The 56495-nt window shown below is 37.4% G+C and carries 74 protein-coding genes and 6 pseudogenes (2 of these 80 running past the window's edge); 74 read left to right on the forward strand and 6 right to left on the reverse strand.

Translation table 11 applies throughout. The features are described 5' to 3' along the window. The 11 genes and pseudogenes from NYE42_RS09415 to NYE42_RS09465 all read left to right on the forward strand — a co-directional run. Positions 1-424, forward strand: partial view of a hypothetical protein gene (locus NYE42_RS09415; protein ID WP_053574345.1) — the 3' end only. The gene continues 818 nt to the left of window position 1, outside the view; the window shows 424 of its 1242 coding nt (coding positions 819-1242); its start codon lies off the left edge, out of view; its stop codon occupies positions 422-424. 55 nt (positions 425-479) lie between these two features. Continuing rightward, a complete protein-coding gene (locus NYE42_RS09420) occupies positions 480-1595 on the forward strand; it encodes an AAA family ATPase (protein WP_352426947.1) in 1116 nt (371 codons plus the stop codon). Between the two features lie 48 nt (positions 1596-1643). Then, on the forward strand, positions 1644-2195 hold the full coding sequence (locus tag NYE42_RS09425; protein ID WP_352426948.1) for a hypothetical protein: 552 nt from the start codon (positions 1644-1646) through the stop codon (positions 2193-2195). Next, a complete protein-coding gene (locus tag NYE42_RS09430; protein ID WP_332274881.1) occupies positions 2192-3673 on the forward strand; it encodes a DnaB-like helicase C-terminal domain-containing protein in 1482 nt (493 codons plus the stop codon). Before NYE42_RS09425 ends, NYE42_RS09430 begins: the two co-directional genes overlap by 4 nt. Positions 3674-3694: 21 nt before the next feature. Continuing rightward, positions 3695-4711 (forward strand): hypothetical protein, encoded by a 1017-nt coding sequence (locus NYE42_RS09435; protein WP_352426949.1) that lies wholly within the window; start codon positions 3695-3697, stop codon positions 4709-4711. Between the two features lie 15 nt (positions 4712-4726). After that, positions 4727-5794 (forward strand): PD-(D/E)XK nuclease family protein, encoded by a 1068-nt coding sequence (locus tag NYE42_RS09440; protein ID WP_352426950.1) that lies wholly within the window; start codon positions 4727-4729, stop codon positions 5792-5794. 6 nt (positions 5795-5800) lie between these two features. Then, positions 5801-7525 (forward strand): hypothetical protein, encoded by a 1725-nt coding sequence (locus NYE42_RS09445; RefSeq protein ID WP_335463653.1) that lies wholly within the window; start codon positions 5801-5803, stop codon positions 7523-7525. After that, the gene (locus NYE42_RS09450) at positions 7522-8241 is read left to right on the forward strand and encodes a 3D domain-containing protein (protein ID WP_352426951.1); all 720 of its coding nucleotides are present in this window, start codon (positions 7522-7524) and stop codon (positions 8239-8241) included. Before NYE42_RS09445 ends, NYE42_RS09450 begins: the two co-directional genes overlap by 4 nt. 11 nt (positions 8242-8252) lie before the next feature. Then, positions 8253-8455 (forward strand): annotated as a pseudogene (locus tag NYE42_RS09455) (YorP family protein). Positions 8456-8459: 4 nt separating this feature from the next. Beyond that, entirely contained in the window at positions 8460-8618 is a 159-nt protein-coding gene (locus NYE42_RS09460) for a hypothetical protein (protein WP_095353281.1), read from the forward strand. Beyond that, entirely contained in the window at positions 8615-9112 is a 498-nt protein-coding gene (locus tag NYE42_RS09465) for an AAA family ATPase (protein WP_053574338.1), read from the forward strand. The genes NYE42_RS09460 and NYE42_RS09465 overlap by 4 nt, the downstream gene beginning before the upstream one ends. 38 nt (positions 9113-9150) lie before the next feature. On the opposite strand, the gene NYE42_RS09470 is transcribed toward NYE42_RS09465, so the two are convergent. Next, a complete protein-coding gene (locus tag NYE42_RS09470; protein ID WP_352426952.1) occupies positions 9151-9498 on the reverse strand; it encodes a hypothetical protein in 348 nt (115 codons plus the stop codon). 141 nt (positions 9499-9639) lie between these two features. On the opposite strand from NYE42_RS09470, the gene NYE42_RS09475 reads away from it, so the two are divergent. The 29 genes and pseudogenes from NYE42_RS09475 (at position 9640) to NYE42_RS09615 (ending at position 23890) form a co-directional block, all read left to right on the forward strand. Further along, the gene (locus NYE42_RS09475) at positions 9640-9855 is read left to right on the forward strand and encodes a hypothetical protein (protein WP_095353282.1); all 216 of its coding nucleotides are present in this window, start codon (positions 9640-9642) and stop codon (positions 9853-9855) included. A gap of 37 nt (positions 9856-9892) precedes the next feature. After that, positions 9893-10120: a hypothetical protein gene (locus NYE42_RS09480; protein ID WP_053574333.1), complete on the forward strand. Its 228-nt coding sequence runs from the start codon at positions 9893-9895 to the stop codon at positions 10118-10120. Between the two features lie 14 nt (positions 10121-10134). Further along, the gene (locus NYE42_RS09485; protein WP_020954086.1) at positions 10135-10332 is read left to right on the forward strand and encodes a hypothetical protein; all 198 of its coding nucleotides are present in this window, start codon (positions 10135-10137) and stop codon (positions 10330-10332) included. A gap of 187 nt (positions 10333-10519) precedes the next feature. Then, positions 10520-11278: a hypothetical protein gene (locus NYE42_RS09490; RefSeq protein ID WP_069007289.1), complete on the forward strand. Its 759-nt coding sequence runs from the start codon at positions 10520-10522 to the stop codon at positions 11276-11278. 536 nt (positions 11279-11814) lie between these two features. Continuing rightward, complete coding sequence (locus tag NYE42_RS09495) at positions 11815-12078, forward strand: hypothetical protein (protein WP_086352751.1); 264 nt, start codon at positions 11815-11817, stop codon at positions 12076-12078. Positions 12079-12552: 474 nt separating this feature from the next. Continuing rightward, the gene (locus tag NYE42_RS09500) at positions 12553-13002 is read left to right on the forward strand and encodes a hypothetical protein (protein WP_069007292.1); all 450 of its coding nucleotides are present in this window, start codon (positions 12553-12555) and stop codon (positions 13000-13002) included. Further along, positions 13003-13434 (forward strand): hypothetical protein, encoded by a 432-nt coding sequence (locus NYE42_RS09505; RefSeq protein ID WP_069007293.1) that lies wholly within the window; start codon positions 13003-13005, stop codon positions 13432-13434. It abuts the gene before it with no gap. Then, positions 13435-13866, forward strand: coding sequence for a hypothetical protein (locus tag NYE42_RS09510; protein ID WP_069007294.1), 432 nt, complete (start codon positions 13435-13437; stop codon positions 13864-13866). Between the two features lie 245 nt (positions 13867-14111). Then, positions 14112-14792 carry a hypothetical protein gene (locus NYE42_RS09515; protein WP_352426953.1) on the forward strand — a complete coding sequence of 227 codons (681 nt, stop codon included), beginning with the start codon at positions 14112-14114 and terminating at the stop codon, positions 14790-14792. A gap of 52 nt (positions 14793-14844) precedes the next feature. After that, on the forward strand, positions 14845-14994 hold the full coding sequence (locus tag NYE42_RS09520; RefSeq protein ID WP_352426954.1) for a hypothetical protein: 150 nt from the start codon (positions 14845-14847) through the stop codon (positions 14992-14994). Then, the gene (locus NYE42_RS09525) at positions 14994-15206 is read left to right on the forward strand and encodes a DUF1653 domain-containing protein (protein ID WP_352426955.1); all 213 of its coding nucleotides are present in this window, start codon (positions 14994-14996) and stop codon (positions 15204-15206) included. The genes NYE42_RS09520 and NYE42_RS09525 overlap by 1 nt, the downstream gene beginning before the upstream one ends. A gap of 16 nt (positions 15207-15222) precedes the next feature. Then, entirely contained in the window at positions 15223-15465 is a 243-nt protein-coding gene (locus tag NYE42_RS09530; RefSeq protein ID WP_352426956.1) for a hypothetical protein, read from the forward strand. Between the two features lie 54 nt (positions 15466-15519). Then, the gene (locus NYE42_RS09535) at positions 15520-15654 is read left to right on the forward strand and encodes a hypothetical protein (protein WP_106034946.1); all 135 of its coding nucleotides are present in this window, start codon (positions 15520-15522) and stop codon (positions 15652-15654) included. Positions 15655-15673: 19 nt separating this feature from the next. Then, positions 15674-15868, forward strand: a complete 195-nt coding sequence (locus tag NYE42_RS09540) for a hypothetical protein (RefSeq protein ID WP_106034947.1) — start codon at positions 15674-15676, stop codon at positions 15866-15868. 50 nt (positions 15869-15918) lie between these two features. Then, positions 15919-16119, forward strand: coding sequence for a hypothetical protein (locus NYE42_RS09545; protein ID WP_352426957.1), 201 nt, complete (start codon positions 15919-15921; stop codon positions 16117-16119). A 74-nt stretch (positions 16120-16193) separates the two neighbouring features. Continuing rightward, positions 16194-16343: a hypothetical protein gene (locus NYE42_RS09550; RefSeq protein ID WP_215532360.1), complete on the forward strand. Its 150-nt coding sequence runs from the start codon at positions 16194-16196 to the stop codon at positions 16341-16343. A gap of 18 nt (positions 16344-16361) precedes the next feature. Continuing rightward, on the forward strand, positions 16362-16712 hold the full coding sequence (locus NYE42_RS09555; protein WP_215532359.1) for a hypothetical protein: 351 nt from the start codon (positions 16362-16364) through the stop codon (positions 16710-16712). Continuing rightward, positions 16709-17104: a class Ib ribonucleoside-diphosphate reductase assembly flavoprotein NrdI gene (gene nrdI / locus NYE42_RS09560; protein WP_335392206.1), complete on the forward strand. Its 396-nt coding sequence runs from the start codon at positions 16709-16711 to the stop codon at positions 17102-17104. Before NYE42_RS09555 ends, nrdI begins: the two co-directional genes overlap by 4 nt. Then, positions 17067-17786: pseudogene (locus NYE42_RS09565) on the forward strand (ribonucleotide reductase N-terminal alpha domain-containing protein); the annotation flags it as partial. The gene nrdI and the pseudogene NYE42_RS09565, both read left to right, overlap by 38 nt. A 253-nt stretch (positions 17787-18039) precedes the next feature. Beyond that, positions 18040-18462: pseudogene (locus tag NYE42_RS09570) on the forward strand (ribonucleotide-diphosphate reductase subunit alpha); the annotation flags it as partial. Positions 18463-18742: 280 nt separating this feature from the next. Further along, positions 18743-19699 (forward strand): annotated as a pseudogene (locus NYE42_RS09575) (ribonucleotide-diphosphate reductase subunit alpha); the annotation flags it as partial. A 19-nt stretch (positions 19700-19718) separates the two neighbouring features. Beyond that, positions 19719-20021 (forward strand): hypothetical protein, encoded by a 303-nt coding sequence (locus tag NYE42_RS09580; protein WP_342497440.1) that lies wholly within the window; start codon positions 19719-19721, stop codon positions 20019-20021. 37 nt (positions 20022-20058) lie between these two features. Then, a complete protein-coding gene (nrdF, locus tag NYE42_RS09585) occupies positions 20059-21021 on the forward strand; it encodes a class 1b ribonucleoside-diphosphate reductase subunit beta (protein ID WP_352427010.1) in 963 nt (320 codons plus the stop codon). Beyond that, positions 21014-21733: a hypothetical protein gene (locus NYE42_RS09590; protein WP_352426958.1), complete on the forward strand. Its 720-nt coding sequence runs from the start codon at positions 21014-21016 to the stop codon at positions 21731-21733. Before nrdF ends, NYE42_RS09590 begins: the two co-directional genes overlap by 8 nt. Next, a complete protein-coding gene (locus NYE42_RS09595) occupies positions 21734-21970 on the forward strand; it encodes a thioredoxin domain-containing protein (RefSeq protein WP_352426959.1) in 237 nt (78 codons plus the stop codon). Between the two features lie 243 nt (positions 21971-22213). Then, on the forward strand, positions 22214-22642 hold the full coding sequence (locus NYE42_RS09600; RefSeq protein WP_352426960.1) for a dUTP diphosphatase: 429 nt from the start codon (positions 22214-22216) through the stop codon (positions 22640-22642). A 109-nt stretch (positions 22643-22751) separates the two neighbouring features. Continuing rightward, on the forward strand, positions 22752-22916 hold the full coding sequence (locus tag NYE42_RS09605) for a hypothetical protein (protein ID WP_165913814.1): 165 nt from the start codon (positions 22752-22754) through the stop codon (positions 22914-22916). 117 nt (positions 22917-23033) lie between these two features. Continuing rightward, entirely contained in the window at positions 23034-23432 is a 399-nt protein-coding gene (locus tag NYE42_RS09610) for a hypothetical protein (RefSeq protein ID WP_342497443.1), read from the forward strand. Between the two features lie 158 nt (positions 23433-23590). Continuing rightward, entirely contained in the window at positions 23591-23890 is a 300-nt protein-coding gene (locus NYE42_RS09615) for a hypothetical protein (RefSeq protein WP_352426961.1), read from the forward strand. A gap of 453 nt (positions 23891-24343) precedes the next feature. Here the strand turns inward: NYE42_RS09615 and NYE42_RS09620 are convergent, their stop codons facing one another. Further along, a complete protein-coding gene (locus NYE42_RS09620) occupies positions 24344-24952 on the reverse strand; it encodes a DUF1643 domain-containing protein (RefSeq protein WP_253600048.1) in 609 nt (202 codons plus the stop codon). Positions 24953-25022: 70 nt separating this feature from the next. On the opposite strand from NYE42_RS09620, the gene NYE42_RS09625 reads away from it, so the two are divergent. From NYE42_RS09625 to NYE42_RS09650, 6 genes are all read left to right on the forward strand, one after another. Then, the gene (locus tag NYE42_RS09625) at positions 25023-25862 is read left to right on the forward strand and encodes a thymidylate synthase (protein WP_352426962.1); all 840 of its coding nucleotides are present in this window, start codon (positions 25023-25025) and stop codon (positions 25860-25862) included. Beyond that, positions 25862-26368 (forward strand): dihydrofolate reductase, encoded by a 507-nt coding sequence (locus NYE42_RS09630; RefSeq protein ID WP_352426963.1) that lies wholly within the window; start codon positions 25862-25864, stop codon positions 26366-26368. Before NYE42_RS09625 ends, NYE42_RS09630 begins: the two co-directional genes overlap by 1 nt. 128 nt (positions 26369-26496) lie before the next feature. Beyond that, on the forward strand, positions 26497-26862 hold the full coding sequence (locus NYE42_RS09635) for a hypothetical protein (RefSeq protein ID WP_352426964.1): 366 nt from the start codon (positions 26497-26499) through the stop codon (positions 26860-26862). 59 nt (positions 26863-26921) lie between these two features. Then, positions 26922-27248: a hypothetical protein gene (locus NYE42_RS09640; protein WP_352426965.1), complete on the forward strand. Its 327-nt coding sequence runs from the start codon at positions 26922-26924 to the stop codon at positions 27246-27248. Between the two features lie 35 nt (positions 27249-27283). Then, positions 27284-27694 carry a hypothetical protein gene (locus NYE42_RS09645; protein ID WP_352426966.1) on the forward strand — a complete coding sequence of 137 codons (411 nt, stop codon included), beginning with the start codon at positions 27284-27286 and terminating at the stop codon, positions 27692-27694. A 73-nt stretch (positions 27695-27767) separates the two neighbouring features. Further along, positions 27768-27890 (forward strand): hypothetical protein, encoded by a 123-nt coding sequence (locus NYE42_RS09650; RefSeq protein ID WP_352426967.1) that lies wholly within the window; start codon positions 27768-27770, stop codon positions 27888-27890. 272 nt (positions 27891-28162) lie between these two features. On the opposite strand, the gene NYE42_RS09655 is transcribed toward NYE42_RS09650, so the two are convergent. Then, on the reverse strand, positions 28163-28375 hold the full coding sequence (locus NYE42_RS09655) for an alpha/beta-type small acid-soluble spore protein (protein ID WP_265971757.1): 213 nt from the start codon (positions 28373-28375) through the stop codon (positions 28163-28165). Between the two features lie 159 nt (positions 28376-28534). Between NYE42_RS09655 and NYE42_RS09660 the strand changes: the two genes are divergently transcribed. The 10 genes from NYE42_RS09660 to NYE42_RS09705 all read left to right on the forward strand — a co-directional run bounded on the left by NYE42_RS09660 (position 28535) and on the right by NYE42_RS09705 (position 32290). Then, positions 28535-29362, forward strand: coding sequence for a metallophosphoesterase (locus NYE42_RS09660; RefSeq protein ID WP_352426968.1), 828 nt, complete (start codon positions 28535-28537; stop codon positions 29360-29362). A 9-nt stretch (positions 29363-29371) separates the two neighbouring features. After that, on the forward strand, positions 29372-29593 hold the full coding sequence (locus tag NYE42_RS09665) for a hypothetical protein (protein WP_352426969.1): 222 nt from the start codon (positions 29372-29374) through the stop codon (positions 29591-29593). A 47-nt stretch (positions 29594-29640) separates the two neighbouring features. Next, on the forward strand, positions 29641-29913 hold the full coding sequence (locus NYE42_RS09670) for a hypothetical protein (protein WP_352426970.1): 273 nt from the start codon (positions 29641-29643) through the stop codon (positions 29911-29913). 37 nt (positions 29914-29950) lie between these two features. Further along, positions 29951-30370: a hypothetical protein gene (locus NYE42_RS09675; protein ID WP_352426971.1), complete on the forward strand. Its 420-nt coding sequence runs from the start codon at positions 29951-29953 to the stop codon at positions 30368-30370. Between the two features lie 64 nt (positions 30371-30434). Continuing rightward, a complete protein-coding gene (locus tag NYE42_RS09680) occupies positions 30435-30746 on the forward strand; it encodes a hypothetical protein (protein ID WP_352427011.1) in 312 nt (103 codons plus the stop codon). Between the two features lie 18 nt (positions 30747-30764). Beyond that, positions 30765-31298 carry a hypothetical protein gene (locus tag NYE42_RS09685; RefSeq protein ID WP_352426972.1) on the forward strand — a complete coding sequence of 178 codons (534 nt, stop codon included), beginning with the start codon at positions 30765-30767 and terminating at the stop codon, positions 31296-31298. Continuing rightward, the gene (locus NYE42_RS09690) at positions 31299-31472 is read left to right on the forward strand and encodes a hypothetical protein (RefSeq protein WP_268515141.1); all 174 of its coding nucleotides are present in this window, start codon (positions 31299-31301) and stop codon (positions 31470-31472) included. Continuing rightward, entirely contained in the window at positions 31469-31831 is a 363-nt protein-coding gene (locus NYE42_RS09695; protein WP_268385235.1) for a hypothetical protein, read from the forward strand. The genes NYE42_RS09690 and NYE42_RS09695 overlap by 4 nt, the downstream gene beginning before the upstream one ends. Before the next feature lie 61 nt (positions 31832-31892). Further along, a complete protein-coding gene (locus tag NYE42_RS09700; RefSeq protein WP_352426973.1) occupies positions 31893-32078 on the forward strand; it encodes a hypothetical protein in 186 nt (61 codons plus the stop codon). A 26-nt stretch (positions 32079-32104) separates the two neighbouring features. Beyond that, positions 32105-32290, forward strand: a complete 186-nt coding sequence (locus tag NYE42_RS09705) for a hypothetical protein (RefSeq protein WP_322823946.1) — start codon at positions 32105-32107, stop codon at positions 32288-32290. On the opposite strand, the gene NYE42_RS09710 is transcribed toward NYE42_RS09705, so the two are convergent. Next, entirely contained in the window at positions 32280-32519 is a 240-nt protein-coding gene (locus tag NYE42_RS09710; protein ID WP_014470254.1) for a helix-turn-helix transcriptional regulator, read from the reverse strand. The genes NYE42_RS09705 and NYE42_RS09710 overlap by 11 nt on opposite strands. A 97-nt stretch (positions 32520-32616) precedes the next feature. On the opposite strand from NYE42_RS09710, the gene NYE42_RS09715 reads away from it, so the two are divergent. The 13 genes and pseudogenes from NYE42_RS09715 to NYE42_RS09775 all read left to right on the forward strand — a co-directional run. Further along, positions 32617-33216 carry a Holliday junction resolvase RecU gene (locus NYE42_RS09715; RefSeq protein WP_352426974.1) on the forward strand — a complete coding sequence of 200 codons (600 nt, stop codon included), beginning with the start codon at positions 32617-32619 and terminating at the stop codon, positions 33214-33216. Next, positions 33213-33359 (forward strand): hypothetical protein, encoded by a 147-nt coding sequence (locus NYE42_RS09720; RefSeq protein ID WP_021493449.1) that lies wholly within the window; start codon positions 33213-33215, stop codon positions 33357-33359. The genes NYE42_RS09715 and NYE42_RS09720 overlap by 4 nt, the downstream gene beginning before the upstream one ends. An 84-nt stretch (positions 33360-33443) precedes the next feature. Continuing rightward, a complete protein-coding gene (locus NYE42_RS09725) occupies positions 33444-35147 on the forward strand; it encodes a recombinase family protein (RefSeq protein WP_352426975.1) in 1704 nt (567 codons plus the stop codon). Further along, positions 35113-35538, forward strand: a pseudogene (locus NYE42_RS09730) (stage V sporulation protein K); the annotation flags it as partial. The gene NYE42_RS09725 and the pseudogene NYE42_RS09730, both read left to right, overlap by 35 nt. Positions 35539-35667: 129 nt before the next feature. Then, positions 35668-36930, forward strand: a complete 1263-nt coding sequence (gene hflX / locus NYE42_RS09735; protein WP_039251436.1) for a GTPase HflX — start codon at positions 35668-35670, stop codon at positions 36928-36930. Positions 36931-36946: 16 nt separating this feature from the next. Then, entirely contained in the window at positions 36947-38212 is a 1266-nt protein-coding gene (locus NYE42_RS09740) for an aminotransferase class I/II-fold pyridoxal phosphate-dependent enzyme (RefSeq protein WP_007410367.1), read from the forward strand. Between the two features lie 109 nt (positions 38213-38321). Continuing rightward, positions 38322-38726: a transcriptional repressor GlnR gene (gene glnR / locus NYE42_RS09745; protein WP_007611631.1), complete on the forward strand. Its 405-nt coding sequence runs from the start codon at positions 38322-38324 to the stop codon at positions 38724-38726. A 57-nt stretch (positions 38727-38783) separates the two neighbouring features. Beyond that, positions 38784-40118: a type I glutamate--ammonia ligase gene (gene glnA / locus NYE42_RS09750; RefSeq protein WP_007410365.1), complete on the forward strand. Its 1335-nt coding sequence runs from the start codon at positions 38784-38786 to the stop codon at positions 40116-40118. A 609-nt stretch (positions 40119-40727) separates the two neighbouring features. Beyond that, positions 40728-40982, forward strand: a complete 255-nt coding sequence (locus NYE42_RS09755; protein WP_352426976.1) for a hypothetical protein — start codon at positions 40728-40730, stop codon at positions 40980-40982. 49 nt (positions 40983-41031) lie between these two features. Next, positions 41032-41589, forward strand: coding sequence for an SMI1/KNR4 family protein (locus tag NYE42_RS09760; protein WP_352426977.1), 558 nt, complete (start codon positions 41032-41034; stop codon positions 41587-41589). A 98-nt stretch (positions 41590-41687) separates the two neighbouring features. Next, entirely contained in the window at positions 41688-43487 is a 1800-nt protein-coding gene (locus tag NYE42_RS09765; RefSeq protein WP_352426978.1) for a T7SS effector LXG polymorphic toxin, read from the forward strand. Between the two features lie 14 nt (positions 43488-43501). Then, positions 43502-43960 (forward strand): SMI1/KNR4 family protein, encoded by a 459-nt coding sequence (locus NYE42_RS09770; RefSeq protein WP_015417527.1) that lies wholly within the window; start codon positions 43502-43504, stop codon positions 43958-43960. Between the two features lie 75 nt (positions 43961-44035). After that, positions 44036-44455 (forward strand): annotated as a pseudogene (locus NYE42_RS09775) (SMI1/KNR4 family protein); the annotation flags it as partial. A 289-nt stretch (positions 44456-44744) separates the two neighbouring features. Here the strand turns inward: NYE42_RS09775 and NYE42_RS09780 are convergent. Then, a complete protein-coding gene (locus NYE42_RS09780; protein ID WP_199022618.1) occupies positions 44745-45839 on the reverse strand; it encodes an L-dopachrome tautomerase-related protein in 1095 nt (364 codons plus the stop codon). Between the two features lie 557 nt (positions 45840-46396). On the opposite strand from NYE42_RS09780, the gene NYE42_RS09785 reads away from it, so the two are divergent. Together NYE42_RS09785 and xynB are read left to right on the forward strand one after the other, a co-directional pair. Continuing rightward, positions 46397-47788, forward strand: a complete 1392-nt coding sequence (locus tag NYE42_RS09785) for an MFS transporter (RefSeq protein WP_199022619.1) — start codon at positions 46397-46399, stop codon at positions 47786-47788. A 42-nt stretch (positions 47789-47830) separates the two neighbouring features. Then, on the forward strand, positions 47831-49432 hold the full coding sequence (xynB, locus tag NYE42_RS09790) for a xylan 1,4-beta-xylosidase (protein ID WP_352426979.1): 1602 nt from the start codon (positions 47831-47833) through the stop codon (positions 49430-49432). A gap of 143 nt (positions 49433-49575) precedes the next feature. On the opposite strand, the gene NYE42_RS09795 is transcribed toward xynB, so the two are convergent. Further along, positions 49576-50730 carry a xylose repressor gene (locus NYE42_RS09795; RefSeq protein ID WP_342497461.1) on the reverse strand — a complete coding sequence of 385 codons (1155 nt, stop codon included), beginning with the start codon at positions 50728-50730 and terminating at the stop codon, positions 49576-49578. Positions 50731-50993: 263 nt separating this feature from the next. On the opposite strand from NYE42_RS09795, the gene xylA reads away from it, so the two are divergent. The 3 genes from xylA to ppsA all read left to right on the forward strand — a co-directional run. Beyond that, positions 50994-52331, forward strand: coding sequence for a xylose isomerase (gene xylA / locus NYE42_RS09800; protein WP_021493439.1), 1338 nt, complete (start codon positions 50994-50996; stop codon positions 52329-52331). Between the two features lie 131 nt (positions 52332-52462). Beyond that, the gene (xylB, locus tag NYE42_RS09805) at positions 52463-53962 is read left to right on the forward strand and encodes a xylulokinase (protein ID WP_352426980.1); all 1500 of its coding nucleotides are present in this window, start codon (positions 52463-52465) and stop codon (positions 53960-53962) included. 174 nt (positions 53963-54136) lie between these two features. After that, positions 54137-56495, forward strand: partial view of a phosphoenolpyruvate synthase gene (ppsA, locus tag NYE42_RS09810; RefSeq protein ID WP_352426981.1) — the 5' portion only. 239 nt of this gene lie beyond the right edge of the window; the window shows 2359 of its 2598 coding nt (coding positions 1-2359); the start codon lies at positions 54137-54139; the stop codon falls past the right edge of the window.

Below are 56495 nucleotides of genomic sequence, written 5' to 3' on the forward strand. Positions count from 1 at the left end.
ATTACATATGAAACGGTTAGATCTCTTGAAAAACTTCTTTAAAGTTGAAAATGATGAAGTTTTTCACCTTCAATGGGTTGTGAATATTTTCAGGGGTGCTGATGAGATTGAGTTTACCGAAGAGGAACTCACGGAAAGTCAAAAGGAAATGATTGCTTTAGGTTTAAACACACTGGATGACTTTAAACCTAAAGGAGGGTTATTGGGCGAAAATCGTGAAGAAAATAGACTTTTAAAACCTATTTTAAAAAAGTTTAATGATTCTAATGATTTTACAGAAGGTGCCGCAACATCTACATATGAAATTGAAGATCTTACATATATTCCACAACAGATTCAAAATTCTACACCACCCGTAGAAAAAGAAGAACCTAAAGTGACTGAAGAAGAAAAAGATAATGCATTTGATGAGTTATTTGCTTGATTTGAAAAGACCTAACTAACATTTATTTAAAAACAATAAGGAGATGTTTATCCATATGGCAAGAAAATTTGGTAAAAAGAATAAAATTAAAGTTAATCCTCTCGATTATAACACTGGAATTATTGGTGAATCGGGGATCGGTAAAACAACTCTAGCTAAAGAAGTTTGCGAAAAATTAGTCGGAGAAGACGGGTATATAATCTTGAATATTGGTAAAGAGGATGGTATTGATGCCATCCCCAATGCCTCTTATGAAGATGTTCCTGATTGGACAACCTTTGATGAAATTACTAAAGATATTATTAAAAACAGAACAACAGATTATGCTGATTTAAAGGTTTTAGTATATGACACATTTGATGAGTTGATTAAAATTACAGAACCAGAAGTTATTAGACTACACAATAAAGCAAATCCTGAAAAAAGAGTGAATACCATTAAAGCAGCATTCGGTGGTTTCCAGGCAGGAGAAGAAAAGGTAATTGAGTTAATTCTTGAAAAGATGTGGAAACTTAAAAAGGTCGGTATTAGCATGTTTATTTTAGGTCATACGAAGAAAAGAACAATGACAGACGTAGTTACTGGTTTGGAATATGACATGCTGACAACCAATATGACACATAAATACTTCAATGCGATTAAAACCAAGCTCCACGTCTTGGGAGTAGCATCTATTAATCGGTCAATTGAAAAGAAAACAGTAAAACAAAAAATTGGGCCTGACAAAACAGTGGGAACAGTTGTTGATGAATCAAGAATCATCACTTTTAGAGATGATAACTTTAATATTGATTCAAAGTCAAGATTCTCAGATATCACACCATCAATTCCATTAGATCCGAATGAATTTATTAAAGCAATTGAACAAGCTATCCATGTGGCTTTTGATAAACAAAAAAATAACACAAATAACATTGAAGAAGAAAGAAAAGAACAAGAGCAAATTAAAGAAATTCAAATTCACAACGAAGTTAACAACTCATCTTTTATTGATAAAGAAGAGAATGAGAGATTGGCAGAAGAGATTAAGACACTATTCCCTAATGCAACTGACGAAGCTAAGGGGGAAATGAAGAAAATTATGGATCAATTTAATATGAAAGATTTTAAAGGGGTAGACATTGTACCAACTACAGCATTCGAAAAGATAGTCGAAGCATTATCTAACTGAAGGAAAAGAGGGGGAGAGTCTCCCCCTTATCAATAGGAGAGGGTATTCTTGGCCAGAAGATGTGTATGTCAAATATGTAAAGCTAATGGAACTGTCGATACTTTTTTCAGGGTTTCTGACGATAAGGGGAAAAATAAATACTACTGTTCTAAGGATGAATATGAAAACTATATCAAGGATAAGGTGAAACGAAAAAACCTCTTAAATTACATAGCGAAAGATGTCTTGAATTATAGCGAGGGTCAAGTCATTTCTCCAATTTTTCTAAAAAAGATAGCCGAACTAAAAAGTTTTTATGATTATGAAGTGATACAAATTTGCTTTGAGAAGAACCAACAAACAATTCAATATTGGTTAACTAATAAAGAGTTTTACAACGAGTATGGAATGATTAGCTATATTTTTAAGATTGTTGAAAGTAACATCAATGATGTTTATAAGGAATGGCTGCATGAACAAAATCAGAGAATGATTGAAAAAACTCATCATCTTGATATTGCAATTGTAAATCAAACTAATATCGTTGATTCCACATCTTTAAAACAAAACAATTCACCAAAAAATATAACAGAGTTTCTGGATGGGGAGGACGAGTATTGAACAACTTAGATTCTTATCCAAAGGAATTAGTTGAAAACAGGGGACAAATTGAAGGAAGCTTTATATTTTGTTTATGGAAAAACCCTGATTTATATGAAGATTATAAAGACCATGTCAGGGCGGATAGAGATTTTCTAACAGAAGACGGGAAATTTTATTACTCTCTAGGTTTAGAACTGAGCAACATGAATTATAAGAGCTTTGATGATGCAAGTGTTTTCAGCTACATAGAAGGTAAAGAAACATTAAAAAATGGTTTTATTCGGCGAGGTGGAATGAAAACCATTGATGAACTCAAGCACGTACTAAACGATGAAAACGTTGAGACATACTATGATGAACTAATTAAATTTAACATGATACTAAAGCTTCATGATAAGGGATTCAATGTTTCGAACGAGCTTGATAAATTCAAGAAGATGACGAGTCAACAATTGTACAGTTACTTTGAATTTCAATTAGATAATGTTTTTCTAGGTCGCGGTTCAGGAGTGAAAATTGAGGATCTGGATTTGAATGAAGAGTTTGTCGAATCAATTGAAAACGGGGAAGAAATGGGATTAAGCTATTCAGCTGCATGTCCATTATTGAATTATCACACGCTTGGACTTCATAAATCTAATGTTCAAATTTTTGCTGGATTTAGTGGGACAGGGAAAACGAGTTTTTGTGTTTCTTCTTATATCATGTCAATTTTGGATCAGGGTGAAAAGGTAACAATTATCGCCAATGAAATGAATAAAAGGGCTTGGCAACATATTTTTATGGCAACAATTTTAAGTCATAAAATTGGTTATTATGGTTTACCAAGAAAGAAACAAAAAATGGGCAACCTGAAGCATGAGCAAAAGGAAATGTTACAAAAGGCAATTGAATATTATGAGAAGCATTACAAGGGGCGTATCAAATTTGCCAAGATATATGATTACAGCATTAATGATGTAAAGAGAATAATGAGAAGAATGGCAAAACAAGGCTTCGGTTATATGCTATACGATACATTTAAAGCTGAAGATGCTGCTTCAACTAATGTAACAGGTGAGCTAATTGAAGCTTCAAAACAGTTATTACAAGTTGCGGAAAAAGAGGATATTTGTATCATCATTACAATGCAATTAGCCATTTATATGGAGAATACAAGATATCTAACAGCGTCTTGTTTATCAAATGCCAAAGCAGTTAAGGAGATTGTTTCCGAGTTAGTTCTAACAAGACCTTTATGGGAAGATGAATTCCCAGGAGGAAAATTCGATGTTAAACCCTATAGATTCAAAAAAGACTCGTCGGGTAAATTTACTAACATTAAAGAAGAAATTCAGTTAGACCCAAATAAGAAGTATAGATTATTCTTTTTGAATAAGACACGGAATGACGAAGGCGATACAGTGTTGCTATACCAATTTGACGGTGCATGGAATAAATGGATTGAGCTCGGTTATTGTACTCCTAAACATCAGAGAACTACAGAGCGGACATGATTACCAAGGGACGGTGAAATCATGGACGTATATGATCTTAAGAATCACATTATTGAAAAGCCAGATTACATAGAACTTATTTTAGAAAAGACGGGGTTTTACAACGTTGATGAACGCGGAAATGAGTATAGATGTGCAAGAAAAAAAGGAAGAAATCCGACATCAGTAAAAGTAAATAAAACCACTTTAGGTGCAACCTGTTTTTCAACCAACTTAAAAGGTGACTTGATAACACTTGTTCAAAATAAATTGGGTTTATCTTTTCCCAAAACAATCAAAAGGATATCTGAAATAGTTGATTATAAAAGTGAAGAAGAATATAAACCACCTGAGTTACCATTCGGAGGTTTTTATAAGAAGATAAGAAAGCTAAGTAATCCAATGGATTTGGATCTAGAAACGTATTCCGAAGAAATTTTAGATCAATTTGTATCTGTTCCAAATAAGTTGTTTTATGAGGATGGAATATTACCTTTAACTCAATCTTTGTTCCAGGTTGGTTACGATAGTGTTTCCGGAAGAATAACGGTTCCATGGAAATCTCTTAGTGGTGAATTGTGTGGTGTAATGGGGCGTCTTAATAAGAAGGAAGTTAATGATGAGGAAACAAAATGGCTACCTATTATTTCATTTCCTAAGTCCAAAACGCTATACGGGTTTGTTGAAAATTACAGTTCAATTAGAGAAAAGAGCATTGTTATGATCGGGGAATCCGAAAAACATTCAATGGCCTTAGCAAGTAAGGGATTGAATGTTGGAGTTTCTTTAGGAGGTAGCTTTTTAAGTGAAATTCAAGCAAATCACATAAAATCAATGTTTCCGAAAAAGTCATTAGTCATGATGGATGAAGGATTAGGTGAAGAACATAGCGTAGAAATTGCCAACAGCCTAAAGTTTGAAAATTTCTTTGAAAATGAAGTTGGGTACATATTTGATCGTGAAAACAAGTATCTACCTAAGGGATCAAAAATGGCACCAGCAGACCTTGATAAAAGCACTCTACACCGTCTAATTAGAGACTGTACAGTTTGGATATGAAAAGGAGATGATTGATTGAAAGAAAAATTAAATGAATTGAGACAACAAGGGAAAAACATTTATTCCTTTTCAAAGCTTGGAACCTTTAATAACTGTGAATATGAATACTACAATACATACGTTTTGAAAAAGAAAGGCATAGATAATATTTACACCCTAATGGGTTCTGAATTACATAACGGAATTGAACAGATTTATAAAAATGAATTAGACATTGGAGAATTTAAAAAGGGATTTGAAAATAGATTAATTGAATTAGAGCTGAATGGAGTCAACTTTCCGAGTGACTCAATCGGGGACAGCTGGAAAGCAGACATTGGTCATTTCCTAAACAATTTTAATAAAATTGACAGCAAAATGGTTTTAGAGAAGCTGCTTGTATTTGAAATATCAGATGGATTGCATCTTCAAGGATATGTAGATGCAATCCTGCCCAGTGAAAAAGGAAAACCGTACGTTAGTATTTATGACTGGAAGACATCAAGTAAGTTTGCCGGCAAGAAATTAAATGAAGCAGGAAGACAGTTATTGATGTACAAGCTTGCGTTGGAGCAAACGACTGACTTAAAAGTAGATAAAATCCTATGGTTCATGGTGAAATACGTTTATGTATGTACCCAAGGAAAAACCAAAGTGAAAAAGAAAATGTGTAACAGGGGTAAGTGGGTAAAGGAAATACGAATGCAGCTAGAAAAAGAGATGCGCACTCTGAAATATGATGATTTCGAAATTGACCTGTTGTTAGATAACGCAGTAAAAGAAAATAGCATAGACTGCTTACCTGAAGAGATTAAAAATAAGTATTGGCTTGAAGATTGTTTAGTTGAATACGAAGTTACTGAAGAGAAAATTAATGAACTGAAAGAATATATTACTGATACTGTTAAAAAGATTGAAAATAAAGACCGCGAAGATGAAACCCAATGGGAACCAGTGAAAATAGATAAATACAATTCCTTTTATTGTAGCGTCTTATGTGGTCACCGAAAAACATGCAAGTTTTATAAGGATTTTTTAAATAAATCATCAAATAAATTTAAGAAAAAGGATAAGACTGATTTGTTTGATAACCTATTTTCTTAGGGGGTAATGATGAGGAAGATATTCTATGACTTTGAAGTTTTTAAACATAACTGGATGGTTGTACTGATCGATTACGATACTAAAAAGGGTAAGGTTATTGTAGATGATGTTGATGAACTGAAACGATTCTATAAGATGTTTAAAGATGATATTTGGATTGGTTACAACTCTAGAATGTACGACCAATACATTTTAAAAGGAATTTTATTGGGAATGAACCCATATTTCATTAGTTCGAGAATCATTAATGATAATGTAAAGGGATTTAATGTTGTTAGAGAAGGTTATAAGGTTCCACTGAATAACTTTGACATAACAACTGGTTTCCACAGCTTAAAGCAGCTAGAAGGCTTTATGGGTTCAAGGATTAAGGAGTCATCAGTACCATTTGATATCTCAAGAGCATTAACAGAAAAAGAAATTAAGGAAGTTGTTGATTACTGTATTCACGATGTGAAACAAACAATTGAAGTGTTTGATAATAAAAAAGAGGAATTCGAAAGTCAATTGGCTCTAATTGAAGCCTTTGATTTGGAAATGTCTATGTTTACAAAGACAAAAGCCCAATTATCTGCATTTATCTTGGGGGCTGAAAAGCAAGGAAACAGGGGAGATGAGTTTGAACTTAGATTTCCTAATACATTAAAAATTGAAAAATACAAACACATTGTTGATTGGTATAGAAATCCTGAAAATCTAGATTATAAAAAAAATTTAAAGGTTGATGTTGCAGGTGTACCTCATATTTTTGCCTGGGGAGGTTTACATGGTGCATTACCAAAGTATAAAGATGAAGGGATAATTTTATGTTGTGATGTTGCATCTCTATACCCTTCAATCATGATTGAATATGATTACATCAGTCGTAACGTGAAAAACCCTTTGAAATATACTGAAATCAGAGATACACGGTTAGAACTTAAACGCAAAAAAGATCCTAAGCAGGCTCCCTACAAGATTGTTTTAAACTCAACGTATGGAGCAATGAAAGATCAGTATAATCCACTATACGACCCGTTAATGGCAAATAACGTATGTTTAGCCGGGCAGCTGCTGTTATTAGATTTGATCGAGAAAATTGAACCGTATTGTAAACTGATTCAGTCAAATACTGATGGGTTGTTTATGAAAGTTGAAAAGGAATCTGATATTGATTTAATTAAGGAAGTCGCAAAGGAGTGGGAAACCAGAACACGACTAGATTTAGAGTGGGATGTTTATGAGAAGATTTATCAGAAGGATGTAAACAACTATATAATCATTGATAAAGACCAAAAGTATAAATCTAAAGGTGCTTATGTTAAAAAACTAAACAACCTGGATTATGACTTACCAATTGTAAATAAAGCCATGATTGAGTATTTTACAAAAGACATTCCAGTTGAAAAAACCATCAATGAATGTGATCAGTTAAGAGAATTTCAAAAGATATCAAAGGTTTCAAACAAATATATGTATGCACTCTATGGAGAAGAAAAGCTACCTGAAAAAGTTTTAAGAGTTTTTGCTTCTAATGATGAAGATGCTAAAGGTGTTTTCAAGGTTAAAACAGAAGAACGAATTGAAAAAATCGGAAATACTCCACCGCGCTGCTTTATCAATAATGATAACGTTATTGATTTAAAAGTTCCTGATTATCTTGATAAGGAATATTATATAGAGATAGCCAAAAAACGAATAAATGATTATTTAGGAATATCGAATAGAAAGAAATCAAAGAAGGAGAAGTGATATGCATCGCCATTGAGAGTAAAAATAAAATTAAAACACACATTTTCAAGTCTGTTTATGGTATGATGATTTTAATTCCCTTAACCACTTTTTCTTACATAAGTTATGAGCAGCATTTGCATAAAACAGAGGGAAATGAAGACTCAATAAAAGAATCATTTTATAAGAAGCCTAGACAGATTAGGATCCCATCAAGTGAGAATATTGTCTTGCGGTTATTTAAAAAAGCTCAAACGAACAAAGAACAACAATTAAAAAGGCATACAGAGAAGATTATCTCAGCAAAACTCATTAAACCTAAGCAAAGTAAGAAAAGGTACATGAGAGGAGGTGAAAAGGCAAAGCATAGAGTTTTTAAGAGTAAAAATAAAATTGATATTAAAGAAAACAAGCCGCCGGCCGCAAAGAAAACCATCCAGGTTAAGCTGAGTGCTTATATTGCCCACTGCCAAGAAGGATGCACAGGAACAACTAGAACAGGTGTTGATGTTACTCAATCAATCTATTACAAAGGGTATCGTGTTATTGCAACCGATCCAAGTGTCATTCCCCTGAATTCAATTGCTGAAGTGAGCATTGGTGGGAAAACGTTCAAAGCAATTGCAATTGATACTGGAGGCGCAATTGTTGGAAATAAAGTGGACTTGCTTGTAGCAACCGAGCGTGACGCAATAAATTTTGGCAAGCAAAATGGGACAATATCGATTATTAATTAGGAGGCGATTAATTGCCGAAGTTTTGGTCTTATCCAGAAGGGTTAAAAGTCATCATAAATGAGAATGCAAAGAACGCTTGTCCTCATCATGTTGGACGGGAAGGGAAAATTATTGAATTGCTTCACTCTGCCACATATGATTACGCAGTCAGTGATGAGACAGGTGATATTACATTCTTCAAGGAGCAGAATTAAATCCAGCTAAAGGAGGTTAATTGAATGTTTAAAAAGGGAGAGAAGGTGATTGCAGGTTTTACAGAAGAGATTGGTGTTGTTGCGCAAGTTGATAAAGGACATGAGCAATTAGAAGTTGAGTATCCAGATGGCTCATATAGAGTGATTGGCTTCAGCAATGTGAGAAGGGTGGAAGATAAATGACGATGATAATTTTAGAAGGAACTGACTGCTGCTACAAATCAACAGTGGCAGATAAGCTTAGCAAAGAACTTGGATATCCGGTCATAAAGGGATCCAGCTTTGAATTAGCTAAGAGCGGTAATGAGAAGCTGTTTGAACACTTCAACAAACTGGCCGATGAGGACAATGTAATTATTGATCGATACATATATTCAAATTTGGTTTATGCGAGAAAGTTCAAGGATTACTCAATCTTAACGGAAGATCAGCAAAGGGAGATTGAGGAGAAGATTAGATATAAAGCAAAAGTGGTTTATTTACATGCTGATCCGAAAGTTATTAAGCAGCGTTTACTTGAACGTGGTGATGAATACATAAATGATCGAGACATTGAGCCGGTCTTAGAGTTATACCGAGAAGTAATGAGCGATGTAGGATTACATACATATTCGTGGGATACAGAACAATGGAATAGTGATGAGATCGTAGAAGGTTTGATTCAATTATTTGAGTAAAAAATTGAGAGAAGGAGTGAATTAACACTCCTCAGTAACTAACGTGCTTCTACTGTTATTTTAAAAATTACATAATTGTCGTTAATGTCATACGCGTAAACCAATGCTGTGCCTAATGTTGAATGAGAGGATACAACACCACTGGAACTAATGCTAATAAGGTTGCTTCCAGAAACAATTTCCCACCGGGTGTAACCTTTTAATAGAGATACGTTAGAATTCCTAAGCATGTGGTAATCAACTGTACCGAGCTGATCGCCTAGCTGCTTAACTTGGTCAACTGATTTGACAGGTGTTAGGGCTGAAGCTTGTGATGTGAATGCAGGGAGAGCTAGTGTTGTAAGCGATAGAGCAGAAACAATCAAGCCTTTGTAAAACTTTTTCATAAGAATTACCTCCTAGGTTTTGATTGTAAGTACAACCCTAGTCTAACATGTAAAAAATTTGAAATGTGTGAAGTGTTTGTGAAACCAATTAAAATATCTCTATTAAAGAGTAAAAATAAAATATAAGAGGTGGAGTCTGCGGTGAACTATCCAGAAAGCTTAAAAGAGAAAGCCGAAAAGATTAAAGACGAAGTAAGAAGCGGAAAATTAGACGAGGAGAAAATAAAAGCGATTGCTAAGTCTGCAGTTGAACTTTTAAGATCCGAAGAGAAGAGCCATACACATTATGCAGAAGTTGTCGGTGCAATTGCTGCAAACCTAGAAGATTTCTTTAAGTCTTATCTAAAAGAGGATTAATATAACAGGATTAAAAGAAAGGATAAAGGGATGTTTATTGAAAAGGTACTATGTTAGATGTAAAGATCACAAAGACGAAAATACGTCTTTAATAATTGAGGCGTTATCACCTGAACAGGCAAAAGAACAAGCATATGAAGTACATAAAGTAAGAGATATTTATAATGTGAGTCTGGGAGAAGGAAAGTCAAGGAATTATCTTGAACGAAAATATGCTCCATACATAAAAAATAACAACAGCAAGGCGGTAATTATCTTTTCATAAGGGAGGACAGATCCATGTATATATCTGATCCAATAAAAGAAACACTCGTGCAAAATATGGATCAACTTAGTAGCAGAGTTGATGAGTTGTTCATTTACCTTGAAAACGAGTTGCCTTCAACATCTGAAAGACAATGGAAAACTATAGACAAAAAATTCGGTGAGATTTTTACTAAATCTAAGGAATTACAAAATTACATAAGTTGTTTATAAAGGTGAGCAATATCCCTTTGATATAAGGACATCTGTGTTACTTAATATTCAAAATCGTCAGTATTTCTTAACAATTATTTATATGATTGGTAGCATTTATTAAAGAAAGAAGGTGATTTATGAGATTGTTTGTTTGATAAGTACTGGTGCCAGATGCGAATTATATTTTTACAAAGGGGATATTTTAATGAACAATTTTTATCGAACGATCTTAGCACTAGTTGCCGTATTTGTCCTGGCCTTTTCAACATTTCCTCCGAACAGTGATGCAAAGAGCACAATCTCAACAGATAATGTCGACAAGGATAAAGTAAAATCAGAGGCAGAATTTATTGCAGATCACACTATTGATGTGAGTAAAAAGACTAAGGAAAAACTTCTATCCAAGGCAGAAAAAGCAATTGAAGATGGAGACATTAAGTATCATAAATCAAACGAAAAGGTATTTGATAATGCATCAGTTAGAGCTATTAAGTATGATGATGGCACAGTGACTTATTCAGTTTCTTATTTATACGTAGACACTGAAAAAGTAGACAGAGTCAGTTCATTTAATGTTTCGTTTGATAGCGATATGAATATTGAAGAATACTATGAAGTTGACATGAAGAAAATCAGCAGTACTCAAAATGAAATGAATTATTGGGTTAATGGTGTTAAGGATGAGGACAAGTCTGGGGTCTTTGAAACAAAACAAACTTCAGAGGACAAAGGAAGCTCATCTAACATGATGAGTGCTCAGAAGAGTTGGACTGGATGCGTATCAGATTGCTTAGGTGATAAAAATATTAGCCAATGGGCAATTACCGGTTTAGCTATTTTATGTGGAGTTTCATGCACAGCTGGTGTTCCAGCAACAGCAGGGACTGCTTGCTATGCTTGTGTAAATTCTGCTGGTATTATTGGTGTAAATGCATTCTTTGATTGTATGGAGAAGTGTAAATGATCAATATCTTAAGTAAAATACTATTTATTTTGTCTGGTTGCGCTTTGTTGATCTTTGGGATAATTTTAAAGAATGGATCAATGGCTTTTGGATTGTTTGCCTTATTCTTCATAGCGGCAATAATTGTTCGTGTATTTCATAAACGAACTGAAGACCATTAGCGGCAGCCTTATTGTACTGTAGGGGAGGAAACTCTCCTACTTTTTAAAAAATATTTAGAGTAAAAATAAAATAGTTATTGATTGTTCAGGAGAAAGCGAGTATATTAGAAGTATAGGGAAGCGAGGTGATGCATTGGAGTGTGTTAAATGCAGGGATCACATTGGCGACATCGTTTATTTCATAAGAATAACTGACAACAAAGAATACAAGGAATTCCCGGTACATAAAGAATGCGGAGAAGCAATCAAGAAAGAATGCATTGAGAATTGCAAAGACATGAAATTAGAAAAGACATTGGGTTACTTGCAACTACTTTAAGAGTGAAAATAAAATATTCCTTTTATCGAGAATCAAATGAAATGGAGAGATTCTAAATGAAACAAGAACAATGGGTAGTAGTGGTTAGACGTGATGGGGAGATAAATAAAGGAAGAGTGTACAACAACTTTGTCACAGGAGAAGATTTGATTTTTGATTCTCTGGAAGTGGCAGAAAAGTTTGCATTGAGGGTTGAAAAAGAAGGAAGAGGAATCTGGACATTAGTGGAACCGTATAGCAAGCATGTATTAACTGAAAAAGCTTTTGATGATAGCTTTGTGGCTACAATGAAAGCTAATCGCGAATCAACTCATGAGTAGATAAGGAGATAATGTGCGATGAATGTAATTTCATATTTGATACTGGGTCTGATCTTGTTCGGATCAATATTCTTAGGCAATGGAATGGCATGTTTGGTTGAGAATAAGAACTTTAAAGAAGGCAAAACATTTTATCTTACGGTTTTCTTAATCGGAGGATGTTCACTCCTTCTCGGAGTTATTCTTACAGTGATATGAACAAGAGCAAGGGAAATAATCAGAAGAAAATATTCATAATTTCCCGGGCAAGCGCAGTATACGACAAATCAAAACAAATAATGAGGAGATTGGGTTAAAATTCAACATTAAGAGGAGTAAACAGAAAAACTCTGACACTCACGGCAACTAAGAGTATTGATTATCCAGATACATGGGTGAAAGTGCAAATTGGAGATCAAACGGCAGAAGTTGAGGCAAAGCAACTGTTGGTGGCAATAACAGCATTTAATGAAATGTGAGAAGGGGGCAACTAAAATGAAGCTCAAAAAAGCAGCCCGGGCTATTATCCAAGAAGCGGAGGGACAAGGCTTAATGGTTGGTATGGCTAGTCTAATTGAAAGAAAGCGCACCGATTTAAACAATGAATTAAGTGATTATTTTAGAAAGCAACTCTCCGGCTATACTGGCAGCTTTGATGAAAATGAAGGGGAAGAAATCCTTTATTCAATTAACCAGTACATAACAGAAAACAATATTGATATGTATCCTTTAGACTTTCCAGTAGATGGAACAGATGTTCATTTGATTCCTATAACAGAAAATATTCAATTAAAAGTAGTTGTGGCAGATAAATATTATGGCGATGGTGACTATTCAAAATATATTATGGCAGATTTCTTCTTGATCAATGACAAGGCAACTACGAAAGACGTTGATACACTCCTTCAATTTGTAAAGAAACATCTTTTACAAGGAGGTGAATAAGTGGGACGGCATAAAGCAACATTTGAAGGGAAGGTAATTAAGAAAAGTTGGACATTAGGTCTGTGTGATGCCCTTGTCCCAATTGAGCAGCAATGTGAATACCAGCCATTTTTTGAAGGAATCATTGACTTAGACCCAATTGAAGTTGAAGGGAAAGTGTATATCCCAGGGTTTAACGAATACGTAGTCGTAACAGACAGGCAGCGCAACACAAAAAATGAATGGACATATCAGACTGACAAGGTAATTAAAACAATTGAAGATAAAGAGAGCCTTGAAAAAGCGATTCAAACACAAGAAAAAATACAGAAATGGAATCAGCAAGTTAAAGAAAACTATGAACGCTTTAAAGAGGAAGAAGAAAAACGTAAAACTTCCTGGTGGAAGAGGTTTTGGTTTTCTAAATTAAAGAATAACAAAGGGGAATTTTGAATGAATAATATCAAACTTAATTATAAGGTTGGGACTGCATTAAAGGAGTTAGTCAAAACGATTGGAAAAGCTGAGCTTTATAAATTTGAAAATTTATTATGTCATTACAAACACAGCAATAAGTATGAGGGAGAAACTCAAAAACAAATTTCAACAGTCGTTGATTTTGTAAGAAGCTCAGAGAAAAATCGAATTGCATACTATAATGCTTTATCTAATGATTTTACGGTATTTGAAGAGGAGGACTACAGCCGAGAGCTGTCTTATGATTTTTATCAAAATGAAGGGGCGGCTGTCTTCATTAAAGGAAAAATGGTTTTTGGAATTCATCCCGACAACCTTCACAATAATTTAAGGGCTTTGGAAAATGGAGATTTAAAAATAAAGTGGTGGCAAATATATTGTCGTAATGAAAAAAAAGGAGGTATCTGAAAATGATTAAATCTCAGAAAGTTAATGTTTTTAGAGAGACGTTACATTGTGATGAATGCGATGAAGCTCCAGAGCTTGTATTTTCAAATATGATGCTCACATCAAACCCGCCGAAGTATCCGTTTCAATGCCCATTGTGCATGAAAAAAGTTTATATGAAAACAACCTATCCAAAGGTTAGATACGAATCAGTTAATTGAAATTTAATTAAAAGTTTTATTTTAAACAAATAAGGGGGATACATAATGGATTTAAATTTAATCGTAAATAACACTCTTTCCGAATTAAAAGAAGATGGGTACGTTGAGAAAATCGTAAAAAAACAAATCGAAGACACTATTCAAGATATTATTAATGACACACTTAAAAGTTGGAGTGATTTTGGCAAGGAATTAAAACAGCAAGTACAAAATCAGATGAAAATTAATTTGGATAGGTTAGATATACCTTCTTACAATCAAGTTGTAATTAACACTATTAAAGGTGAACTAGAACGTTCTGTTCACGAAGAAGGTGCAAAACGTATTCAGGAGTGCATTCAAGAAATTCTAGGTACAGGGAAAGATGAATATAAACTTTCAGAGCTTATAAACGAGATTGTTGAATATGATTGTGAATTAAATGAATTGGATTACGATGAATATAAAGAAATCACAGCTATTGTTGAAGATAGATATGGTAGCAAGTACGTTTATATTGATCCAGAGGAAGATAAGGATTGGTTTAATTGTAAATACCGTCTTGTGCTAAATAAAGATGATTTGACCGTAGAACGAGCGGAAATAGATGAAAAGAGCTTTGATAATAAAGTAATCATGGGTGGATTATATGGTGCTGATAAGAGTATTTTCAAAATGTGGACTCGTAAAGCAAAGTTGATTATTGATAATTATGAAACGACGTTCTCTAACCCAGAATACGATTGATACTATAAAAAGGAATTGCAATAAATGGATGATTTTAAAGAGAGGTATTGAGATGAGAGTTTATGACGTTCTGTTAAATCAAGCATTCGGTCGTGTAAAAGAATTTAAACACAAAGAAGGAAGAGAAAATAAACAAACCACTAAACTTCAGAATTTCTTGAGTGAAACGACCTTTTCTCGTCCTAAAAAGGTATTGAAGTAATGAATACATACGAAGTAATTGGTTGCCGGTTTAAACATTATAAAGGCGGTCTATATAAAGTTATTGGAGAGGTCATTCATACTGAGACAGAAGAGAAGCTTGTTACATATGAAGACATGAACGGGACACTGTGGGCAAGACCTAAGGACATGTTTTTTGGAAAAGTTGTTGTTGATAAAAATGAGATAAGTAGGTTTACAAAAATTGATTAGGAGCTGATGTAATAAGGTGAAATTCTTTGAAGTATGTGACCCATATTACGCATTAATTAAAGCAAATACAAAGGAAAAGGCAATAAAGCTATATACAGAGGAAGTTGCTGATGATGATGGAAACTTAAGAGATGAGATCAAAGAAGTTGGTATGTTATACGCAGCAGTTAAACACAGTAGAACAGTAACAGAAGATCAGGAACTGTCCCCGATATCAGATGTTCTCGAAGAACTTCAAAGTAATGAAGAAAGAGTTTGATTATGGACGGAAGTTTACTTTAAAGAATAAAAATAAATTAAAAGGATGATGAAAATGAACAAAAAATACGGACTTTTTTGTATGGGATCACTTGTTAACACTTATGATGATGCAATTGAGGCTCATAATGATGCAGTATATGCTCAAGAAGAAAGCGGAGTACCGCATGAAGTAAGAGAAATTCAATAAAGTAAGAGGAGGGCATTAAATGATTAAAGGGTTTTATAAAGATCAGAAACTTCACCTTCTAGAAGATCCTATGCAGCAGTACACCGTCATGAAAGTTGAAGAAAATGCAGTATGTGTTTACCGGTGGATCGATGATTATAGACACAAGATTGAAAGATTCACAGATGTTGAAGAGGCTAAAAAACTCCTTGGAGAAGGGTGGCCGAAACAATAACAAAGGAAGACACAATGAAATTTATACAGAAACAATTGGAGGACGAATAGATGTCGGAAAGTAACTATAGGCCGTCAGTTCCTATATGGGTTGGCGATATACTAGAGCTAGACAAGAAAAGAAGACAAAATCAGTACAGAGGCTCACTAACGTCAGGTCAAGAGAAGAAGGACTGGGACGAGTGGAAGCGTAGATATTCAAGAAAATTAAAGTACGCAAGATTAAACGGATGGACGATCGAAGAAGAGTGACAATTCCTAAGGATGATAAATAGATTCGGCTTGAATCTAGATAAAATCACAGTTTCATAGGAAGGGGAAGTAAAATGAGTGCAGCAAGAAAGTGGAGAGATCTAAGAAGCAAATTAATTGGTTATAAGGCATTCGGTAAATTTAGCGATGTTGTTATTAACCATATTCTCAATGATATGAATGAGTTGGACGTAAGACACGAAAAAGATAAAAACAAAAAATAAAGAAAAGGGAGTTGTGGAATGGGAGCTGCTAAACAGTTATACGTTAAGCGCAGTCACTTTGTAACCTTGGATGAAGCAAAAGAAAATACGCAAGTACATATGAAGAATGGTGGTTCATACACTGCTTTAAAAGGAGAACTGATTGCGACAAATTTAGAAGGGGATCAAATGGTTATCACGCAAGAGCAGAAGGATAACTACGTTCCAGTACCGATGACAGAGCTATCAGACTATGAAGCTCAAATGGCCAAAGGCTATGCTGAGATGGCTGAGATCAATTTAGAAATGTCTGAAGCATTCCATCATGCTGAAAATGAAGCAGAAACAACTACGAATAGCTTAGTTAACGGGGAATATAAAGAATATTGATTATTACATATGAAAGCAAGACAGGTAACGTGAAAAGGTTTGCTCAAGCATTACAAAGGGAGTTAAACTTCGACATCATTGAAATTACAGATGACTTAATTGTCGAGGAAGAATTCATACATATTACATATACGATAGGCTTTGGGGAAGTACCTGAAAGGACTTTGCATTTTATTATTAAGAATAAAAATAAAATAAAAGGAGTTGTTGTGAGTGGTAACAAGGTTTGGGGTGATAACTATGGTTTAGCTGGGGACAAGCTTTCATCAATGTTCCATGTACCATTGTTATTAAAGTTTGAACTAAGTGGAACAAAACAAGACTTGCAGAAGATTAATCGGGAGGTACAACTTATTGACAAACACAATACCAAAGTGGATCAAGCTCAATAATGAGATCATGATTCAGAAAGACGGTAAGTTTCAATTTGAGAAGGATAAGGAGGCAGTACACAGTTACTTTGTTGATTACATTAATCAAAACACAGTCTTTTTCCATGATCTAAAAGAGAAACTTGATTATTTGATTAAAAATGATTATTACGAAGAGGAATTCTTGGATCAATATACATTTGAGCAAATTAAATCAATTTTTAAAATCGCTTACAGTTACAAATTCAGATTCCCATCTTTCATGAGTGCCTTTAAGTTCTACAATGACTATGCTTTGAAGACAAACGACAAAACAAAGATTCTGGAAAGATATGAAGATCGCGTCTCAATTGTAGCTTTGTATTGTGCGGATGGTGATTATGAAAAGGCTGTTGAGGAAGTACACGCTATGATGAAGCAAGAGTATCAACCGGCAACACCTACTTTCCTTAATGCCGGCCGTAAGCGAAGAGGTGAAATGGTGAGCTGCTTCCTACTTGAAGTGGGAGACAGTTTGAATGACATCTCTCGTGCAATTGACATTTCAATGCAGCTGTCTAAATTAGGCGGTGGTGTAGCATTAAACCTAAATAAATTACGAGCCAAGGGTGAAGCGATTAAAGACGTAGAGAATGCAACTAAAGGTGTCGTAGGTGTTATGAAGCTATTGGATAATGCTTTTAGATATGCCGATCAAATGGGTTGATTTGGCCCCTTTCGTCAGAAATGGCGATCGAAAACCTCTTTAATTCATGGAAACTCCTACAAGGACAATCATGAGCGAAGCTAGACTAAAGTCTTGAACGTGCAACGACTAGCCGAAAGGCGTAGGCTGCAAGCTATTGGCAGTCGAAACAGGAGGCGCCCTTAAAGGGTGAAGATATAGTCTAACCTTCATGGTAACATGAAGCAGCCATATGGCGGGGCGTGCTTAGCGAACACGTTTGAATGGTCTGCAAAGACAAGGATCAGGAGCAGTTTATCTAAGTGTATTCCATCCAGACATTACAGACTTCCTGGATACCAAAAAAATAAGTGCTGATGAAGATGTCCGAGTTAAAACACTATCCATTGGTGTAGTTGTTCCTGATAAATTTATTGAATTGGCAAGAGAAGATAAGGACTTTTACATGTTCTATCCTCATTCAGTTTACAAAGAATATGGGCAGTATCTTGATGAGATGGACATCAATAAAATGTATGATGAGCTTGTTGAAAACCCTAAAGTGAGAAAAGCAAAGGGTAATGCTCGGAAGCTGTTGGAGCAATTGGCCATTCTGAGAAGTGAATCTGGCTATCCTTATATTATGTTTGCTGACAATGTAAATAAAGTGCATCCAAATGAACATATTTCAAAAGTGAAGTTTTCTAATTTGTGTTAACTGTAGCACCTTCGGTCAGTAATGATCGTAGCAAACCCGTCTAAACGGTGAAACTCTATTCAATAGACAATACCGTGCTAAACCGCACCTTGCGGAAATGCCGAACGACTATCGAAACCACGCATACGCATAAGGGAGTAGAGTACATCGCAAGCATATGGCGATGGAAACGGCGGGCGGCCTTATAGGTCGATGATATAGTCTATTCTTACGAGTGATCGTAAGCAGTTCATAAGAGAACGGACGAGAGTGTTGCGCCTTTCGTTGAATATTAAAGTCAGAAGTACTCCAAGCATCACAAGTGTCAGTTTATACAGATTACGATCAGGAAGATGAAATTGGATTAGATATCTCATGTAATCTTGGATCCATGAACATTGTAAATGTAATGAGTAACCAATCAATTGCTTCAACGGTCAGAATAGCAATTGACTCACTGACAACTGTCACAAGGAAAACAAACATTGTAAATGCCCCAGCCGTTGCGAGAGCAAATACACTAATGCGATCAATTGGTCTAGGGCAGATGAACCTGCACGGTTTTCTAGCTCAAAATAAAATTGCTTATGAAAGTGAAGAAGCAAAAGACTTTGCAAATACATACTTTATGATGGTTAACTTTTACTCCCTGCAGCGTTCAATGGAAATTGCAAGAGAAACAGGGGAGACGTACTACAAGTTTGATGGATCAACCTACAAATCAGGCGCGTATTTTGATAAGTACGTGACAAATGATTATAGCCCTAAATATGAAAAGGTTAAAAACCTGTTTGGAGATCAACATATTCCTAACATTGAAGATTGGATGAAGCTTAAAGAGGATGTAATGAAATATGGTTTGTATCATTCGTATAGGCAAGCTGTTGCACCTACTGGAAGCATCTCATATGTTCAATCATCTACGGCCGGTGTAATGCCTATTATGGAGAGAATTGAGGAACGTACATACGGAAACAGTAAGACATATTATCCAATGCCAGGTTTATCGGCTCAAAATTGGTTCTTTTATAAGGAAGCGTACGACATGGATATGTTTAAGGTAGTTGATCTTATTGCAACTATTCAGCAGCACGTAGACCAAGGGATTTCATTTACGTTGTTCCTAAAGGATACGATGACGACGAGAGATTTAAACCGTATTGACTTATATGCGCATCACAAAGGAATTAAAACGCTGTATTATGCGCGAACAAAAGACACCGGCCAAGATTCGTGCTTGAGTTGCGTAGTTTAAACAAAGAGGAGGCGGAGAGATGAAGCATTACTATGAATTCAGAGAAAACGAGTATTACGCATTGGCTGTTGTGAGTGTTGAGGATAACGATCTTTATACAAAGCCGTATGTAAAGGCGACCGAACTTTATTTAGAGTGCGTTGGGGGCGAGAGTGTAGCCGGAATTTTAGAGGAGGCTCTTCCAATATTAATAACCGAAGAGCTCGCGTTTTTACGAGTTGCTCAAGATAAAGGCGTTTACAATATCTGCGTAGGAGATCTGCTGAAGGACTTCCGAGAAGCGACAGACGTAGTTTTATTGGTAGATGGATCTCTACTTTAAACGATTGGAGGACGAATAATTGACGAACGCAAACGCAATCCATACGGCGGCCGACTGGTCGCGCCACGAAGACGACTTCACGCAAATGTTCTACAACCAAAACGTAAAGCAGTTTTGGCTTCCGGAAGAGATCGCATTAAACGGCGATCTTCTCACTTGGAAGTATTTTGGAACAAAGGAACAAGACACTTATATGAAAGTTTTAGCCGGGCTTACATTATTGGACACAGAGCAGGGGAACACTGGCATGCCTATAATTGCTGAACATGTAGATGGACATCAAAGAAAGGCAGTTTTAAATTTCATGTCCATGATGGAAAATGCTGTTCATGCGAAATCCTACAGCAACATCTTTCTAACTTTGGCTCCAACCGAGAAGATTAATGAAGTCTTCGAATGGGTGAAAAACAATAGGTTTCTTCAAAAGAAAGCAAGAACAATTGTTTCAATTTATAAAGCAGTTGAGAAAAACGATGACATTTCCCTATTCAAAGCAATGGTTGCATCTGTGTTTCTGGAGAGTTTCCTTTTCTACTCAGGTTTTTATTATCCACTTTACTTTTATGGACAAGGGAAACTCATGCAGAGCGGGGAAATTGTGAATTTAATTATCCGTGACGAGGCGATACACGGCGTTTACATCGGATTGTTAGCCCAAGAGATATACAAGAAACAAACGCCTAAGAAGCAAAAAGAAATGTATGAATGGGCTTTAAGCTTGCTACAAGAGCTTTATGAAAATGAATTGGAGTATACAGAAGATGTTTATGATCAGGTTGGCTTAGCCCCAGATGTAAAGAAATTCATCAGATACAATGCGAATAAAGCTTTAAACAATCTTGGATTCGATCATTGGTTTGAAGAAGAGGATGTCAATCCAATTGTTATTAATGGATTAAGCACAAAGACTAAATCCCATGACTTCTTTTCAATGAAGGGCGTTGGCTATAAAAAAGCAACAGTAGAATCATTAAGGGACACGGATTTTATATTTGATTAACCTTAAAAAAGACAGTCTTGTCGGTAAAGTTTATGTGAATAACGCAAACCAAAAGTACAAAGTGGTTCAAGTTTTTAGAGAAATGAACAGATATAAATATAGAATTCGTTTTCTTAAAACTGGGTATGGAAGAGTTGTTGAAAAAGTTGAAATGAAACGCGGGAAGATAAAAGATAAGTTTGAGAAGTCTGTATTCGGAGTAGGGTACATGGGCAATGTGAAAATGACTAATCATAAAAAGGAGTACAGTGTTTGGAGTGGAATGCTTGAGCGTTGCTATCATCCAAGGGGAAGTGGTTATGAAAGATACGGTGCCAAAGGAGTGACTGTGGAAAGAAGGTGGCATTGCTTCGAGAATTTTTTAGAGGATCTCCCTTTAATCAAAGGGTATGATGAGATCCTGTTTTCTCAAGGAAAGATTCATTTGGATAAAGATAAAATTCAAATAAATGTGCCAATAAATAAAAGGAAATACTCACTTGTAACATGTTGCTTCTTAACTAAGAAAGAAAACAACAATTATAGAGACTTAGAAAATATAAAAAAAGAAATATTCGCATTATCTCCTGAAGGAGTTTTGATTGAAGCTAAAGGAATTAGGGAGTTTGCAAGAGACCATGGATTAATTAAACAAGGTATTATGCGGTGTTTATCTGGAAGGGCTAAAACACATAAAGGATGGAAATTCAAATATAAAAAAGAGGCGATTTAAATGAGACTGATTAAATTAGAACAACCGAATTGCAATCCATGTAAAATGGTGTCCAATTACTTAAATGATGCAGGAGTCGAATATGAGACAGTTGATGTAACACAGAAGCCAGAAGTGGCAGCGCAATATGAGGTAATGGGTGTACCGGTAACTATACTGCTTAATGAGCAAGAAGAAGTAAAGCGTAGTGTTGGATTTAAGCCTGAAGAACTTGATGAACTACTAAAGGGATTATAATAAAAAATTTCCTTAGGGGAGGGCTAACCATATTCGGTTGGAATATTAACGAGATTTCATGGTGGAAGTACATACTGCTGTTAATTTTTTTAATTACTCTAATACCTTTGTTGATAATGGATTGGATAACCTTCTGTAAGATTAAGCATATTGACTGGATTATTCAACGATATTCATGTTGGGCGGCCTATTTAATTTTTGGATAGTTTTTTCACATAATAAAACAAAAGGAGCTAATAAATAATGCAAATTAAAATCAAATATCTAGACGAAACTCAAACGAGAATTAGCAAAATTGAGCAAGGGGATTGGATTGATCTTCGAGCAGCTGAAGATGTAGCAATCATAAAGGACGAATTTAAACTCATTCCATTAGGAGTAGCGATGGAGCTACCAGAAGGATATGAGGCTCATGTTGTTCCGCGTTCAAGCACATTTAAAAACTTTGGCATCATTGAGACAAACTCAATGGGTGTTATTGATGAGTCCTACAAGGGAGACAATGATTTCTGGTTCTTTCCGGCTTATGCCTTACGGGATACAGAAATTAAAAAAGGGGATCGTATTTGTCAGTTCAGAATTATGAAGAAAATGTCTGCAGTTGAATTGATTGAGGTAGATCATCTAGGCAACGATGATCGCGGTGGGCACGGATCGACTGGAACTAAGTAATACAAGCCCTGGCTTAGATCATGATGTTTGTCCAGTGGAGGGTCTTAGCCAGGGTACAACTTAAAATACTCAAAAAATTCAACAATTATACCTACAAAGGAGATGCTGGATGAAAAAAAGATTACGTAAAAAGGCGTGGATGACAGGGAATATAAAACATGGCGAATTCATGTTTAATGTAATTGATAAGGTAAATGCAGATGGGCATGTATATTATCCAAAAGGACACTATCATGTAGACAGGAAAGGGAATATGTACAAGTTTAAAATATAGAAAAAGCGAAATTATGATGGCTAAAGTTTATAAAGAACTTAGGGATACCAAAGGGTGTCGATTGAACGAACATCTCTATAAAAGAAGACTTTTATACAAAACTTTAAGGAGGAAACCATGAATAAAAGAACTGAATTCTTAAATCCAAATGAACAGATTGCCTTCTTTTTTAAAAGAAGCGGTTATTTAGATGATTATCATGGAGACTTAAAGAATCTTAAGCTTGGGCATGTGTCTTATGATAAAAGTGTTAACGAAGAATTTGATTATAAACTGACTGCAAATAGCACACATGATGGGACTCTGTTATTTGAAATTCAAACCATTGAAGAAGCTCTAATTAAATTGATAAATCGAAAAACATATTGCCCAAACACTTTTCCAGTTGATAAAAAAATCGAAGAACTTAAAGACATTAGCTATGTAGTTGGTGACATTGAGCTGGTGAATGATTTTTATAGAGCTAAACAGAAAACTGCAGTCTCAATCCCAGTTGTGTGCAACTATGTGTTTTAGATAAAATTCCATTGATTATATGAGACAGAATCAAATTAAAGCAAAAAGGGGCAAAGGAAAAATGAACAAACTCGATCAGAAACAAAAAACAGACCTGGGAAGACAGCTAACAGATAAGCTCGCTGAAGTTTTAGAAATTGTTGAAAGGTTTAGCAATCATGGATAAACACATAGAGAAAATAAAAGACCATCTAAAAGAAATAGAAAATCTTAAACAAGGCCTCCAATTATTCAGCGAGAATGAAGAGGAACATATAAGCTTACTAGCTAAGATTCAACATCAGTTTGATTTAATTTCAGACGAATCAATGGAAGGGTTTAAAGAGTTAACTTTACATATAAGAAATACAGGTCAGAAAAGAATACAACGAGGAATTGACCGGCTACCTCATGCAATCAAAGAAAGTGTGAGTGAGGAAATCAAAGACATGAAGAGAGCCGGAGAGTTATTTGATTAGTTGTAGTTGTTTATAGGATAAAAATAAAATAAGGAGATGTATTATAATTACATATTTTACGTTATTACTTGCAGCATACTTTTTTGCACTAAACATTAATGAAATTAGATTAGTTACTCGAGGAGAACAGAACGTATACGCTAAAGTTACACATATGCTTTCTAATTCACCGTATAAAGAACTGAAGAAAAATAAGAACCTAGTGTATGTCATTACATTGTTCAAGGGGATTTCGTTCATTATCCCCTTGGCTACTATTGGACTGATTACGCACGGTAACGTGCTAATGTTAGCTTGGACAGCTTTTGCTTTAATATATACCGGTTTAACAATGTTTAAAATTCTTGATGTTTTGGACGGTGACTCAAACAATAAACAAAACAAGTTCGTATATATGCTTTTTGTTTGCGGTAATATTGTCTTCGTGGTTAACTTTATTATTGATTGTTTCATTTAAGCGTCTAATTCATGAAACGGTTCGAGCCATTTAAGCCCAGGTCTAGAGGGATGTCTTGGTGAATTCTTAACTGTGAGAAGCCTGTTGTAATGGGTTTTGATAACAAATGCCTCGTCTTTATTTATTCCTTTTAGGAGCTGTTTAACATCGTGGCATTGCTTATTAAAACTTCGTTTATCGAACCGCTTTGGACAATCACCCCAAGCAAAGATTACCTTTTTAGATTCTTTGGCTAAATTGGCTATAATTTGATGATTAGTCTTAACAGTAGCTTCATACAGGCTACTGTCCTCTTTTTGAAGCTTCTGAATTATTGAGGACAATTCTTCTGAATTTGTTTCGTAAAAAGGATATAGATTGACAATATGAATGGATCCAACTTCATTTAATGAGTGGCTAAAATTACATAACTTAGTTATAGTGAGGTCTGATACTTCTTTGTCAGCAATACTTGGATTTAACATAATAAACACATATGAAGAGTCTAAATTATTATTAAGCTTTATTGATAAACAATATCTTGCTTCAATTGAGTCTGTTAATCTTTCGGTTTTACATTCCAGTACTTCTTTAACCACCGCTGGCTTGTATTTGTAAACAGACAAAAAGATCACCTCTTTTCATTATGTGGGCAAGAATATTTTACCAAACGATGGAATTGAAAGGAAGGAAATTATGAGTCAATTTGATAAGCAGTACTACACAATCATAAATGACATAATTAATAATGGAGTATCAGACGAAGAATTCGATGTCAGAACCAAATGGGATACAGATGGGACACCGGCACATACACTCAGTGTAATCAGTAAGCAAATGCGGTTTGATAATTCCGAAGTACCGATTTTAACGACTAAAAAAGTCGCCTGGAAAACAGCAATCAAGGAATTGCTTTGGATATGGCAACTTAAATCAAATGATGTTAACGAATTAAACAAGATGGGTGTGCATATCTGGGATCAATGGAAACAAGAAGACGGTACAATCGGCAAAGCATATGGATATCAGCTTGGTAAGAAGAACAGAATGCTAAACGGTGAGAAAGTTGACCAGGTTGACTATCTTATTCATCAGTTGAAAAATAATCCATCATCACGCAGACATATTACAACGCTTTGGAATCCTGATGAATTAGACTCAATGGCATTGACGCCCTGTGTTTATGGCACTCAATGGCTTGTAAAAGGAGGGAAGTTGCATTTAGAAGTTTTCTGTCGCAGTAACGATCTCGCGCTCGGGAATCCGTTTAATGTGTTCCAGTACAATGTTTTACAGCGTATGATTGCTCAAGTTACTGGATATGGGCTAGGTGAGTATGTCTTCAATATTGGAGACTGTCACGTATACACTCGTCATATAGACAATTTGAAAATTCAAATGGAAAGAGAGCAATACGAAGCACCTGAGCTATGGATTAATCCAGGTGTGAAGGATTTTTATGATTTCACAATTGATGATTTCAAATTGATTAATTATAAACATGGAGACAAGCTTTACTTTGAGGTAGCAGTATAATGCTATCTCTTATTGCTTGCTGTGATAAATCAATGGCCATTGGATATGAGAATAATTTGCTTTACCATATTCCTGAAGACATGAAACGTTTTAAAGAACTCACTACAGGAAAGTTGTGTATTCAGGGAAGGCTTACATACGAATCGATCGTAAACATTACAGGTAAGCCACTTCAAAACCGAAGGAATATCATATTGACTAAAAATAAGGATTTCAAGCCTGATCACTCTTCATTTGTTTATCATTCGGTTAACGATGTATTAAAGCTTATACGTGGTCAATTGGATACAAATGAAGAAGTAATGGTTATTGGAGGAGGCGCTATATACGAGGCATTCTTACCTCATGCAGATAAGGTTTATTTAACGATTGTTGATTCAGTTGCTGCGAAGGCTGATTCCTATTTTCCAAGGTTAAATGATGATTGGAGAGTAATTGAAAAGGATCACAGGAAAGCAGGCAACAATACTGCATATAATTATTCATTTTTGACTTACTCAAAATAAATTAAGAATAAAAATAAAATAGTTATAGACTTTCGGGAAGTTGAATGATAAGATAAAGACAAGTTAAAAGCTTGTCTTTTTTTACATACTTTTAGAATAAAAATAAAATAATTTATAGGAGTGGCGATATGAAAACTGCAACTGATTATCTTGTTTCCATTTCAAAACCTCTTGCAGCAATTGAGGAGACTAAACAACGACTTCAAAATGAAATTGATAACCTTTATAAAGAGCTCGGGAAAGTTGATAAAGAGCTCAATGAATTTTATCACAAGCTAGAAGAAGACAAATTTAATGCTTCAGAGGGATATCATCTTTCGTTAAAAGGTCAAAAGATATTAAGAAAGAGAAGGAACTTAAAACAAGAACTTCAATTATTGAACACACTTTTCGGGAGTTTAAACAATAACGGATGGACACTTGAATCACTGAAAATTGCAGAGTATAGAATTAGCAAAAAGAAAAGCAATCATTTAAAGTATGATCCATTTTAAAAACATAATCCCCATTCACATTGTGAATACATATTTAATCCTTATAAGGAGGTATTTAATTGCAACAAAAAGAGCAAGAATTGTTGTCAAAGAAAGAACAACTTGAAATTGATGCTTTAGAAAAGGAAGCAGATTTGCTCAGGTTGGAAGTGGAACAAGAAGATTTTAATCTCCACAAAATTGGGGAGATCGGAGTACTTAAAGATTTTCTTTTATACATAAAGAAATACAGAGCAATGTTTACTGTGCAGCAAGCAGAAGAGTTTAGAAATATGGATGGCCGGATAAAAGAAATTGTTAAAGTCCATGATGAACAAGTTATGGTTGATGAAGAAGCTTTAGAGGCGTTTATTGATGAAATTGAGAATCAAATTAATTTAAATTAAAGGTGGAAGATAAGGAATGAAGGAGTGTATAATACGTGGTTTTAAAAAAGAGAAGTGAATGCTTATTGAATGAAAAACTAACGAAAGATCAACTCGAAGAAATCCGTCAGCGTGTGGAAGCGACAACCAAAGGATTTTGGCATGCAAACATTCATCATGAATGGCCAGGGAACGAAAACCTTCGTTATTGGATAGTTACTCTTGAGGATGGTTTAGCAGCTGCAGTAACTAAAGAAGACGCTGAGTTCATTGCACACGCTCGCCAAGACATCCCGGCATTACTCGATTACATTTCGGAGGTTGAACAAGAATTGCGAGAGGCAACGTTAATTATCGATCGAGTCGAGAATTTACTTAGCAAGATGCGATCAGGAACCGATTACGAAGTGTACGATGAAGTTTATCGATTCCTTTACGGAAAGGGTGACGAAGACGACAGCGTATGAATCGAAGCTGGTCTCCAAAGTTGATACAGACTTAATTCTTTATGAAATCTGTATTTTAAGAGAAGGTGATGCTGTGAAAGAGTTGTTGAAGAATGATTTTCAAGAGTTTATGAGTATTGCAAAAAGCTTTCTCGCTGTTTCTGGTGCAGTCTTTTGGTTATTGATAATTTCACTTGTTTTTTCTGGAGGCTATTAAAATGAATCAATCATATAAAGTTAGTCTAGAAAAATTGCCAATAGAAAGCTTAGAGACATTGAAGACAGACATACAAAATAGAATTAATGATGGATTGCGTACCGATAACTATGTATACATAAAAGACCAAAGAAGAAAACTTCAAATCGTTTTAAACGAGTTGGTTAGACGAAGTACGTTTGTTCACTAAATGGAGGTGAATACAATGCCAATAGTACTTTACGGATTTGGAAGAGGAGCGTAAAAAGAGAGGGGAGCAATCCCCTCATACATTAATGAAATTGACCATTCATGCTTTGTTGAGCTAAGCGAACCAAACGTTTTGTAATCTCTCCACCTACTGATCCATTTGCTCGGCTAGTTGTCTCAGGCCCTAAATTCACACCGAACTCAGAAGCAATTTCATACTTCATTTGTTCAAGTGCACCAGCAGCTTGAGGAACAAGTAATTCATTGCTGTTGTTTGATCTGTTTTGTTGAGTCATATGATCATCTCCTAAAGTAGTATGTAAACAAGTTTGTTCAATTGTAGTGTGTGGAGATGATTTGAAAATATACACATTAAATTTAAAGTGAGGTGATTTAAATGTCGATTGGTCATGGAGCATGAGTTAACACGTACTTAAACAAAGAAGGGGGATAAAATGAAAATCGATTATGTTTCAGATCTGCATATTAATCACTGGATACCTTGGAACAATAACCAAATCAAATGGGAAAAGCGAACTAGGGAGATTATTAGAAGGTTAATATCGAATGGAAATGGTGAGGTATTAATCATTGCGGGTGACTTCACTGAGTGGAATCAACAGACACTGTGGGTACTGGATGAAGTAGCAAAGCAATATGAAAAGGTTTACTTCACATATGGTAATCATGATCTTTATTTACTCAGTAAGAATCAGCAACGAAAATACTCAGATTCATTGGGAAGGTTGAATGATCTAATTCAAAAGGCTGCAGATATCAAGAATGTAACTCCATTGATAAAGTCAACGGATACATTAAAAGGGAAAGTCTTTGCTGGAGATGTCATGTGGTATCTTCCTAAAGGAAATGAAGGTTGGGATTTCTTCAAAGGAATCTCTAATGATTCAAACTATATCGGCCTTAATGGATACAGCAAAGAAGATGGGGTAAGAGCAATGTGGAAAGAATCAATGGACTGGTATGATACCCTTCAAAACACTCACATTGATGTATTTGTTTCGCATGTCCCTCCTGTTCACAATCCATATTCACCATTTGAGCCTAACAGCTGCTATATGGTCGATTTGCCATTCATTAACGCAAAACATTGGATTTGCGGACACGATCATTTACAAGCTGAGTTTGACAAAGATGGAACGAGCTTTCACATGAATTGTATCGGATATCCGTATGACTATGATAATTACCCGAGTGTCAATGTGATACCTGGTGAAAAAGTAGACACATATAAAACGTTTGATCTTAAAACATTTGAGATTTGAGGCGAATTTGTGAAGAAACAATTAGATGATGTGTGGACAGTCGTATATAAAGATCATGATGAAGAACCTATGGCCTTTTCATACTATTCCAAAACAGATGCGGAGATTGCAAAACTGACAATTGAAAAATCAAACGGTACTCAGTTAGTCAATGAAAAGGAAGAAGTCGTTGGGCATATTCATTTAGACTGGGTCTATTTAATCCAAGGGAGGTTAATTAAAACTGACTAAGAGTAAGAAAATGAAATTCTAATTTTATTTAGAAGAGAGGTGGGTTTGTGATAAAGATTAGAAAATCATATCACGGAAATGGTGGAAAAGAAGGATATAGATATAGAGTATATAACGATAAAGGCAAGAAATTAGGGGAGCTTCAGAATCTACCCTCTAAAATTGTTGGAGGTGATGTAGTTAAAATTGATGGACGGCTGTACATTATAACAGCGATATATGATTCCGATAATCCTAGACATGAAAAAACAGAGGTAATGTTTTACGATTTGGAACCGTATGTATTTGAACCTAAATATGATTTAGGTGTGATTGGATAAAATGTTGATTCTATATAGAAAGGATGATTAAGTGCATTTGGATGAATGGTGGGGAGTTACTCTATCTGGAGATAAGAAAGCTGTTAAGGCTTTAAGTGAACTGATGGTCATTAATAAAATGTTGTTCGAAAACCTCTACAAAGAGAAAGCGAACACAATTGAAGAGCACGTTAACAAGATTTATGAAAAGGTTCCTAAGTATGAGAGGTTATTCATGGATTTTGTCAGAGAGCAACTGCCTAATTTGAAAAGGTATTTACAGATGAATCTGCCCTATAACCCTCAATTGATTTCCAGTATTGAATATGACATATACATATCTGGCGCAGAGGTTGATTGTCAGTATCCTGATGATGCTAGAGGTTGTATTATCACTTTCTTTCAACGAACACCAGAAATAATCGAATTATATCGGGGGGAGTTAAATGAAGAACAAAAATGCAGGCACATGGTTTGATTTAGATTTTGAAGTTAAACCAGGCAATAACATTAATGAAGCTCTTTTGAGATTGTTTGATCTCATGAAGGAGAGTCTGCATATTTATTTCAATATTGAGAACTCTTCTGATATTCATGAGTTTTTAAAAAACGCTGCATTAAAGAACAACGTTGATTCTTCCTTCATTGAATGGATTAAGGAAAAGGGTATTCCAAGATTAAAGAATATTGACTTTAACAACGCACCAAATGATGATCGTTTCCTTGCTATGATTGAATTTGATGAATTTATTCTACAAAATGAAATGGACTTTAAAGAACCAGAAGAGGTAAGAGGTTGTATTATTACAATGGTTAACTGTTTTCAAGAATATATAAAGATTTGTACAACATGATTAGAAGAGGGGTTAATGATGAAAACAAAGTTTAATGTAGTAAGTGCCTTAGAAGACTATAAACGAAGAGATGAAGAGCGAAGAGAATTCATTACCAATGAAGGATATGCTGCTATGGAAGAAATCATTAAAGAAGCTAATCAAAGAGGATCACTAAATGAAGCGGATATTTACTATGGAACACCAAAGCCACAGCTAAGTTTCTCGGACGTTGAATTAGGCTACATGCTTACTTCAATGATGGAATATGCGACAAATCATGTAGGAAATCCAGTTGATGAGGAATGTGAGTTTGAAAATAAACTGGCCTATTTTGAATATAAGGACGAGATTGTTCAGATTTTTGAAGTGTATGGTCAAGGTACTGAAAGCTGGTTTTCAAAACCAAGTGACGAAACGATTGATAAATTGAATAATACAGCTTACGGAGTGTATTTGATCCAGTTTGACGATTTCGTCAATTACAATAATGAGAGTAACAAGCTTTCTTCAAGTAGCACGATCTCAAATGACATTACCGGTGGGTACACAGTCGAAAGAGGTTCAAAGTAGATGATTGTTACAGCATGGGTTTTGTTGATTATGTTTGGTTTATTCGCTTTATCAGATTTGAACTTAACTGAGGATGAAACAAAGCATATCAAATTCTTCATTCTAATGAAATTTGTTTCTGTCTTTATAGCTGCTATAGCTGCAGGAGTAATTTGGGGAGGATTGTTTCAATGATTGAAATTTTTAAAGATACAGAAGCTATCCATGATTTAATTTATCATTCTAAGATTAACACGTTTGTTTGGGGTGTAGAATTTGACATTGTTTTATCCGACAGTAAGGAATTAAATAGATGTTATTTTGTGAAATACTTTAATCCGTATGGAATAAATGGAAAGTGTGATTTTGCGGTTAGCTCAATAGATATATTTTCAGAAGGTAAACGACTCTTAAGCAAAAATGAATTCAATTTTAAAATTATAAAGGCAGTTCACGTTGCAACATCAAAAGACGTAACTGAAATAGTTTCACATTTAAGTAAAAGCATCAATAATCCATTTCCTATTGTAAAAGAAGTTGTTTATCTAGATTAATGCAAATAGGAACTAGATAAAATCGGTCTTTTAATGAAAGGCATAAAGGGAGGAAGCGGTCATGTCAATAGTTAAGAAAGGGGACACAATTAGAGTAAAAAAGGAAGCACAAGGTCATTGGGGCAACATTATCTACCCTGTTGGAAGCGAATGGGTAGTCAAAGAGGTAATTACACCTGACACAGGAACGGTTTTTTGCAAAGGGAATGATTATGGAATACCACAGACACATTATAAGGTTATTTAGGATAAAAATAAAATGAGGTGAAAGGTATAAACGAGGAATATAAAACAATTCAAATACTGTTCAACAAAATGGAAAGACAAATGGGTACGGTGAAAGAAGCTCTCGAGAACAAAGAATACGAAAGAGCCCACCGTAACCTAATCAACCTTTCGGATAATAATGAAGAATTGATGCAGGAAATCAGATGGGCTCGAAAAGGAATTAAGATTTAACTTTTCTTCTTTCTTCATGGTTCCATTCGTACAGCTCTTCAATTGAGCAACCAATGGCATCAGCAAAAGTCATTCCTGTAGCTAAGTTCATATTTGCTTTTGCTCCACTTATATAATCGTGGATACGTTGTCTCGGGTATCCTGTACGTTTGAAAAGGTCATCAACTGTGAGGTCATATTCAAACATTAATTCATTTAAACGAGGGCGCAGGGGTGTCCATTGCTTCATTTCATACACTTCTTTCAATATTAATTAACATAAAACAGTGTAGCAAAGGTCTATTCTAATTTCAATTTTGGTTTCAATAATTTAGGAGAGTGATTGATTGGGAGGTACAAACCAAGGTAAGGTTTTTGAAGCAAACATAGAAAAATCAGCTGCAGATCAAAAGCTGTTCTTCTACAGAATTAAAGATGTTAATCCAATGTTTTTAAAAAAGGGTGCAGCGGTATCTAAAAACAAATATGATTGCTTCTTACACTTTAAAGGATATCTGTTTCCATTTGAACTTAAATCAACAAAGAACAAGTCTGTGTCTTTTAGTGAAAAGATCATAAAGCCGCAACAGATTAAACACTTAAAAGAGGCAGCGCAATATCCGAACATAATTCCTGGTTTTCTGTTTCAATTTAGAGAGCCTGAGAATAAGGTTTATTTCGTACATATTAATGATTTCCTTACATATAAGACCATAGCTGAAAATCAGTTACCACATACATATAAGAATAAAGTAAACAAGTCCAGCATTCCGATTTCCATATGTGAAGAGATCGGTACTGAAATACGCTGGATGAAGAAAAAAGTTAACTATACATATTATTTGAACAAACTTTGCGATGATTTGATTAAAAGATCCAATGCATTGGACAACCCCAATAATTCATACATTGATGGCAAGTCATCAATAGGGGTGATACATCAATGAGCAAGCGAAAAGAGTGCCCAGAGAATTACAAAGTAACCACAGAAGTAACAGAGAGTGTGCGTGAATGGATTGATGAGGTAATGGGGGGCAAGGAGTTTTATGATTTTGCTGCAATGCTTATGTACAAGTACAAAAAAGCCTAAGACTTAAGTATACCGTCGATTATGATGGTATACTTCTTAACATGTACAGACGTAAAATATTAAACAATAGGGGGAAAGATGACATTGCTTATATTAAAAGGTGATCAAAAATTAAATACTGAGCAGATTATGTCCCTCATTGGAAAAGTAAATGCGCTAATTTATGCAAGGGTATCAACCACAGATCAAGCTAAAAAAGGTTTCTCAATTGAGACACAGTTGGATAGGTGCAAAGAAAGGGCTATGAGCAAATTCGGTTACAAGGACAGTGAGCTGATTGCTTTAGTTGAACCAGGAGGAATGGGCGATGATCCTAATAGACCGGCTCTAAATCATGCTCTTTATTTACTCCAAAAGGGATTAGGTAAGAAATTTTTAGTTCTTCACCCAGATCGCTTAACAAGGGATAACACTTTACAAGGAGTTATTTCACGGAGAATCTGGGGGATGGGCGTTGACATTGAGTTTATCGAGTTTGAAGTGAATCCGAATGATCCTGAATCGATGCTAATGTACAACATTCAAGGATCTATTGCTCAATACAACAAAGCGAAAATACATGCAAACTCAAAACGAGGACGCCTTGCAAAAGCAAAAAAAGGTGAGTTTCCTTCATTTAAAAGGTTGTACGGTTACAAGTTTAATACGGTAACAGACCTTCCAGAGTACAATGAAGAGGAAAAAGAAATATTGTTAGAGATGAAGGATATGTTGCTAAATAAAAAATTATCTTCAAATGAAATTGCCAAAGAACTTTCCAGAAGGGGCGTGGCAGCTCCGAATGGTAAAACGTGGTTCCAGTCTACGGTAAGCAGGATGCTACAAAATGAAGACTACACTGGAGACTTTTATTACGGTAAGTCAAAAGTGGTTCAAGTAAACGGCAAGAAAAAGCAAATTGCAACGCCTGAAGAAGAATGGATTCTTATTAAAATCCCTCCAATGTGGGATCACGAAACACGGGATCAAATAATGAAACAATTAAAAGCAAATTTCAAAGGGCGGAGTCGGTCTACACGCGATTACTTATTGAAAGGAAAAGCGGTGTGTGGAAGATGTGGGGGCTCATGTGGTTCAGGAATAACATCAAAAACGAAATCGGGAACCTATAAATATTATTCATGTCGAAATAAGAACGCAAAAGCATACCAAAACGGCAAAGAGCTTTTTAAATGTAAAGGGAAAAACTGGAGAGTGGATATTGTAGACGACGTTTTTTGGAAATGGTTTAAGAAACTAATTAAGAATCCAAAAAAGTTCTTGGATCAATTCTTAGAAGAAGCATCTAATGAAAAAAGTATCGAGGAGATAAAAATCAAGATTAGTCGGTTGCAAAAACAACTTGAGGAAATCGATTCGGAAATAGCCAATTACGTAATCCTTTTTGGTAAAGGGAAAATAAAAGAGAGCATGTTCGATGAATTAACAAAACCATTAGAGCTAAATAAAGAACATGTTGAAAATGAATTAGAAATACTGCAATCACAGTTAAATGCAAACAAGAAAGTGGAGGACAGAAACGAAAAAACAATCAAGTACATGAATTCTTTTGCTGAAATGGTTGACAAGGATTTATCAATGAGTGAGAAAAGAAACTTCTTAGACTTTTTCATCGAAAAGGTCACATTGTATGATGACGATCATATGGAGGTTGTTTGGAAAAACAAAACACTAAATGGGGAGAGGAGTCAAAAAGTTGATTTTACTGAGGATGAACCAGAAGAGGATTCTGATAATCAACATAAAAGATTAAACCGTATTCAAGCATATGGAAGACAAACAGCATGAATTTATTCTGATCCTGGCAGGGTACTCGAGAGAAATGACACATTTCCTGTCATTAAATCCCGGCCTGCAATCGCGTTTCCCTATCAGCATTGATTTTCCAGATTACTCTGTCACTCAGCTGATGGACATCGCAAAGCGCATGATAGCAGAGCGGGAGTATCAATTAAGCCAGGAAGCCGAGTGGAAGTTAAAAGATTACTTAATGACAGTGAAAAGCACGACAAGCCCCATTAAATTCAGCAACGGGCGCTTTGTCAGAAACGTGATTGAAAAATCAATCCGCGCTCAGGCCATGAGACTTTTAATGGGAGACCAATACTTAAAAAACGATTTAATGACGATCAAGAGCCAGGATTTACTTATAAAAGATGAGGCGGCAGCTCACGAATAGACCTCTCAGCCGGTCTGAGGGGTCTCTTTTTTATTTCTCTCTTTAAAACCCGCCGGATGTGTGGTATACGCCCTGCGGGTTTGGTATGATAGTACTACTGCCCAATACGACACAGAAAGGAACATCCATTTGAACGAACAGGAAGGAAAAAAAGAAACGGTCATTTTGGTCGGCTGCCAGCTTCCGCATATGACAGATGAGCACTTTGAACATTCCATGGAAGAGCTTGCTTCATTGACAAAAACGGCTGACGGAACGGTGCTGACCCGGATTACGCAAAAACGGAACAGAGCGGATGCCGCTACATATATAGGCAAGGGGAAAGTAGACGAGCTGAAGGCGCTGTGTGAAGAGCTTGAAGCGGATCTGATCATTTTTAATGATGAACTGTCACCGAGCCAGCTTAAATCACTCGCCACTGCAATTGAAGCGAAGATCATCGACCGCACGCAGCTTATTTTGGATATTTTCGCAAAAAGAGCGAAGACGAGAGAAGGAAAGCTTCAGATCGAATTGGCCCAGCTTCAATACGCGCTGCCCCGTCTAAGCGGACAAGGAATCAATCTCTCAAGACAAGGCGGCGGAATCGGGACGAGAGGGCCTGGTGAGACAAAGCTTGAAACAGACCGGCGCCACATTAGAAACCGCATACACGAAATTAACGTGCAGCTTTCAACGGTTATCCGCCACAGAAGCCGTTATCGGGAGAGACGTAAAAAGAACGGCGTGCTTCAGGCTGCACTCGTCGGTTATACCAACGCCGGAAAATCAACATGGTTCAATCAATTAACAAGCTCAGACAGCTATGAAGAAGATCTGCTGTTTGCAACACTTGATCCGATGACGAGAAAGATGGCGCTCCCAAGCGGCTACAGCGTCCTTTTGTCTGATACGGTCGGCTTCATTCAGGATTTGCCGACGACGCTGATTGCGGCTTTCCGCTCAACGCTTGAGGAAGTGAAGGAAGCAGACTTGATCATTCATGTCATTGATTCATCCAATGAAGATTATGCCGGGCATGAACAGACGGTCCTCGGTCTGTTAAAAGAGCTTGAGGCAGATGATATTCCGGTGCTGACCGCCTATAACAAACGTGATGAGACACTTCCTGACTTCATCCCGACAGCGGGAGAAGGCCACATCATGATCAGCGCCAGAATCGCCGGGGATGAAGCAAAACTAAAAGCGGAAATCGAAGCTTATTTGCGCCGGGAGCTGCTGACGCCGTATGAAGTTCATGTGCCTGCCGCCGAAGGCAAATTGATGTCACGCATCAAATCAGAGACCATGATCGACAGCCTTTATTTTAATGAAGAAAATGAACGCTACGAAGTCTCAGGTTATGTACAGGAAGAACAAAGCATACTCGGAGAATTGAAGAAATTCATGTAAGGAAGGTATACACAACATGTTTGACACACTGACCCACGGCGCTCTTTTACAAAAAACCGCCGAAGAAACAGAAGCGGAAATCTCCGCCGTTCATAAAAGAATAGAAGAAATCAGTGAACGGAATGAATGGAGAGTCCTGCAAAGCTACAGAAAACATAAAGTAAGCGATACGCATTTTACGCCTTCAACCGGATACGGTTATGATGATATCGGACGAGATACACTGGAGAAGATCTATGCTGATGTGTTCGGAGGAGAGGCGGGACTCGTGCGGCCGCAAATCATTTCCGGAACGCATGCGATTTCAATCGCGCTCTTCGGTGTGCTGAGACCAGGGGACGAATTGCTTTATATAACAGGCAAGCCTTACGATACACTCGAGGAAATCGTCGGAGTAAGAGGCGGGGAGTATTCAGGCTCGCTAAAGGAATTTCAAATCGGATATAATGCAGTCGATTTAACATCAGAAGGCAGAGTGGACTTTGAAGCGGTCCGGGCTGCAATCCGGCCGAATACAAAAGTGATCGGCATCCAGCGTTCAAAAGGATATGCGAATCGTCCGTCTTTCAGAATAAATGAAATTGAAGAGATGATTCGTTTCGTTAAGGAAATCAAAGAAGATGTCATTGTTTTTGTGGACAATTGCTACGGAGAATTTGCAGAAGAGCGGGAACCCTGCCACGTCGGAGCGGATCTTATGGCCGGCTCCTTGATCAAAAACCCGGGCGGCGGCCTTGCTAAAACGGGCGGCTATCTTGTAGGGAAAGCCAAGTGGATTGAGGCCTGCTCTTACCGGATGACCTCACCGGGAATCGGAAGTGAAGCCGGCGCTTCGCTTTATTCACTGCAGGAAATGTATCAAGGTTTCTTTCTCGCTCCGCATGTAGTGGCGCAAAGCTTGAAGGGAGCGGTATTTACCGCCCGTTTTCTTGAAAAGCTCGGCTTTACGTCAAACCCTGCATGGAATGCGCCGAGAACGGATCTGATTCAATCAGTTGAGTTTCAGGACCCTGATAAGATGATCGCTTTTTGCCAGGCGATACAATATGCTTCACCGATTAATGCGCATGTGACGCCTTATCCGAGCTATATGCCGGGATATGAAGACGATGTCATTATGGCAGCGGGCACATTCGTACAGGGAGCAAGCATTGAATTATCAGCAGATGGACCCATCAGACCGCCTTATGTCGCGTATGTCCAAGGAGGATTAACCTACGCGCACGTGAAAAATGCGATTTGCAGCGCCGTAAATGCTTTAATGGAAAAAGAGCTGATTTAGGCCGTTTGCAATTTTCAAAGAATTTGATGTTAAGATTCCTTACATTGTGTTGACACAAAATATAACATCACCTATAATGAGACTAAGATAAGAAAAGGAGGAAATTGAGATGAGTGATAACATTCGCCGCTCAATGCCTTTATTTCCAATTGGGATTGTCATGCAGTTAACAGAACTTTCTGCCCGGCAAATTCGATATTATGAGGAAAATGGATTGATATTTCCAGCGAGAAGCGAAGGAAATAGACGATTATTTTCATTCCATGATGTAGATAAACTGTTAGAAATCAAAAATCTGATTGAACAAGGCGTCAATATGGCGGGGATCAAACAAATTCTGGATAAGGCATCTGCCGAACCGGAAGAAAAATCCGAAAAAACCGCCAAACCGATGAAGCACGATCTGTCTGATGACGAACTCAGAAAGCTTCTGAAAAACGAACTGATGCAGGCAGGCCGTTTCCAGCGGGGAAATACTTTCCGCCAAGGTGACATGTCCCGATTCTTTCATTAATCCGTTAGCAACTGTTTTGCTATATACATTTACCTTTTAGAGGAGGAGTTTTACGAAATGGCAAAGTACACAAGAGAAGACATCGTAAAATTAGTAAATGAGGAAAACGTAAAGTATATCCGCCTTCAATTCACAGACATTCTCGGAACGATTAAAAACGTGGAAATTCCTGTGAGCCAGCTTGAAAAAGCACTTGATAATAAATGCATGTTCGACGGTTCTTCCATCGAAGGTTTCGTCCGTATCGAAGAGTCTGATATGTACTTATACCCTGATCTGAACACATTTGTAATCTTCCCATGGACGGCTGAAAAAGGTAAAGTAGCACGCTTCATCTGTGACATTTACAATCCGGACGGCACGCCGTTCGAAGGTGACCCGCGTAACAACCTCAAACGGATTCTGAAAGAAATGAAAGAACTCGGTTTCAGCGATTTCAATCTTGGACCTGAGCCTGAATTCTTCCTGTTTAAATTAGATGAAAAAGGCGAACCGACGCTTGAATTGAACGATAAAGGCGGATACTTCGACCTGGCTCCGACTGACTTGGGAGAAAACTGCCGCCGCGATATCGTGCTTGAGCTTGAAGAAATGGGCTTTGAAATCGAAGCATCTCACCATGAAGTTGCTCCGGGTCAGCACGAAATCGATTTTAAATATGCCGGTGCCATCCGTTCTTGTGACGACATCCAAACTTTCAAACTGGTTGTCAAAACGATCGCCCGCAAACACGGTCTGCATGCGACATTCATGCCAAAACCGCTGTTCGGCGTAAACGGTTCCGGTATGCACTGCAACCTATCACTCTTTAAAGATAGCGTTAACGCGTTCTTTGATAAAGACGCTGATCTTCAGCTGAGTGAAACAGCAAAACATTTCATTGCCGGTATCGTAAAACACGCGACAAGCTTTACGGCTGTCACAAACCCGACAGTGAACTCTTACAAACGCCTTGTTCCGGGCTATGAAGCACCTTGCTACGTGGCATGGAGCGCGCAAAACAGAAGCCCGCTGATCCGTATCCCGGCTTCCCGCGGCATCAGCACGCGTGTTGAAGTCCGCAGCGTAGACCCGGCGGCAAACCCGTACCTGGCGTTAAGCGTATTGCTTGCAGCAGGCCTTGACGGAATCAAAAACAAACTTGAAGCACCGGCTCCGATTGACCGCAACATCTATGTCATGAGCAAAGAAGAGCGCATGGAAAACGGCATCGTAGATCTTCCGGCGACACTGGCGGAAGCTCTCGACGAATTCAAATCAAACGAAGTCATGGTTGCGGCGCTCGGTGAGCACCTGTTCGAACACTTCATCGAAGCAAAAGAAATCGAATGGGATATGTTCCGCACACAGGTTCATCCGTGGGAGCGCGAACAATATATGTCTCAGTATTAATCTCTCAATCCCTTGGCACTATTGGTGTCAGGGGATTTTTTGATTTTGGTCATAAGATAAAAAAAACAATATTTTTGGTCCTTGACCAAAATATGACCAAAAAAATTTGAAGTTATGAATCTAACTCCGCAATTGATGACTCGTATTTCTCGTGATTCTTTATTCGGTTTTGGTTTGAGTAGACGGCTTCTAAAAATGGGGGCAGCTAACAACGGAATTGATGGCTGTTGCGTTCTGAAAACAGTAACTGCGAAACGTATATATGGCTTGTCTGCTGACGGAGTGTCCGACCAAAAACTAAAGCAAAAATGCTGTCTCTTCTGACATAAATGAAACAGACCTTTAATAGGGCTTTCAGGGTACGGTAGAACTGGTGAAATGAAAAAATGAACAAGACTAAAGACTTCCATCCCTCCACCTCCTCTTTGAAACTGAAGACGCCAGAGGCGTTCTTTCGTAATATTTTTTTACAGCTTTCACTAAAACGATTTCACAACATTCTTATCTGAAAATTGTGGGCAATCATTTTCCTTTTCCTTAATATGTTATTTTATGCAAACCCTATGTTACAATTTAACTTAGTATATAGACGGAAGGGGAAATGCAATTTTGCTTGGAATTAAAGTTGAAAAATCTGATGGTAAATTAATTATCAATTGGCAACTATCTAAAATTAAAATTCCAATCAAAGAAATCAACGATGTATTACTGGATCCATACTATGGGGGACAGGAGAAAAATGCAGTAAGGATTGGGTTTCCTTATGGCTCTACGGATAGGATAGTAATTAAAACGGCAAAAAACACTTATATTTTGTTTACTTCTAATGCTGCTTCAATTATGAATAAAATTCTTACTGATTAACAAATTTGTATCCTCAGTAATTATTCTGAGGAGTATGGGGGTGTTTTTATTGACTAACTTTGTCCATAAGACTATCAATGGTTTGAAAAGCCTTTTAGATGAAAAAGGGGCCATTAAATTGTTTTGTTCTGAGGGATATATTATAGAGAGTCTTGTGACTTTTTCTCCGAACAAAGCGTCTCTTAGTGAAATCCAAAACTTTCAGTCGAATCATAAATTCACTCTTCCTGATGATTACCTGAAGTTTATTTCTCAGCATAATGGCGCAAAAATTTTCGAAATCCTTTCAAAGGGTGAGAATATTGGCGGAGGGCTTCATTTATTTAGCCTTGAGGAAATAGAGGAAGAACTAAAATATGAGGATTTGTTTGATGGGATCAATGGAATACCTATTGGCTATCTGTTGGAAGAATGTCATTTAATGATCGATAAGGATAGAGTGAATCAAGGTGATCCTAACTATCTATTTATATTTAAAAGTGATTCAGAATATAATCCATTAAATTTAAACTTTGAAATATTTTTAGACCGATATATTATGTCGAACGGGGATGCTTTTTGGGATTGGAAATACTATACCGCTGAAAATTATTACAGAACGAGATAAAACCGTGTATGACAGTCAGAACAGACTGTATTTTTCTGTTAATCAAATAATAACGCTGTGGTAAAATTTAGATGAGAATTAGTGGAAGGGAGTCGGAAATGAAAGTATTCGAAGCAGCCTCGTTCATTTCAGCAGCGGAAAAGCGAGCAAAAGAATATGATCAGATTAGAGAACAATTTATCAACCTCAGAAAAGCTTTTCAGGGAATGGCTGACTTAGACGACAGTGAGTTTTCAGGCAAAGGTGCTGATAACATCAAAGCATTCTTTCAAGATCACGCCGGTGTCACGGACAGCTGGCTTGATCTGATCGATATGAAGATTGCGTTTCTTAACAGTATTTCTGGAAAAGTATCTGATGCCGGATTGGCCGATTCGTTTGTGGAAGAGTCATTTTTAGAACATGAGTTGATTCATGCGAAGAATCAATCAAAAGCCATCATGCAGGAGCAGCGGAATGAAATGAGGGATATTCTTAATGAGATAAGTGATATTGTTCATCTTGATGTTTTCTCTACAGAGGATGTCGATCAAAAGCTGGATTCAGCAGATAAAAAACGGGATGAGACCATACATAAGCTCGGAAAGCTTGATCATGATCTAACGAAAGAATACGCAGAAACCGAAGCGAACGAACAGTTCATTCAGGCAGATTTTCAACAGCTCCAAAATGCAACGGGTAAAGGGAAAAACGCCACTCCGCTTCACTATAACGCCAAGGCATACAGGGAAAGTGACATACATAAGAAAAAAGGCGAGATTGCAAGACATTCAGACACATATTTAACGTTTAAGAAGGAAGAAGCAAAAGAGCGGGAAATCAAGGATCTGAAGAAAAAGCTCGCTGACGGTGTGACCGATCCGGATGAATATTTGGAAATTGCGAAGAAGATCGGCTATGAAAACCTTGAACCTTCCCAGCAGCAACATGTCATTCAGCTTGAACAAGCAAAACAGCTGGAAGAAGCCGAAGAAGTGACTTGGGATATTTTAAAAGGAGCCGGCGTTGGTTTATATGATGTTGGGAAAGACACGGTAACCGGTTTATGGGACTTCATAACCGATCCGGGGGAAACCTTGTCAGCACTGGAGAATGCAGTACTTCATCCTGTTAAAACATATGATGCTGTTTCAGCAGCAATCGAGGAATCGTATCAAAAGGATATGGTAAATGGAGATGCTTACTCCAGATCAAGATGGGTGACATATGCAATTGGTTCAGCAGCTGTGGCTGTCGTCGGAACGAAAGGCGCAGGAGCCGTTAACAAAGCTGATGCGGCGGGGAAGGTCATAAACAAGGCAGGACAGGCAGGTCAGAAAATTAAGGATGTTAAACTTCCAGATCTGCTTCCGTATAACTCTAAATATAATCTTGCGATGGCAGGGGACGTGCCATACAATGTGGTTGATAGCCAAAACCTTAAAAATGAACTTTTGACCAATGCAAAGAAATTGGATGAAAGCAGAAAGCCATTTACAGGTCAGCAAGTTGATGTCCCTTGGTTAAATAAAGAAAAATATGAAGCATACGAAATAGACGGTAAGGTAAAAGTTAAAGGAGAGCCTAGAGATGTAAGCCGTAGAGTATATACAATGAAAGATATTGATCTTAATCAAAAAAATCGTAAAGGCCTTACGAATCTACAACTGATGAAAAATGGTAATGCTCCGTTTGCTAAAGATGGCACGCAAATAAATTTACATCACTTAATTCAAGAAGAGCCTGGTACTATACTGGAGATACCTGAAAGCTGGCATAATAAGTACAGTGATGTTTTGCATGGATTAAAAGGGAATGGACAGAGTTTTAGAAATGATCTAGTACTTGATAAACAATATAAAAGTTTCAGAAGAAGGTATTGGAGATGGAGAGCTCAGCAATTTGAGAACCAAGAATAAGAGGTGAAAGTTTAATGGATTATTCAAAAATAAAAACTTTCTTTGATGAAAATAAAGAAAATTCAATTCTCACGGGAGGAGTCACTGAGGAGCAGATTAGAGAAATAGAAGAGGATCTCAATGTAACTCTTCCAGACAGCTATAAGTGGTTTTTAACTGAGTATGGTTCAGGGGGAGCATATGGAACAATGATACTCGGATATGACTCTCACGGCGCTGAAGTTGTCGAACAGACCAATGAATATAAAAAATATTATAACCTTTCCGATGGTCTTGTAGTGATCGAATATGTAGATGAATTTTCTTATTGTCTTGACACTAATAAGATGAAAAATGGTGAATGCCCTGTCATTCTTTGGGACAACCAAGAGGGATATGGTAAACAAGTTGGTAGTACATTCCTTGAGTTTTTAATAGAAGAACTGGAAGAAGCGAAAGACGACTGGATTGATGATGAGGACTGGGACGATTAAAACTAAAAAGAAGGTCTATAACTTGTTTTTCCATAGCATATGAAGGAGTATTAAAATGAGCTTTACTAAGATAAGATCGAACAAAAGTTGAAAGAGTTTACGATTGATGCTGGCACAGATCCTAGCATTAATACAAATGAACAACTAAAAGAGCTTGAAATTAACATAGGCAATCAATTACCTTCAGATTATAAGGACTTTTTGAAGATATATGGAGGATGTTATTTAGAAAGTAAAAAAACAACAGATGAAGTTGAGTATGACGTTTGCTATAAACCAATAGAGAAAGACCTTTGGATGGGTAAGGACGATGATACGCAATTGTTAGAGGATTTTTACGGTTTAGCGAACGATCATAGCAGTCTTCAGAAAGTGATCGATACATATTCTGATCGGTTTCCTAGAAATATAATTCCTATTGCAAGCAGCTCTGCAGGCGGGAATGAAATATGTATGGATATCGATAATGAAAAGATATTGTTTTGGGATCATGAATAAAGTCATCCAGATAAAGTCTTTTTCCTGCTGTAAACTACAGACGGGTTACAGTGTTTTTCCCTTAATAAAAAGACCAGGGTGTTGGTATCACCCCGGCTCTGTAATAAAAGCTGCCCATCAAAGGACTTGCTCAGCTGATATTCATGATAGACCTTTTCCTTCAGGTTCTGAGGCTCAAGGGAGGTCTGTTTTTTTCTTATATACGTCAATAGGCCGATTATAAACGGCTCGAATAATCATTTATATTTAAATGAGGATATTATATGATTTCCTTCATTTTTTATTTTCAATAGGAAGGAGCAGGTAATTCATCGATTTTTATACGAAGTAAACTATAAGGTTTCTGTCGTAAATCTTCTCCATAATGAAATCTAGCCTGCCGATGTAATTGGTTCACGATGACGTATAAGTATTCATCCGGACCAATCGAAAAAGTATCCGGCCATAAAATTCTCGGATCATGTGCGATGGTTTCCATTGTGCCATTCGGCAGCATCTTTCGAATACTATTGTTCTCATAATCTCCGGCATAAATGGCTCCTTTCGCATCTGTAATCATTCCATCAGACGCGCCTTTTTCTCCCCAATACGCCACATGATAAAGTAAATCCATGTCCGATATATTTCTATCTCTCAGGGCTTCTGTTGAGATCGAGAACAGATGACGGCTGGTCAGGGGACAAAAAAATAATACCTTTCCGTCGGGAGAAATCGCAATACCGTCGGATGCCAGCCTAAATGGGGAAGTTGAACCATCCCTGTTACGATTCATCAAAATTTTGCCTTCTACTTTCGGTATAAAATAGGAATCCGGTGAAGTTGGATTTGCTCCATTTAACCGTCTAAATGCGTTTCCGGTTTCTAAATCCACGACGATAATAGCTCCTGGTCCTTTGGAAGAAGAATCCGTTATATAGGCATAACCTGCAGTTCCAACACGAAAATCAAATCGGACATCATTCAGGTAAGTTGTTGGAAGGACAACATCTTCTGTAAAGGTATAAACTCTTCTGATTGTATTGGTTTTTAAATCAACAGCGACTAATTTTGCCCCGCCTTTAATTGGTTCAGAAAAATTGGGTGCCGCCGTATCTAGTACCCAAAGCGTTTCTCTTCCATCAGTAACTACACTTTGGACACTGATGAAAGTCATTTTGATATTCTCAGGGTTAACCAAATTGGTTTGTAAATCAGGATAAGGCTGCAATTTATCCCCAATTATCTCCGCCACCGTAAATTTAACATCGTCTCCCCATTTCGGAAAACAAATGAAAATACGACCAGTTTCTGAAACAGTAACACCGGTAGGCATAGCTCCATAAAATGCATATACCAGTTCTAAATCCCCAAAATATTTTTCAAAAGGCAGCATAGGTTTCATAATATCCTCCTCAACCAATTAAACGGGATATCACTTATATATGATTCGCATTTTTTCAAGTGCATGTTTCTTAATAAGTTTTTCTAAACAAAAGATGATGGAAGTGCTTATCATTTAATAAATCAGTCAGGTGACACAGGGGGGTTTTTACTTAACGTCTGTCGAAGCAGTCGGTAATTACAACATGTCCTTTGCCGGTTTTAAATTCTCTGAAAAAAGAGTTGAAAAAGCAGAAAAGATTTTATAATATGAAATCAAGTTAGTTTGTTTGATCAACAAACTAATAAAACCACTTTAATTGTCCATCATGTAAAGGTCTTAAATGGGAGGGGGATAAGAGGCTCGATTTAATTGGAGGTATATAAAAAGCGAAAGCCAAGCTTTTATCCTGTTCACTGCTATCTGATCACCATTTGGATGTTGAATGCGCTGTGAAAGTAAACCGCTATCATTTTTTGAAAGCGCTTTTATATGCCGCTCACTGGCCGATAATTTTAAAGAAAATGTTATACCATTCATCATGTTCCTTATGTAAAGGATCGAAAAGGGGAGAAATCATGCTCAGTGAAAATGTAAAGAAGATCAGCATGGTTGAAAAAGTTGGATATGCGTCTGGAGATTTTGCTTGTAATTTAATTTATGCAACAGTGTCTACGTATCTTTTGTTCTTCTATACAGATGTTTTTGGTTTATCGGCAGCAGCAGCCGGTACGATGTTTTTAGTGGTTAGAATCATCGACGCTCTCGCTGATCCTTTTATTGGAACAATAGTTGACAGAACAAATAGCAGGTTTGGCCGCTTCAGACCGTATCTTTTATTCGGAGCTTTTCCCTTTGTCATATTGGCCATCCTCTGTTTTACAACCCCCGATTTTTCGGATATGGGGAAATTAATATATGCCTATATCACCTATGTCGGCTTATCGCTTACATACACCATGATAAACGTGCCATATGGCGCGTTAACATCTGCAATGACCAGAAATAATCAAGAAGTTGTTAGTATAACGTCTGTCCGTATGTTATTTGCGAATCTTGGAGGACTTGTCGTTGCATTTTTTGTTCCCTTACTGGCTGCTTATTTAAGCGATAATTCCGGCAGCGAATCTCTTGGCTGGCAGCTAACCATGGGTATTATGGGAGTTATAGGCGGGTGCCTTTTAATCTTTTGTTTTAAAAGCACAAAAGAGCGTGTCACGCTTCAAAAAACGGAAGAAAAAATTAAATTTTCGGATATATTTGAGCAATTTCGTGTTAATCGGCCTCTAGTTGTATTAAGTATTTTCTTTATTATTATTTTTGGAGTGAATTCAATCAGTAATTCGGTTGGCATCTATTACGTAACGTATAATTTAGAAAGAGCGGATTTAGTGAAGTGGTACGGTTTGTTGGGAAGTTTGCCTGCTTTGGTCATTTTACCGTTTATTCCAAAGCTTCATCAATTATTAGGGAAGAAGAAATTACTAAACTATGCATTATTACTGAATATGATCGGCCTCTTAGCTTTACTTTTCGTTCCGTCAAGTAATGTATTCCTGATACTTTCCTTTCGATTGCTGGCTGCTGCAGGAAGTCTCACTGCCGGGGGATATATGTGGGCGCTTATTCCTGAAACAATAGAATATGGAGAGTATAAGACCGGGAAAAGAATGGGCGGTCTCATATACGCTATTATCGGATTTTTCTTTAAATTCGGCATGGCCTTGGGAGGAGTTGTACCGGGTTTGATTCTAGATCAGTTTGGATATGTGGCAAATCAGGTGCAAACGCCGGAGGCATTGACGGGAATTTTAATTACAACAACCATTATTCCCGTGTTCTTACTGGTTCTGGCCATGATTGATATTAATTTCTATAACTTAGATGAGAAAAAATATAAAAGCATGGTTCGAGAATTAGAGAATAGAGACAAAGTTTATTTGGATCATATTGACGATTTCAAAGCTTAAAACATGATGAGTCAACAGAAAATAGCTGAGGAGGAGTTCAAAATGAAGATTATCAATCCAGTACTTAAAGGATTCAACCCCGATCCGAGTATTTGCAGGGTTGGAGAGGATTATTATATCGCTGTATCTACATTTGAGTGGTTTCCGGGAGTCCAGATACACCACTCAAAAGATTTAGTCAATTGGCACTTAGTTGCACATCCATTACAGAGAGTTTCGCAATTAGACATGAAAGGAAATCCTAATTCAGGCGGGGTCTGGGCGCCATGTTTAAGTTACAGCGACGGAAAGTTTTGGCTGATCTATACGGATGTTAAGGTTGTAGATGGCGCCTGGAAAGATTGCCACAATTATTTAGTGACTTGTGACACGATTGATGGTGATTGGGGGGAGCCGATCACATTAAACAGCTCGGGTTTTGATGCTTCTTTGTTCCATGATACGGATGGGAAAAAATATTTATTAAATATGTTATGGGATCAGCGTATTGATCGGCACTCCTTTGGAGGCATTGTCATGCAGGAATATTCTGATAAGGAGCAAAAACTAATCGGTAAACCGAAAGTGATTTTTAAAGGAACTGAAAGAAAGCTGACAGAAGCGCCGCACCTTTACCGTATCGGGAACTATTATTATCTATTAACTGCAGAAGGAGGAACGCGGTTCGAACATGCTGCTACAATTGCCCGTTCTGCAAATATTGAGGGCCCATATGAAGTTCATCCCGATAATCCTATCTTAACGTCATGGCATGCGCCGGAAAATCCGCTGCAAAAATGCGGACATGCATCCATTGTACAAACACATACAGGTGAGTGGTATTTAGCTCATTTAACGGGACGTCCCATTCATCCGGACGATGATTCAATTTTTCAGCAGAGGGGATATTGTCCTTTGGGCAGAGAAACTGCTATTCAAAAGCTCTATTGGAAAGATGGCTGGCCTTATGTAGAAGGCGGAAAAGAAGGGAGCTTGGAGGTGGATGCGCCTTCTATACCTGAAACAATGTTTGAAGACACGTATCCGGAAGTTGATGAATTTGAGGATGCAACATTAAATATTAATTTTCAAACGTTAAGAATCCCGTTTACGGAGAAATTAGGTTCATTAACTCAAGCGCCAAATCATTTACGATTATATGGCCATGAATCCTTAACTTCGACATTTACTCAGGCATTTGTAGCAAGACGCTGGCAAAACCTCCATTTTGAAGCGGAAACGGCTGTTGCGTTTTATCCGGAAAATTTTCAGCAAGCCGCTGGTTTGGTGAACTATTACAATACAGAGAATTGGACGGCTCTTCAAGTCACGTATGATGAAGAACTTGGCCGTATTCTTGAATTAACGATATGTGATAACTTTTCTTTTTCACAACCGTTAAAAAATAAAATTGTGATTCCTCGTGAAGTCAAGTATGTCTATTTAAAAGTGAATATTGAAAACGAAAAATATTATTATTTCTATTCATTTAACAAAGAAGATTGGCACAAAATCGACATTGCATTAGAATCGAAAAAATTATCAGATGATTACATCCGCGGCGGGGGATTCTTTACAGGAGCTTTTGTAGGGATGCAATGCCAAGATACGAGCGGAAATCATATTCCGGCCGACTTCAGATATTTTCGTTATAAAGAAAAATAATTAGCACATGAAAAAGGAGATTTCTATTTTAGAACTCCTTTTTCATATTAGAAGGTGCCTATGTCAGTATTGATTCAGAAATACGCCTAGAATAAAAAAACCCATCTTTAAAGATGAGCGTAAAACATAGAAGTATGTACATTTCAGTTATGAACCATGTCGAGAAAATGATCAATCACAATAGAGGACATTCCTAGAGCAGGGGCAGTTTTTCCTAAGATAGATGGTAATAATTCATAGCTATTGTCTAGTTGGGAATAAACCCTGGATGACACTTCACTTTTAATTGAATGTAAAACCATAGGATGCGATTCAATGATGCTGTTTCTTAAAATGATGGCTTGCGGATTAAATGTATTTAAAATATTGGTCAGGCCTATTCCTAAATAGAAACCAAAATTCTGTAATGCCTGTAAAGTTCCAACATCATTCAGATGGGCGAGGTCTATGATATCTTGGCTGGACACTTTTTTCTCTTTCGTCTGAAGAGATGTTACTAAAGCTTTCTCTGAAGCATACAATTCCCAGCATCCTCGGTTTCCGCAGCTGCATTTAGGACCCTTAAAGTCTATTGTCATATGTCCCATTTCTCCAGAGAATCCGCCAACCCCTCTATATAAATGATTGTTGATCATAACACCGATCCCTATTCCTGTACCGATACTTGCATAAATAATGTTATCGTGATTTTTTGCCGCACCAAATACTTTTTCTCCATATGCGCCGGCATTTGCCTCATTTTCAATAAAAACGGGCACATTGAACTTCTTTTGGATGAAAGATTTTAAGTCAATATCTCTCCAGTTGGCGTTCGGAGCGAAAACAATTTTTTGATTTTTGTCAATCAGCCCGGGCGCGCATATCCCTATACCAATAAGACCGTATGGAGATTGCGGCATAATTGCAATAAAGTGATGAATCATCTCAATTAAAATATCTTTAGTGATTTCTGGAGAATTGCATTCCAAATGATGGTGTTGATCAAGGACGATCGTCCCTTCAAGATCTGTTAAAATGCCATTAACATAATCCACGCCAACATCTATTCCTACGGAGTATCCTGCTTTTTTATTAAAAACAAGCATGACGGGTCTTCTGCCGCCGCTTGATTGTCCCTGACCTATTTCAAATACGAGGTTTTCTTTCATTAATGTGTTTACCTGTGAGGAAACAGTTGATTTATTTAATCCGGTCATTTCAGATAATTTTGCTCTTGAAATAGGTGAATTTTTAAGTATTTCGTTTAGTAATAACTTTTGGTTAACTTTTTTGACAAAGGCTTGATCAGCGATATCCACTTCATCCACTCCATTTGTATAATCTTTAAATTAAGTTGAACGTTCTGTGTTATCGTGCGAAACGCAGTACATAGCGAATCCAACCTTTATTATATCTAATGTGTTCGTAAAAAACTAAAAAAAATATTGAAAATACTGATGAGGTTATATAAGATGAAAATAAGTTAGTTTGTTTAGGCAACAAACTAATGTGCAACATGACATAAAAGCATTTGTATTTGAATGATCATGTTTAGAATTTATTTTTAAGGGGGAAATCACACATGGCTCACTCTCATTCCGGTTCGGTCAACTATTTTGAAAGCGCAAACAAAGTGATTTACGAAGGGAAAGAATCCACGAATCCTTTAGCATTTAAATACTATAATTCTCAAGAAGTAATTGGCGGAAAAACGATGAAAGAGCATTTGCGATTTTCTATTGCCTATTGGCATACATTTACCGCTGACGGCACAGACATTTTTGGCGCAGCTACGATGCAGAGACCGTGGGATCACTATAAAGGCATGGATCTGGCGAGAGCGAGGGTAGATGCAGCGTTTGAGCTGTTTGAAAAATTGGATGCGCCATTTTTTGCTTTTCATGACCGGGATATCGCACCGGAAGGAAGTACGTTAAAAGAGACAAATCAAAATCTGGATATAATCGTGGACATGATAAAAGACTACATGAGAACCAGCGGCGTTAAGCTATTATGGAATACTGCAAATATGTTTACGAATCCCCGTTTCGTCCATGGTGCGGCGACTTCTTGTAACGCAGATGTATTTGCGTATGCCGCAGCCCAAGTAAAAAAAGGATTAGAAACAGCAAAAGAGCTTGGCGCCGAGAACTATGTATTTTGGGGCGGACGTGAAGGGTACGAAACTTTGTTAAATACCGATTTAAAATTTGAGCTTGATAATATGGCCAGATTTATGCATATGGCAGTGGATTATGCGAAGGAAATCGGGTATACAGGGCAGTTTTTGATTGAACCAAAACCAAAAGAGCCGACTACCCATCAATATGATACGGACGCAGCAACAACCATTGCCTTTTTAAAGCAATATGGCTTAGACAATCATTTTAAATTAAATCTCGAAGCCAATCATGCCACATTAGCCGGGCATACATTCGAACATGAATTACGCATGGCGAGAGTGCATGGCCTTCTTGGCTCTGTTGACGCGAATCAGGGTGATCCGCTTTTAGGCTGGGACACAGATGAATTCCCGACAGATTTATATTCTGCGACATTAGCAATGTACGAAATTCTGCAAAATGGCGGTCTTGGAAGCGGCGGATTAAACTTTGACGCAAAGGTCAGGAGATCTTCTTTTGAGCCTGATGATTTACTATATGCCCATGTTGCAGGGATGGATACATTTGCAAGAGGGTTGAAAGCCGCCCACAAATTAATCGAAGATCGTGTGTTTGAAGATGTGATTCAACACCGTTACCGCAGCTTTACTGAAGGGATTGGGCTTGAAATTGCAGAAGGAAGAGCTGATTTTAAGACACTTGAGCAATATGCGCTGAACAATCAGCCAATTAAAAACGAATCAGGGAGACAGGAGCGGTTAAAAGCGATATTAAATCAATACATTTTACAGGTATAATGAAAAAAGAAGCTCCAGATCCCGCTGTAAAAAGATGCAGGCAGCCAAGTTCCCGGAATTGCCCGTCATGAAGTTACTGTTATGGCGGGTCAATTCAATGGGGATCTATTTAGAGAGGAAGGAGTGAAAAAATGAAGTATGTCATTGGAATAGATCTTGGTACGAGTGCCGTTAAAACCATTTTAGTCAATCAAAACGGCAAGGTTTGTGCAGAAACGTCCAAAAGTTACCCGCTCATCCAAGAGAAGGCGGGATATAGTGAGCAAAATCCTGAAGACTGGGTGCAGCAAACAATTGAAGCATTGGCTGAATTGATTTCGATATCCAACGTTCAAGCCGGGGATATTGACGGGATTAGCTATTCAGGACAAATGCATGGGTTAGTACTGCTTGACCAAGATCGGCGAGTGCTGCGTCATGCGATTCTTTGGAATGATACCAGAACGACGCCTCAATGTAGCAGGATTACCGAGACATTTGGCGATCGTCTGCTTGATATCACAAAAAACCGTGTCCTTGAAGGGTTTACATTACCTAAAATGTTATGGGTGAAGGAACATGAGCCTGAACTTTTTCACAAAACCGCTGTTTTTTTGCTTCCGAAAGACTATGTGAGATTCCGCATGACTGGCGCCATTCACACTGAATACTCCGACGCAGCGGGAACGTTACTTTTACATATGACCCGCAAAGAGTGGAGCGATGAGATTTGCAATCAATTTGATATTTCAGCGGAAATTTGTCCTCCGCTTGTTGAATCCCATGACTGTGTAGGATCGCTGCTTCCGAGCGTTGCGGCGGAGACTGGGCTGTTGGAAAAAACAAAAGTGTACGCCGGGGGAGCAGACAATGCTTGCGGTGCTGTCGGAGCCGGTATTCTTTCTTCCGGAAAAACATTATGCAGTATCGGGACGTCAGGAGTCATACTTTCCTGTGAAGAAGACAAAGAAAGGGACTTTAAAGGGAAAGTGCACTTTTTTAATCATGGAAAGAAGGATTCTTTTTATACGATGGGAGTCACGCTCGCTGCTGGATACAGCTTAGACTGGTTCAAAAGAACGTTTGCGCCGAACGAATCGTTTGAACAATTATTGGATGGGGTGGAAGCTATTCCGATAGGAGCAAATGGACTGCTGTACACTCCTTACTTAGTCGGTGAAAGAACGCCGCATGCTGATTCATCTATTCGGGGAAGCTTGATCGGAATGGACGGAGCCCATAAAAGAGAGCACTTTTTGAGGGCGATAATGGAAGGCATCACATTCTCTTTATATGAATCAATTGAGCTATTCCGCGAAGCGGGAAAATCAGTTGATACGGTTGTCTCTATTGGCGGGGGAGCTAAAAATGAAACGTGGCTTCAAATGCAGGCTGATATTTTCAATACGAGGGTGGTTAAGTTAGAGAATGAACAAGGTCCCGCCATGGGGGCTGCGATGTTAGCTGCCTTCGGAAGCGGGTGGTTTGACTCTCTTGAAGAATGTGCAGAGCAGTTCATTCATGAAGCAGCTGCATTTTATCCAAAAGAACAAAATGTTCAAAAATATAAAACACTATTCGAGTTGTATAAGAACATTTACGTTCACACAAAAGATCTCAATACAGCTTTAAAGAGCTTTAGACAAAAATGAAGAAAGAACCTCGCCAAATTGGCCAGGTTCTTTTTATATTGCACAAAAACAGACACGGTGATATAATCAGAACACGCGCGCTTTCTTTATGAAAAGTCATAGATATCCATCTTATATTATGATTATATCATGCTGAAAAGCTCTTGTCAAATTTTTTTGAAGGGGAGATATAGAATGAGTTCTTTGGTTCTCGGCATTCACGAAATTGAAAAAACACAGCCTTTGCTCGTTGGAGGAAAAGGGTTACATTTAGGGGAATTATCAAAAATTCAAGGAATACAAGTACCGGAAGGATTTTGTGTCACAACCGCAGGATATCAAAAAGCCATTGAACAAAACGAAACGTTACAAGCGCTGTTGGTTCAACTGACCATGCTGAAAGCGGAGAATCGGGATCAAATTGGCGAAGTCAGCAAAAAAATCCGGCAAACCATTATGGAAGCAGAAATTCCTTCAGATGTAGTCAAAGCAGTTGCTTGCCATCTCTCCCGGTTCGGCGAAGAACATGCCTATGCCGTACGTTCCAGTGCGACAGCTGAGGATTTGCCGCATGCCTCTTTTGCCGGTCAACAAGACACCTATTTAAATATTACCGGCGTCGATGCGATCTTGCAGCATATCAGTAAATGTTGGGCGTCCCTATTTACGGATCGCGCGGTCATTTACCGTATGCAAAATGGGTTTGATCACAGCCAAGTTTATTTATCCGTTATCATCCAAAGGATGGTGTTCCCACAGGCTTCGGGAATTTTATTTACCGCTGATCCGATGACCGGAAACCGAAAGCTGCTATCCATCGATGCCGGTTTTGGACTTGGTGAAGCACTGGTCTCCGGCTTAGTCTCTGCCGATTGTTATAAAGTACAGGACGGGCAAATCGTCGATAAGAGAATAGAAACTAAAAAATTGGCAATCTATGGACGAAAAGAAGGCGGAACAGAAACACAGGAGATCGCTCTTGATCAGCAAAAGATTCAAACACTGACTGATGAACAAATTTTACAGCTGGCACGTATCGGGAGACAGATCGAAGCTCATTTCGGCCAGCCGCAAGATATCGAATGGTGTTTGGACCGCGATACTTTTTATATTGTCCAAAGCCGGCCGATCACAACGTTATACCCCGTTCCTGAAGCGAACGATCAAGAAAATCACGTCTATATCTCTGTTGGTCATCAGCAAATGATGACGGATCCCATAAAACCCCTTGGATTGTCTTTTTTTCTGTTGACGACTGCTGCACCCATGCGTAAAGCCGGCGGAAGGCTATTCGTTGATGTCACACATCAACTGGCATCCCCTAATGTCAGAGAAGTTTTCTTAAAAGGCATGGGGCAGCACGACCCGCTCTTAAAAGACGCACTTATGACCATAATAGAGCGAGATGATTTCATTAAGCCGATACCTGATAAAACGGCACCGATTCCCGGCAAAGGCAATGCAGATATGCCGGAACAAGCTGAAAACGATCCGGCAATTGTTTCTGATTTGATTAAGAGCAGTCAAGCATCGATAGAAGAGTTAAAACAAAACATCCAGACGAAATCAGGATCTGATTTATTCCGTTTTATTTTGGAAGATATCAAGGAATTAAAGAAGATTCTATTTAACCCAAAAAGTTCGGTGTTGATTCGAACTGCAATGGATGCTTCATCATGGATTAACGAAAAAATGAACGAGTGGTTAGGTGAAAAAAACGCAGCAGATACGCTTTCTCAATCTGTACCCCATAATATTACTTCAGAAATGGGGCTTGCGTTATTGGACGTCGCCGATGTGATCCGCCCTTATCCAAAAGTAATTGCCTATTTAGAGAATGTAAAAGATGATCACTTTTTCGATGGGCTTGTGAAGTTTGAAGGCGGGCGGGAAACCCGTGACGCTATCTATGCTTATCTCAACAAGTACGGAATGCGATGTGTCGGAGAAATTGATATGACAAGAACTCGATGGAGCGAAAAACCAACTGCACTTGTCCCTATGATTCTTAATAATCTCAAAAACTTTGAGCCAAATGCCAGCCAGCGGAAATTTGAGCAAGGGCGGCAGGAGGCGTTGAAGAAAGAACAAGAGTTATTAGACCGATTGAAGCAATTACCGGATGGTGAACAAAAAGCCAAAGAAACCAAGCGAATGATCCGCATCATCCGGAACTTCAGCGGATTCAGAGAATATCCAAAATACGGCATGATCAGCCGCTACTTCGTTTATAAGCAGGCTTTACTGAAAGAAGCCGAACAACTCGCAGAAGCGGGCGTTATTCATGAAAAAGAAGACATATACTATCTCACTTTTGAAGAACTTCAGGAAGTCGTACGCACACATAAATTGGATTACCAAATCATCAGCACACGAAAAGGCGAGTATAAAGTATATGAAAAACTATCTCCGCCGCGTGTTATCACATCTGACGGTGAAATCGTTACAGGCGAGTACAAACGAGAAAATCTCCCGGCCGGAGCGATTGCAGGGCTGCCCGTTTCCTCGGGGGTCATAGAGGGTCGGGCACGGGTTATTTTAAACATGGAAGATG

It is taken from the genome of Bacillus sp. FSL K6-2865, from assembly GCF_040311405.1.
Lineage (GTDB): Bacteria > Bacillota > Bacilli > Bacillales > Bacillaceae > Bacillus > Bacillus velezensis.

Coding starts and splice junctions, on each gene's coding strand:
- NYE42_RS09510 (WP_069007294.1), top strand. CDS start 13,435: ATGAATAATATCAAACTTAATTATAAGGTTGGGACTGCATTAAAGGAG.
- NYE42_RS09485 (WP_020954086.1), top strand. CDS start 10,135: ATGTATATATCTGATCCAATAAAAGAAACACTCGTGCAAAATATGGAT.
- NYE42_RS09630 (WP_352426963.1), top strand. CDS start 25,862: ATGCTATCTCTTATTGCTTGCTGTGATAAATCAATGGCCATTGGATAT.
- NYE42_RS09785 (WP_199022619.1), top strand. CDS start 46,397: ATGCTCAGTGAAAATGTAAAGAAGATCAGCATGGTTGAAAAAGTTGGA.
- NYE42_RS09495 (WP_086352751.1), top strand. CDS start 11,815: ATGAAACAAGAACAATGGGTAGTAGTGGTTAGACGTGATGGGGAGATA.
- NYE42_RS09535 (WP_106034946.1), top strand. CDS start 15,520: ATGAACAAAAAATACGGACTTTTTTGTATGGGATCACTTGTTAACACT.
- NYE42_RS09660 (WP_352426968.1), top strand. CDS start 28,535: ATGAAAATCGATTATGTTTCAGATCTGCATATTAATCACTGGATACCT.
- NYE42_RS09740 (WP_007410367.1), top strand. CDS start 36,947: ATGTTTGACACACTGACCCACGGCGCTCTTTTACAAAAAACCGCCGAA.
- NYE42_RS09720 (WP_021493449.1), top strand. CDS start 33,213: ATGAGCAAGCGAAAAGAGTGCCCAGAGAATTACAAAGTAACCACAGAA.
- NYE42_RS09600 (WP_352426960.1), top strand. CDS start 22,214: ATGCAAATTAAAATCAAATATCTAGACGAAACTCAAACGAGAATTAGC.
- NYE42_RS09515 (WP_352426953.1), top strand. CDS start 14,112: ATGGATTTAAATTTAATCGTAAATAACACTCTTTCCGAATTAAAAGAA.
- NYE42_RS09465 (WP_053574338.1), top strand. CDS start 8,615: ATGACGATGATAATTTTAGAAGGAACTGACTGCTGCTACAAATCAACA.
- NYE42_RS09500 (WP_069007292.1), top strand. CDS start 12,553: ATGAAGCTCAAAAAAGCAGCCCGGGCTATTATCCAAGAAGCGGAGGGA.
- NYE42_RS09555 (WP_215532359.1), top strand. CDS start 16,362: ATGGGAGCTGCTAAACAGTTATACGTTAAGCGCAGTCACTTTGTAACC.
- NYE42_RS09710 (WP_014470254.1), bottom strand. CDS start 32,519: ATGAAGCAATGGACACCCCTGCGCCCTCGTTTAAATGAATTAATGTTT.
- NYE42_RS09490 (WP_069007289.1), top strand. CDS start 10,520: ATGAACAATTTTTATCGAACGATCTTAGCACTAGTTGCCGTATTTGTC.
- glnR (WP_007611631.1), top strand. CDS start 38,322: ATGAGTGATAACATTCGCCGCTCAATGCCTTTATTTCCAATTGGGATT.
- NYE42_RS09520 (WP_352426954.1), top strand. CDS start 14,845: ATGAGAGTTTATGACGTTCTGTTAAATCAAGCATTCGGTCGTGTAAAA.
- NYE42_RS09690 (WP_268515141.1), top strand. CDS start 31,299: ATGATTGTTACAGCATGGGTTTTGTTGATTATGTTTGGTTTATTCGCT.
- NYE42_RS09685 (WP_352426972.1), top strand. CDS start 30,765: ATGAAAACAAAGTTTAATGTAGTAAGTGCCTTAGAAGACTATAAACGA.
- NYE42_RS09695 (WP_268385235.1), top strand. CDS start 31,469: ATGATTGAAATTTTTAAAGATACAGAAGCTATCCATGATTTAATTTAT.
- NYE42_RS09580 (WP_342497440.1), top strand. CDS start 19,719: ATGAAGCATTACTATGAATTCAGAGAAAACGAGTATTACGCATTGGCT.
- xynB (WP_352426979.1), top strand. CDS start 47,831: ATGAAGATTATCAATCCAGTACTTAAAGGATTCAACCCCGATCCGAGT.
- NYE42_RS09550 (WP_215532360.1), top strand. CDS start 16,194: ATGAGTGCAGCAAGAAAGTGGAGAGATCTAAGAAGCAAATTAATTGGT.
- NYE42_RS09420 (WP_352426947.1), top strand. CDS start 480: ATGGCAAGAAAATTTGGTAAAAAGAATAAAATTAAAGTTAATCCTCTC.
- NYE42_RS09625 (WP_352426962.1), top strand. CDS start 25,023: ATGAGTCAATTTGATAAGCAGTACTACACAATCATAAATGACATAATT.
- NYE42_RS09470 (WP_352426952.1), bottom strand. CDS start 9,498: ATGAAAAAGTTTTACAAAGGCTTGATTGTTTCTGCTCTATCGCTTACA.
- NYE42_RS09770 (WP_015417527.1), top strand. CDS start 43,502: ATGGATTATTCAAAAATAAAAACTTTCTTTGATGAAAATAAAGAAAAT.
- NYE42_RS09655 (WP_265971757.1), bottom strand. CDS start 28,375: ATGACTCAACAAAACAGATCAAACAACAGCAATGAATTACTTGTTCCT.
- NYE42_RS09460 (WP_095353281.1), top strand. CDS start 8,460: ATGTTTAAAAAGGGAGAGAAGGTGATTGCAGGTTTTACAGAAGAGATT.
- NYE42_RS09610 (WP_342497443.1), top strand. CDS start 23,034: ATGAATAAAAGAACTGAATTCTTAAATCCAAATGAACAGATTGCCTTC.
- NYE42_RS09615 (WP_352426961.1), top strand. CDS start 23,591: ATGGATAAACACATAGAGAAAATAAAAGACCATCTAAAAGAAATAGAA.
- NYE42_RS09540 (WP_106034947.1), top strand. CDS start 15,674: ATGATTAAAGGGTTTTATAAAGATCAGAAACTTCACCTTCTAGAAGAT.
- xylA (WP_021493439.1), top strand. CDS start 50,994: ATGGCTCACTCTCATTCCGGTTCGGTCAACTATTTTGAAAGCGCAAAC.
- glnA (WP_007410365.1), top strand. CDS start 38,784: ATGGCAAAGTACACAAGAGAAGACATCGTAAAATTAGTAAATGAGGAA.
- NYE42_RS09445 (WP_335463653.1), top strand. CDS start 5,801: ATGATGAGGAAGATATTCTATGACTTTGAAGTTTTTAAACATAACTGG.
- NYE42_RS09595 (WP_352426959.1), top strand. CDS start 21,734: ATGAGACTGATTAAATTAGAACAACCGAATTGCAATCCATGTAAAATG.
- NYE42_RS09680 (WP_352427011.1), top strand. CDS start 30,435: ATGAAGGAGAGTCTGCATATTTATTTCAATATTGAGAACTCTTCTGAT.
- NYE42_RS09635 (WP_352426964.1), top strand. CDS start 26,497: ATGAAAACTGCAACTGATTATCTTGTTTCCATTTCAAAACCTCTTGCA.
- NYE42_RS09780 (WP_199022618.1), bottom strand. CDS start 45,839: ATGAAACCTATGCTGCCTTTTGAAAAATATTTTGGGGATTTAGAACTG.
- NYE42_RS09525 (WP_352426955.1), top strand. CDS start 14,994: ATGAATACATACGAAGTAATTGGTTGCCGGTTTAAACATTATAAAGGC.
- NYE42_RS09545 (WP_352426957.1), top strand. CDS start 15,919: ATGTCGGAAAGTAACTATAGGCCGTCAGTTCCTATATGGGTTGGCGAT.
- NYE42_RS09605 (WP_165913814.1), top strand. CDS start 22,752: ATGAAAAAAAGATTACGTAAAAAGGCGTGGATGACAGGGAATATAAAA.
- NYE42_RS09435 (WP_352426949.1), top strand. CDS start 3,695: ATGGACGTATATGATCTTAAGAATCACATTATTGAAAAGCCAGATTAC.
- xylB (WP_352426980.1), top strand. CDS start 52,463: ATGAAGTATGTCATTGGAATAGATCTTGGTACGAGTGCCGTTAAAACC.
- NYE42_RS09700 (WP_352426973.1), top strand. CDS start 31,893: ATGTCAATAGTTAAGAAAGGGGACACAATTAGAGTAAAAAAGGAAGCA.
- NYE42_RS09765 (WP_352426978.1), top strand. CDS start 41,688: ATGAAAGTATTCGAAGCAGCCTCGTTCATTTCAGCAGCGGAAAAGCGA.